54 protein-coding genes, 1 other RNA gene and 1 riboswitch (2 of these 56 cut by a window edge) are annotated in these 54,708 nt (G+C 68.9%); of the genes, 29 read left to right on the top strand and 26 right to left on the bottom strand.

The window, feature by feature from the left end; all coding sequences use genetic code 11:
• Positions 1-275, top strand: partial view of a Crp/Fnr family transcriptional regulator gene (locus tag AB7P10_RS05435; RefSeq protein WP_428292816.1) — the end only. The gene continues 448 nt to the left of window position 1, outside the view; only the last 275 of its 723 coding nucleotides appear in the window; the start codon falls outside the window, past its left edge; its stop codon occupies positions 273-275.
• A gap of 15 nt (positions 276-290) precedes the next feature.
• Here AB7P10_RS05435 and AB7P10_RS05430 read toward each other — a convergent pair whose 3' ends face one another.
• On the bottom strand, positions 291-731 hold the full coding sequence (locus tag AB7P10_RS05430) for a nucleoside deaminase (protein ID WP_428292815.1): 441 nt from the start codon (positions 729-731) through the stop codon (positions 291-293).
• Between the two features lie 170 nt (positions 732-901).
• On the opposite strand from AB7P10_RS05430, the gene AB7P10_RS05425 reads away from it, so the two are divergent.
• From AB7P10_RS05425 to AB7P10_RS05390, 8 genes are all read left to right on the top strand, one after another.
• Positions 902-1,948: a LacI family DNA-binding transcriptional regulator gene (locus AB7P10_RS05425; protein ID WP_428292814.1), complete on the top strand. Its 1,047-nt coding sequence runs from the start codon at positions 902-904 to the stop codon at positions 1,946-1,948.
• Positions 1,948-3,435 (top strand): xylulokinase, encoded by a 1,488-nt coding sequence (xylB, locus tag AB7P10_RS05420; protein WP_428292831.1) that lies wholly within the window; start codon positions 1,948-1,950, stop codon positions 3,433-3,435. The genes AB7P10_RS05425 and xylB overlap by 1 nt, the downstream gene beginning before the upstream one ends.
• A 34-nt stretch (positions 3,436-3,469) precedes the next feature.
• Positions 3,470-4,834 (top strand): xylose isomerase, encoded by a 1,365-nt coding sequence (gene xylA, locus AB7P10_RS05415; RefSeq protein WP_428292830.1) that lies wholly within the window; start codon positions 3,470-3,472, stop codon positions 4,832-4,834.
• Between the two features lie 23 nt (positions 4,835-4,857).
• Positions 4,858-5,928 carry a sugar phosphate isomerase/epimerase family protein gene (locus tag AB7P10_RS05410; protein WP_428292813.1) on the top strand — a complete coding sequence of 357 codons (1,071 nt, stop codon included), beginning with the start codon at positions 4,858-4,860 and terminating at the stop codon, positions 5,926-5,928.
• Positions 5,925-7,103 (top strand): Gfo/Idh/MocA family protein, encoded by a 1,179-nt coding sequence (locus AB7P10_RS05405; protein ID WP_428292812.1) that lies wholly within the window; start codon positions 5,925-5,927, stop codon positions 7,101-7,103. Before AB7P10_RS05410 ends, AB7P10_RS05405 begins: the two co-directional genes overlap by 4 nt.
• Positions 7,100-8,584 carry a sugar ABC transporter ATP-binding protein gene (locus tag AB7P10_RS05400; protein WP_428292811.1) on the top strand — a complete coding sequence of 495 codons (1,485 nt, stop codon included), beginning with the start codon at positions 7,100-7,102 and terminating at the stop codon, positions 8,582-8,584. The genes AB7P10_RS05405 and AB7P10_RS05400 overlap by 4 nt, the downstream gene beginning before the upstream one ends.
• Positions 8,565-9,602, top strand: a complete 1,038-nt coding sequence (locus AB7P10_RS05395) for an ABC transporter permease (protein ID WP_428292810.1) — start codon at positions 8,565-8,567, stop codon at positions 9,600-9,602. Before AB7P10_RS05400 ends, AB7P10_RS05395 begins: the two co-directional genes overlap by 20 nt.
• 69 nt (positions 9,603-9,671) lie before the next feature.
• On the top strand, positions 9,672-10,625 hold the full coding sequence (locus AB7P10_RS05390) for an ABC transporter substrate-binding protein (RefSeq protein WP_428292809.1): 954 nt from the start codon (positions 9,672-9,674) through the stop codon (positions 10,623-10,625).
• A 26-nt stretch (positions 10,626-10,651) separates the two neighbouring features.
• On the opposite strand, the gene AB7P10_RS05385 is transcribed toward AB7P10_RS05390, so the two are convergent.
• Entirely contained in the window at positions 10,652-11,743 is a 1,092-nt protein-coding gene (locus AB7P10_RS05385; protein ID WP_428292808.1) for a mechanosensitive ion channel family protein, read from the bottom strand.
• Positions 11,744-11,837: 94 nt separating this feature from the next.
• Here AB7P10_RS05385 and AB7P10_RS05380 point away from each other — a divergent pair, with 94 nt between their 5' ends.
• From AB7P10_RS05380 to AB7P10_RS05365, 4 genes are all read left to right on the top strand, one after another.
• A complete protein-coding gene (locus AB7P10_RS05380) occupies positions 11,838-13,136 on the top strand; it encodes an NAD(P)/FAD-dependent oxidoreductase (protein ID WP_428292807.1) in 1,299 nt (432 codons plus the stop codon).
• 91 nt (positions 13,137-13,227) lie between these two features.
• Positions 13,228-13,764, top strand: coding sequence for a chemotaxis protein CheW (locus AB7P10_RS05375; protein WP_428292806.1), 537 nt, complete (start codon positions 13,228-13,230; stop codon positions 13,762-13,764).
• Positions 13,765-13,835: 71 nt separating this feature from the next.
• Positions 13,836-15,644: a methyl-accepting chemotaxis protein gene (locus tag AB7P10_RS05370; protein ID WP_428292805.1), complete on the top strand. Its 1,809-nt coding sequence runs from the start codon at positions 13,836-13,838 to the stop codon at positions 15,642-15,644.
• A gap of 68 nt (positions 15,645-15,712) precedes the next feature.
• Positions 15,713-16,183, top strand: coding sequence for an EVE domain-containing protein (locus AB7P10_RS05365; protein ID WP_428292804.1), 471 nt, complete (start codon positions 15,713-15,715; stop codon positions 16,181-16,183).
• On the opposite strand, the gene AB7P10_RS05360 is transcribed toward AB7P10_RS05365, so the two are convergent.
• Genes AB7P10_RS05360 through imuA form a run of 4 tightly spaced genes read right to left on the bottom strand, consistent with a single transcriptional unit; the run spans position 16,165 to position 21,948 of the window.
• Positions 16,165-16,767 (bottom strand): uracil-DNA glycosylase family protein, encoded by a 603-nt coding sequence (locus AB7P10_RS05360; protein ID WP_428292803.1) that lies wholly within the window; start codon positions 16,765-16,767, stop codon positions 16,165-16,167. The two genes, AB7P10_RS05365 and AB7P10_RS05360, sit on opposite strands and share 19 nt — an antisense overlap.
• A gap of 20 nt (positions 16,768-16,787) precedes the next feature.
• Positions 16,788-19,901, bottom strand: a complete 3,114-nt coding sequence (locus tag AB7P10_RS05355) for an error-prone DNA polymerase (protein ID WP_428292802.1) — start codon at positions 19,899-19,901, stop codon at positions 16,788-16,790.
• A 9-nt stretch (positions 19,902-19,910) separates the two neighbouring features.
• Positions 19,911-21,218: a Y-family DNA polymerase gene (locus AB7P10_RS05350; protein WP_428292801.1), complete on the bottom strand. Its 1,308-nt coding sequence runs from the start codon at positions 21,216-21,218 to the stop codon at positions 19,911-19,913.
• Complete coding sequence (imuA, locus tag AB7P10_RS05345; RefSeq protein WP_428292800.1) at positions 21,163-21,948, bottom strand: translesion DNA synthesis-associated protein ImuA; 786 nt, start codon at positions 21,946-21,948, stop codon at positions 21,163-21,165. The genes AB7P10_RS05350 and imuA overlap by 56 nt, the downstream gene beginning before the upstream one ends.
• Positions 21,949-22,127: 179 nt before the next feature.
• Between imuA and AB7P10_RS05340 the strand changes: the two genes are divergently transcribed.
• Positions 22,128-22,631 (top strand): nucleotidyltransferase family protein, encoded by a 504-nt coding sequence (locus AB7P10_RS05340; RefSeq protein WP_428292799.1) that lies wholly within the window; start codon positions 22,128-22,130, stop codon positions 22,629-22,631.
• On the top strand, positions 22,624-23,142 hold the full coding sequence (locus AB7P10_RS05335) for a hypothetical protein (protein ID WP_428292798.1): 519 nt from the start codon (positions 22,624-22,626) through the stop codon (positions 23,140-23,142). Before AB7P10_RS05340 ends, AB7P10_RS05335 begins: the two co-directional genes overlap by 8 nt.
• 6 nt (positions 23,143-23,148) lie before the next feature.
• On the opposite strand, the gene AB7P10_RS05330 is transcribed toward AB7P10_RS05335, so the two are convergent.
• Together AB7P10_RS05330 and AB7P10_RS05325 are read right to left on the bottom strand one after the other, a co-directional pair.
• Entirely contained in the window at positions 23,149-24,339 is a 1,191-nt protein-coding gene (locus AB7P10_RS05330; RefSeq protein WP_428292829.1) for a PLP-dependent aminotransferase family protein, read from the bottom strand.
• 118 nt (positions 24,340-24,457) lie between these two features.
• Positions 24,458-24,784 (bottom strand): DUF2917 domain-containing protein, encoded by a 327-nt coding sequence (locus AB7P10_RS05325; RefSeq protein WP_428292797.1) that lies wholly within the window; start codon positions 24,782-24,784, stop codon positions 24,458-24,460.
• An 83-nt stretch (positions 24,785-24,867) separates the two neighbouring features.
• Here AB7P10_RS05325 and AB7P10_RS05320 point away from each other — a divergent pair, with 83 nt between their 5' ends.
• Complete coding sequence (locus AB7P10_RS05320; RefSeq protein WP_428292796.1) at positions 24,868-25,809, top strand: LysR substrate-binding domain-containing protein; 942 nt, start codon at positions 24,868-24,870, stop codon at positions 25,807-25,809.
• A 22-nt stretch (positions 25,810-25,831) separates the two neighbouring features.
• Positions 25,832-26,467 (top strand): endonuclease III, encoded by a 636-nt coding sequence (nth, locus tag AB7P10_RS05315; protein ID WP_428292795.1) that lies wholly within the window; start codon positions 25,832-25,834, stop codon positions 26,465-26,467.
• A 14-nt stretch (positions 26,468-26,481) separates the two neighbouring features.
• On the opposite strand, the gene AB7P10_RS05310 is transcribed toward nth, so the two are convergent.
• The 15 genes from AB7P10_RS05310 to AB7P10_RS05240 are packed head-to-tail and all read right to left on the bottom strand — an operon-like array spanning position 26,482 to position 41,292.
• A complete protein-coding gene (locus AB7P10_RS05310) occupies positions 26,482-27,036 on the bottom strand; it encodes a histidine phosphatase family protein (RefSeq protein WP_428292794.1) in 555 nt (184 codons plus the stop codon).
• On the bottom strand, positions 27,033-27,848 hold the full coding sequence (locus tag AB7P10_RS05305; RefSeq protein WP_428292793.1) for an adenosylcobinamide-GDP ribazoletransferase: 816 nt from the start codon (positions 27,846-27,848) through the stop codon (positions 27,033-27,035). Before AB7P10_RS05305 ends, AB7P10_RS05310 begins: the two co-directional genes overlap by 4 nt.
• A complete protein-coding gene (gene cobT, locus AB7P10_RS05300) occupies positions 27,845-28,897 on the bottom strand; it encodes a nicotinate-nucleotide--dimethylbenzimidazole phosphoribosyltransferase (RefSeq protein WP_428292792.1) in 1,053 nt (350 codons plus the stop codon). Before cobT ends, AB7P10_RS05305 begins: the two co-directional genes overlap by 4 nt.
• Before the next feature lie 2 nt (positions 28,898-28,899).
• Positions 28,900-30,471 carry a cobyric acid synthase gene (locus tag AB7P10_RS05295; RefSeq protein WP_428292791.1) on the bottom strand — a complete coding sequence of 524 codons (1,572 nt, stop codon included), beginning with the start codon at positions 30,469-30,471 and terminating at the stop codon, positions 28,900-28,902.
• Positions 30,468-31,478 carry an aminotransferase class I/II-fold pyridoxal phosphate-dependent enzyme gene (locus tag AB7P10_RS05290; RefSeq protein ID WP_428292790.1) on the bottom strand — a complete coding sequence of 337 codons (1,011 nt, stop codon included), beginning with the start codon at positions 31,476-31,478 and terminating at the stop codon, positions 30,468-30,470. Before AB7P10_RS05290 ends, AB7P10_RS05295 begins: the two co-directional genes overlap by 4 nt.
• Entirely contained in the window at positions 31,439-32,416 is a 978-nt protein-coding gene (gene cbiB / locus AB7P10_RS05285; RefSeq protein ID WP_428292789.1) for an adenosylcobinamide-phosphate synthase CbiB, read from the bottom strand. The genes AB7P10_RS05290 and cbiB overlap by 40 nt, the downstream gene beginning before the upstream one ends.
• An 8-nt stretch (positions 32,417-32,424) precedes the next feature.
• Positions 32,425-33,435: a biotin synthase BioB gene (gene bioB / locus AB7P10_RS05280; RefSeq protein WP_428292788.1), complete on the bottom strand. Its 1,011-nt coding sequence runs from the start codon at positions 33,433-33,435 to the stop codon at positions 32,425-32,427.
• A 25-nt stretch (positions 33,436-33,460) separates the two neighbouring features.
• Positions 33,461-34,090: a cob(I)yrinic acid a,c-diamide adenosyltransferase gene (cobO, locus tag AB7P10_RS05275; protein WP_428292787.1), complete on the bottom strand. Its 630-nt coding sequence runs from the start codon at positions 34,088-34,090 to the stop codon at positions 33,461-33,463.
• 22 nt (positions 34,091-34,112) lie between these two features.
• Complete coding sequence (locus AB7P10_RS05270; RefSeq protein ID WP_428292828.1) at positions 34,113-34,862, bottom strand: ABC transporter ATP-binding protein; 750 nt, start codon at positions 34,860-34,862, stop codon at positions 34,113-34,115.
• A gap of 8 nt (positions 34,863-34,870) precedes the next feature.
• On the bottom strand, positions 34,871-35,875 hold the full coding sequence (locus AB7P10_RS05265; RefSeq protein ID WP_428292786.1) for a FecCD family ABC transporter permease: 1,005 nt from the start codon (positions 35,873-35,875) through the stop codon (positions 34,871-34,873).
• Positions 35,872-36,750, bottom strand: a complete 879-nt coding sequence (locus AB7P10_RS05260; protein WP_428292785.1) for an ABC transporter substrate-binding protein — start codon at positions 36,748-36,750, stop codon at positions 35,872-35,874. The genes AB7P10_RS05265 and AB7P10_RS05260 overlap by 4 nt, the downstream gene beginning before the upstream one ends.
• Positions 36,743-37,315 (bottom strand): bifunctional adenosylcobinamide kinase/adenosylcobinamide-phosphate guanylyltransferase, encoded by a 573-nt coding sequence (locus AB7P10_RS05255; protein ID WP_428292784.1) that lies wholly within the window; start codon positions 37,313-37,315, stop codon positions 36,743-36,745. Before AB7P10_RS05255 ends, AB7P10_RS05260 begins: the two co-directional genes overlap by 8 nt.
• A complete protein-coding gene (locus AB7P10_RS05250; RefSeq protein ID WP_428292783.1) occupies positions 37,308-38,126 on the bottom strand; it encodes a cobalamin-binding protein in 819 nt (272 codons plus the stop codon). Before AB7P10_RS05250 ends, AB7P10_RS05255 begins: the two co-directional genes overlap by 8 nt.
• Positions 38,123-39,445 carry a cobyrinate a,c-diamide synthase gene (locus tag AB7P10_RS05245; protein WP_428292782.1) on the bottom strand — a complete coding sequence of 441 codons (1,323 nt, stop codon included), beginning with the start codon at positions 39,443-39,445 and terminating at the stop codon, positions 38,123-38,125. The genes AB7P10_RS05250 and AB7P10_RS05245 overlap by 4 nt, the downstream gene beginning before the upstream one ends.
• Positions 39,442-41,292 carry a TonB-dependent receptor domain-containing protein gene (locus AB7P10_RS05240; protein WP_428292781.1) on the bottom strand — a complete coding sequence of 617 codons (1,851 nt, stop codon included), beginning with the start codon at positions 41,290-41,292 and terminating at the stop codon, positions 39,442-39,444. The genes AB7P10_RS05245 and AB7P10_RS05240 overlap by 4 nt, the downstream gene beginning before the upstream one ends.
• A gap of 78 nt (positions 41,293-41,370) precedes the next feature.
• Positions 41,371-41,628, bottom strand: a riboswitch (cobalamin riboswitch).
• 49 nt (positions 41,629-41,677) lie between these two features.
• On the opposite strand from AB7P10_RS05240, the gene AB7P10_RS05235 reads away from it, so the two are divergent.
• The 4 genes from AB7P10_RS05235 to AB7P10_RS05220 all read left to right on the top strand — a co-directional run bounded on the left by AB7P10_RS05235 (position 41,678) and on the right by AB7P10_RS05220 (position 43,368).
• Positions 41,678-41,917: a DUF904 domain-containing protein gene (locus tag AB7P10_RS05235; protein ID WP_297654779.1), complete on the top strand. Its 240-nt coding sequence runs from the start codon at positions 41,678-41,680 to the stop codon at positions 41,915-41,917.
• Positions 41,914-42,297 (top strand): cell division protein ZapA, encoded by a 384-nt coding sequence (locus AB7P10_RS05230; RefSeq protein WP_297654776.1) that lies wholly within the window; start codon positions 41,914-41,916, stop codon positions 42,295-42,297. The genes AB7P10_RS05235 and AB7P10_RS05230 overlap by 4 nt, the downstream gene beginning before the upstream one ends.
• Positions 42,298-42,370: 73 nt before the next feature.
• A non-coding RNA gene (gene ssrS / locus AB7P10_RS05225) (6S RNA) lies at positions 42,371-42,550 on the top strand.
• A gap of 2 nt (positions 42,551-42,552) precedes the next feature.
• A complete protein-coding gene (locus AB7P10_RS05220) occupies positions 42,553-43,368 on the top strand; it encodes a sulfite exporter TauE/SafE family protein (protein WP_428292780.1) in 816 nt (271 codons plus the stop codon).
• 16 nt (positions 43,369-43,384) lie between these two features.
• Here the strand turns inward: AB7P10_RS05220 and AB7P10_RS05215 are convergent, their stop codons facing one another.
• Positions 43,385-44,287 (bottom strand): LysR family transcriptional regulator, encoded by a 903-nt coding sequence (locus AB7P10_RS05215; RefSeq protein WP_428292779.1) that lies wholly within the window; start codon positions 44,285-44,287, stop codon positions 43,385-43,387.
• Between the two features lie 91 nt (positions 44,288-44,378).
• Between AB7P10_RS05215 and AB7P10_RS05210 the strand changes: the two genes are divergently transcribed.
• From AB7P10_RS05210 to AB7P10_RS05200, 3 genes are read left to right on the top strand one after another with little or no spacing between them, the layout of a single operon-like run.
• Positions 44,379-46,055 carry an acyl-CoA dehydrogenase family protein gene (locus AB7P10_RS05210; RefSeq protein WP_428292778.1) on the top strand — a complete coding sequence of 559 codons (1,677 nt, stop codon included), beginning with the start codon at positions 44,379-44,381 and terminating at the stop codon, positions 46,053-46,055.
• A 52-nt stretch (positions 46,056-46,107) separates the two neighbouring features.
• Positions 46,108-47,085 carry a Bug family tripartite tricarboxylate transporter substrate binding protein gene (locus tag AB7P10_RS05205; protein WP_428292777.1) on the top strand — a complete coding sequence of 326 codons (978 nt, stop codon included), beginning with the start codon at positions 46,108-46,110 and terminating at the stop codon, positions 47,083-47,085.
• Between the two features lie 40 nt (positions 47,086-47,125).
• The gene (locus tag AB7P10_RS05200) at positions 47,126-48,301 is read left to right on the top strand and encodes a CaiB/BaiF CoA transferase family protein (protein WP_428292776.1); all 1,176 of its coding nucleotides are present in this window, start codon (positions 47,126-47,128) and stop codon (positions 48,299-48,301) included.
• Here AB7P10_RS05200 and rraA read toward each other — a convergent pair.
• Entirely contained in the window at positions 48,256-48,756 is a 501-nt protein-coding gene (gene rraA, locus AB7P10_RS05195) for a ribonuclease E activity regulator RraA (RefSeq protein ID WP_428292775.1), read from the bottom strand. The genes AB7P10_RS05200 and rraA overlap by 46 nt on opposite strands.
• A 257-nt stretch (positions 48,757-49,013) precedes the next feature.
• On the opposite strand from rraA, the gene AB7P10_RS05190 reads away from it, so the two are divergent.
• From AB7P10_RS05190 to AB7P10_RS05170, 5 genes are all read left to right on the top strand, one after another.
• Entirely contained in the window at positions 49,014-49,460 is a 447-nt protein-coding gene (locus AB7P10_RS05190; RefSeq protein WP_428292774.1) for an SWIB/MDM2 domain-containing protein, read from the top strand.
• A 146-nt stretch (positions 49,461-49,606) separates the two neighbouring features.
• Positions 49,607-51,094 carry a hypothetical protein gene (locus AB7P10_RS05185; protein WP_428292773.1) on the top strand — a complete coding sequence of 496 codons (1,488 nt, stop codon included), beginning with the start codon at positions 49,607-49,609 and terminating at the stop codon, positions 51,092-51,094.
• A gap of 17 nt (positions 51,095-51,111) precedes the next feature.
• Positions 51,112-51,438, top strand: coding sequence for a tetratricopeptide repeat protein (locus AB7P10_RS05180; protein ID WP_428292772.1), 327 nt, complete (start codon positions 51,112-51,114; stop codon positions 51,436-51,438).
• A 139-nt stretch (positions 51,439-51,577) separates the two neighbouring features.
• Positions 51,578-52,573, top strand: a complete 996-nt coding sequence (locus tag AB7P10_RS05175; RefSeq protein ID WP_428292771.1) for a phosphatase PAP2 family protein — start codon at positions 51,578-51,580, stop codon at positions 52,571-52,573.
• The gene (locus tag AB7P10_RS05170) at positions 52,570-54,504 is read left to right on the top strand and encodes a hypothetical protein (RefSeq protein WP_428292770.1); all 1,935 of its coding nucleotides are present in this window, start codon (positions 52,570-52,572) and stop codon (positions 54,502-54,504) included. The genes AB7P10_RS05175 and AB7P10_RS05170 overlap by 4 nt, the downstream gene beginning before the upstream one ends.
• A gap of 6 nt (positions 54,505-54,510) precedes the next feature.
• Here AB7P10_RS05170 and AB7P10_RS05165 read toward each other — a convergent pair whose 3' ends face one another.
• On the bottom strand, positions 54,511-54,708 hold the end of the coding sequence (locus AB7P10_RS05165; protein ID WP_428292769.1) for a Crp/Fnr family transcriptional regulator. The gene runs 453 nt beyond the window's last position; the window shows 198 of its 651 coding nt (coding positions 454-651); its start codon lies beyond the right edge, outside the window — the gene reads right to left on this strand; it ends in the stop codon at positions 54,511-54,513.

The raw sequence follows: 54,708 nt of genomic DNA, 5'->3' as shown, positions 1-54,708 counted from the left end.
GCGCGCATGGCCAGCTGGCCGACTGGTCGCGCGTGATGCGCATCAAGGGCCTGCAGCAGAAGCTGCTTGCCACACTGCAGCTGTATGCGCGCGAGCAGGCAAGCCAGGCGATCCGCCTGCCCAGCCACGTCGCGCTGGCGGCCCTGCTTTCGACCACGCGCGAGACCATTGCACGCTCACTGCGCCAGCTGGAAGCGGCGGGACACATCCTGCGCCACGACCGCTGGCACTGCGAAGTGGTCAGACCGGCCGGGCACGGCGCGGGCGTGAACTGAGGGTGCACCGAACCCTCAGGGCTCGCCAATGTCCTCGTTCCACAGGCCCGGCTCGGCTTCGATGAAGTCGCGCATCAGGTGCACGCAGGTCGCGTCCTGCAGCACCTCCACCGCCACGCCGCGGCCGCGCAGCCAGTCCTCCTCGCCCATGAAGGTCTGGTTCTCGCCCACGATCACCTTCGGAATGCCATAGAGCGCGATCGCGCCGCTGCACATCGGGCAGGGTGAGAGCGTGGTGTAGATCACCGACTCGCGGTAGACCTGCGCCGGCTGGCGACCGGCGTTCTCCAGCGCGTCCATCTCGCCGTGCAGGATGGCGCTGCCCTGCTGCACGCGCCGGTTGTGGCCGCGTCCGATGATGCGCCCGCGGTGCACCAGCACCGAGCCGATGGGAATGCCGCCTTCCGCGCGCCCGAGGCGGGCTTCGTCGATGGCGGCCTGCATGAACGGGTCCATGGGGGTCCTTTGCAACGGGCCACCGACGGGTGGCGCAGCGCTGCATTGTGAAGCAGGCCCCGTGCCATGCACCCGGGAACCGACCAGAAAGAGTTGCGGGCCTCATGGCTTTCCACTTACCGGTAAAAACCCCTATCAAATTTCTGAGGTGCGTACCTCAAAATATCGGCATGGAGCCCAAGACACCCGTCAAGTCACGCGCGACGCTGGAAGACGTCGCGCTCGACGCGCAGGTCAGCCTGGCGACGGCGGACCGGGTGGTGAACAAGCGCCCGGGCGTGCGCCCGGCCACGGTGGCCCGGGTCGACGCCGCCGTGCGCCGGCTGGGCTACCGCCCCGATCCGTCTGCCGCGCGGCTGGCACGCGCGCGCGCGCGCCAGGTGGTGTTCCTCCTGCCGGCGGGCAACAACCGCTTCGTGGAACTGCTGCGCGATCAGATCGAGGCCAACACCGAATGGATGCGCGACCAGCGCATCGAATCCGGGGTGCTACCGGTCAACGTCTTCAACCCGGGTGAGCTGGCCAAGGCCGTGCTCGCGCAAGAGGGCCGGTGCGACGCGGTGGTGGTGATGGCGCTGGACCACCCGGTGGTGCGCTCGGCCATCGACCAGCTCACCCAGGCCGGCACCGTTGTGATCACGCTGGTCTCGGACGTTCCCTCTTCCACGCGCCAGCACTACGTCGGCATCGACAACACGGCCGCGGGCCGCACCGCCGCCACGCTCGTCGGCCGTTTCGTCGGTCGGGGTCCGGCCACTGTTGCCGTCGTGCTGGGCAGCCTCTCGCTGCGCGACCACGCCGAGCGCTACTTCGGGTTCAACCAGGTCATGGCGCAGGAGCACCCGCACCTGAACGTGCTGCCACCGGTCGAGGGCCAGGACGACGCGGCGCGCAACGAGGTGCTGGCCACCCAGCTGCTGGCGGCGCACCCCGAGCTCGCCGCGATCTACAGCGTGGGCGCGGGCAACGCGGGCATCTGCCAGGCGCTGCGCGCAGCCGGGCGCGATCAGCACACCGTCTTCGTCGGTCACGAGCTCACCGCCGTCTCGCGCGCCGAGCTGCTCAACGGCACGATGGACGCGGTCATCAACCAGGACGCCGGCCACGAGATCCGCTCGGCCCTGCGCCTGGCGCTGGCGCAGTGGTCCCGGGAGCCGGTGATCGCGGACCAGGAACGCATCCGCATCGACATCTACCTCAAGGACAACCTGCCGTGATCACGCTTGGCCTCGACCTGGGGACCTCCGGCGTGAAGGCCCTGCTGCTGGACGGGGACGCCACCGTCGCCACGGCCACGGCGCCGCTGGCCGTGCAGCGGCCCGCGCCGGGCTGGTCGGAGCAGCACCCGCACGACTGGTGGCAGGCCACCGAGCGCTGCCTGGACGAACTGGCCGCCGCGCACCCGCGTGCCATGGCCGCCGTGCGCGGCATCGGCCTGTCGGGCCAGATGCATGGCGCCACCCTGCTGGATGCCAGCCACGACGTGCTGCGACCCTGCATCCTGTGGAACGACGGGCGCAGCGGCGCGCAGTGCGAGCCACTGGAAGCACCGGGACTGCGGCTGCGCCAGATCGCAGGCAACCCCGCCATGGCCGGGTTCACCGCGCCCAAGCTGCTGTGGGTGCGCGAGCACGAGCCCGAGGTGTTCGCGCGCATCGCCACCGTGCTGCTGCCCAAGGCCTGGCTGCGCTGGAAGCTCACGGGCGAGTTCATCGAGGAGATGTCCGACGCGTCCGGCACCCTGTGGCTGGACGTGGCACAGCGCCGCTGGTCGCTCCCGCTGCTGGCGGCCTGCGGCCTGTCTGAAGCCCAGATGCCGCGCCTGGTCGAAGGCAGCGACGCCGCCGGCACGCTGCGCGCCGAGTGGGTCCGCCGCTGGGGCTTCGCGCAGGCGCCGGTGGTGGCGGGCGGCGCGGGCGACAACGCGGCCGGCGCAGTGGGCGTGGGTGCGGTCGAGCCCGGTGACGCCTTCGTCTCGCTCGGCACCTCAGGCGTGCTGTGGGCCACCACCGCCGGCTTCGCACCCGCCGCCGACCTGGGCGTACACGCCTTCTGCCACGCCCTGCCCGGCCTGTGGCACCAGATGGGCGTGCAGCTCTCGGCCGCCGCCTCGCTGAGCTGGTGGGCGCGTGTGACCGGGGCCGACGAAGCCACGCTGCTGGACGAACTGAACGGCGCCAGTCACGGCGGCCCTGCCCCTTGCTGGTTCGCGCCCTACCTCTCGGGCGACCGCACACCCCACAACGACAGCGCCGTGCGCGGAGGTTTCCTGCACCTCTCGGCCGACACCGGGCGGCCCGACATGACCCAGGCCGTGCTCGAAGGCGTGGCCTACGCCGTGCGCGACGCGCGCGATGCGCTCGCCAGCGCCGGCACGCGGCTGCGCGAAGCCGACCTGCTCGGAGGCGGCGCGCGTTCGGCGCGCTGGAGCCAGATCCTGGCCGACGTGCTGGGCCTGCCGCTGCACCAGGTCGAGGGCGGCGAACACGGCTGCGCGCTCGGCGCCGCGCGGCTCGCGCGCGCCGCCGCCGGCGGTGGCAGCGCCTTTGCCAAGCCCCGGCGTGTGCGCAGCTTTGAACCCGACCCCTGTCGCAAGGCGCTGTACGACGAGGCCTATCCCCGCTGGCAGATGCTCTACCGCCTGGCGCGCCAGGTGACGGCGCCTCCCGCCTTGCCCTCTCCCACGCCCGCCCTGGCCGCGTGACCCACCCACCTTCACACCACAGAACCGCCCCATGATGCAGACCCTTGATGCCGCGCCGGCGGCCACCGCGCCACACGCCGCCTATTTTTCGTTGGGCCAGCCCGTCGCCTTCCGTGGCGAAGCCTTCCGGCCCACGGCCGACGAACCCCTGGCCTACCGCTACTACGACAAGAACCGCCTGGTGCTGGGCAAGCGCATGGAAGACCAACTGCGCTTCGCCACCTGCTACTGGCACAGCTTTGGCTGGGGCGGCACCGACCCCTTCGGCGAACCGAGCTTCCAGCGGCCCTGGCACGGCGCGGGCGACCCCATGGCCCAGGCGCTGCGCAAGGCCGACGTGGCCTTCGACCTGTTCCGCCTGGTCGACTCGCCCTTCTTTACCTTCCACGACCGCGATGTCGCCCCCGAAGGCGCCACGCTGCGCGAATCGAACGAGCACCTGCGCCGCATCGAGGCCGTGTTCGAACGCAAGATGGACGAGACCGGCGTGCGGCTGCTCTGGGGCACGGCCAACCTCTTCAGCAACCGCCGCTACATGGCCGGCGCCGCCACCAACCCGGACCCCGACGTGTTCGCCTACGCCGCCGCGCAGGTGAAGAACGTGCTGGAGATGACACACCGCCTCAAGGGTCAGAACTACGTGCTCTGGGGCGGTCGCGAAGGCTACGAGACCCTGCTCAACACCGACCTCAAGCGCGAGCTGGCGCAGCTCGGCCGCTTCCTGAACCTGGTGGTGGAGCACAAGCACAAGATTGGCTTCACCGGCCAGATCCTGATCGAACCCAAACCGTCCGAGCCGACCAAGCACCAGTACGACTACGACGTGGGCACGGTCTACGGCTTCCTGAAGGCGCACGGGCTGGAGAACGAGGTCAAGGTCAACCTCGAACAGAACCACGCGCTGCTGGCCGGCCACACGTTCGAACACGAGATCGCGCTGGCCGGCGCGCTGGGCATCCTGGGCTCGCTCGACATGAACCGCGGCGACGAGATGCTGGGCTGGGACACCGACCAGTTCCCCAACAACCTGCCCCAGGTGGCGATGACGATGTACGAAGTGCTCAAGGCCGGTGGCATCGGCCAGGGCGGTCTGAACTTCGACGCCAAGCTGCGCCGCCAGTCCATCGACCCCGACGACCTGGTCTGGGCCCACGCCACCGCCATGGACCTGTGCGCGCGCGGCCTGCTGGTGGCCGAGAAGATGCTGCAGGACGGCGCCCTGCAGCGCCACGTCCAGGCGCGCTACCAGGGCTGGGACACCGCGCGCGGACGCGCCATCCTCAACGGCGAACGCTCGCTGGAAGCGCTGGCGCGCGAGGTCGAGGCCGACGCCCTCGAGCCCCAGCCCCGCTCGGCCCAGCAGGAACGGCTGGAGCACCTGGTCAACAGCTACTTCTGAACACCGACAAAGGAGACAACCACATGGCCACCAACATCAAGGGCCCCGGCATTTACCTCGCGCAGTTCGCCAGCGACACCGCGCCGTTCGACTCCTGGGCGTCGATCACGAAATGGGCCGGCGGCCTGGGCTTCAAGGGGGTGCAGATCCCGTCGTGGGACAAGCGCATCTTCGACATGGACAAGGCCGCCGCATCGCAGACCTACTGCGACGAGATCGCCGGCGTGGCGCGCGAAAACGGCGTGGAAATCACCGAACTGGGCACCCACCTGCAAGGCCAGCTGGTGGCCGTGCACCCGGCCTACGACGAGGCCTTCGACGGCTTCGCGCCCGAGACCGTGCGCAAGAACCCCAAGGCGCGCCAGGCCTGGGCGGTGGAACAGATGAAGCTCTCGGCCAAGGCCTCGCAGCGACTGGGCCTGAAAAGCAATGTGAGCTTTCCCGGCGCGCTGGCCTGGCCGTTTCTCTACCCCTGGCCGCAGCGCCCGGCCGGCCTGATCGAAACCGCCTTCGACGAACTCGCCAGGCGCTGGAAGCCGATCTTCGACGCCTTCGAGGACGCCGACTGCAACGTCTGCTTCGAACTGCACCCGGGCGAAGACCTGTTCGACGGCACCACCTTCGAGATGTTCCTGGAGCGCGTGAACAACCACCCGCGCTGCTGCATCAACTACGACCCCTCGCACTTCCTGCTGCAGCAGCTCGACTACCTTGAGTTCATCGACATCTACCACGAGCGCATCAAGGCGCTGCACATCAAGGACGCCGAGTTCCGCCCCACCGGGCGCCAGGGTGTCTATTCCGGCTACCAGCCCTGGGTGCAGCGCGCGGGCCGTTTCCGTTCGCTGGGCGACGGGCAGGTGGACTTCGGCGCGATCTTCTCGAAAATGGCGCAGTACAACTACGACAGCTGGGCGGTGCTGGAATGGGAGTGCTGCCTCAAGCACCCGGAAGCCGGCGCGGCCGAAGGCGCGGAGTTCATCCGCCGCCACATCATCCGCGTGACCGAAAAGGCCTTCGACGACTTCGCCGGCGGCGACACCGACCCCGCGCAACTGCGCCGCATGCTCGGCCTGCAGGAGGCCGGCCAATGACGATCGAAGCCGGCTCCACAGCGGAAGGCGCGGGCCACCGCATCCGCCTGGGCATGGTGGGTGGCGGCGAAGGCGCGTTCATCGGCGCGGTGCACCGCATCGCCGCCCGGCTGGACGACCACTACGAACTGGTCGCCGGCGCGCTCTCGTCCACGCCCGAAAAAGCCCTGCGTTCGGCGCAGGCGCTGGGCCTGGCGCGTGCCTACCCGGACTACCGGACCATGGCGCGCGAGGAAGCCGCGCGCGGCGCCGACGGCATCGAAGCGGTGGCCATCGTCACGCCCAACGACCAGCACGCGCCGGCCGCCCAGGCCTTCCTCGAAGCCGGCATCCACGTGATCTGCGACAAGCCCGTGACGACCACGCTGGCCGAGGCGCAGCGCCTGCGCGAACTGGCTCGCTCGAAAGGCCGCCTGCTGGCCGTGACCTACAACTACAGCGGCTACCCCATGGTGCGGCACGCGCGCCGCCTGGTGCGCGATGGCGCGCTGGGCACCCTGCGCGTGGTGCAGGTGGAGTACGCGCAGGACTGGCTGACCGAGCCGCTGGAGTCCAGCGGCCAGAAACAGGCCGCCTGGCGCACCGACCCCGCGCGCGCCGGCGCGGGCGGCTGCATCGGCGACATCGGCACGCACGCCTACCAGCTGGCCGCCTTCGTGAGCGGCTTGCAGACGCAGTCGCTCTGCGCCGAACTCAGTGCCTTCGTGCCCGGCCGCGCGCTGGACGACAACGTGCAGGTCATGCTGCGCTTCGCCGGTGGCGCGCGCGGCATGCTCTGGGCCAGCCAGGTCGCGCCCGGCAACGAGAACGGCCTGCGCCTGCGCCTCTATGGCGACAAGGGCGGCCTCGAATGGCGCCAGGAGCACCCCAACCAGCTGCACTGGTCACCGTTCGGCCAGCCCACCCAGATCGTCTCGCGCGGCACCGGCGCGGCCAACGCCGATGCCGCCCGCGTGACGCGCCTGCCCTCGGGCCACCCCGAGGGCTACCTGGAAGGCTTTGCCACCGTCTACGCCGAGATCGCGCAGGCCCTGCGCGCCGCGCGGGACGGCTCGGCCGTCCCGACCGACGTGGTGTTCCCCACCATCGAAGACGGCGTGCACGGCATGGCCTTCATCGAAGCCGCCGTGCAGTCGTCCTCGCAGGGCGGGCAATGGGTGGAGGTTCCTGCGTGAGCCTGAGCGTGCGCTTCAACGACGTGGTCAAGGACTTCGGGCCGGTGCGCGTGCTGCACGGCGTGAGCTTCGAGCTCGCGCCCGGGCACATGGTGGGCCTGCTGGGCGAGAACGGCGCGGGGAAATCCACGCTGATGAAGATACTCGCGGGCTACGAACCGCTCACTGGCGGCAGCCTGGAGGTCGACGGCGTGGTGCGGCACTTCGCCAGTTCGCGCGACGCGGAAGACGCCGGCATCGTGCTGATCCACCAGGAGTTCAACCTCGCCGACGACCTGACCGTGGCGCAGAACATCTTCCTCGGGCGTGAGATGCGCCGGGGCTGGTGGCTGGACGAGGCCGGCATGCGCAGCGCCGCGCGCGAGGTGCTGCAGCAGGTGGGGCTGGACATCGACCCCGACACCCGTGCGCGCGACCTCATCGTGGCCGAGAAGCAGCTGGTGGAAATCGCCAAGGCCCTGTCGCGCCACGCGCGCCTGCTGGTGATGGACGAGCCCACGGCCACGCTCACGCCGTCCGAAACGCAGCGCCTGTTCGCACTCATCGCCCAGTTGCGTGAACAGGGGGTGAGCGTGGTCTACATCTCGCACAAGCTCGACGAGGTCAAGCGCGTGACCGATGAAATCGTCGTGATGCGCGACGGCCGCTTCGTGGCACGGGGTCCCACGGCCGAACACACGCGGCAGCAGATGGCCAACCTGATGGTGGGCCGCGAACTCTCCGACATGTTCCCCCCGCGCGTGGCGCCACCGCCCGCCGAGCCGCTGCTCTCGGTGAAGAACGTCACCGTGCCGGGCTGGGCAAAAAACGTCAGCTTCGACGTGCGCCCCGGCGAGATCCTGGGTTTTGCCGGCCTGGTGGGCGCTGGCCGCACCGAGCTGTTCGAAGGCCTGCTGGGCCTGCGCCCGCGCAGCGGTGGCCAGATGCACCTGGGCGGTCAGCCGGTGCACTTCCGCAACCCGCGCGAAGCCGCCCACGAAGGCTTGACCTACCTGAGCGAAGACCGCAAGGGTTGTGGCCTGCACGTGCGCCTGTCGCTGCAGGAGAACCTCACGCTGATGGACCTGGACCGCCACGCCAGGCCGTTGCTCGACCCACGGTCCGAGCGCCAGGCACTGGAGAAGGCCGTGGGCGATTTCGGCATCCGCACCGGCTCGCTGGACGCGCCCGCGGGCTCGCTCTCCGGCGGCAACCAGCAGAAGCTGGCCATGGCCAAGGTGCTGCAACCCGATCCGCGCGTGGTCGTGCTGGACGAACCCACGCGCGGCGTCGACGTGGGCGCCAAGCGCGACATCTATTTCCTGGTCCAGCGTCTGGCGGCCGAAGGCCGCGGCGTGGTCGTGATCTCCTCCGAACTGATGGAGCTCATCGGCCTGTGCCACCGCGTCGTGGTGATGCGCGCGGGCGCCGTGCAGGCCACGCTGGACGCTGAAGACCTGACCGAAGAGGCGTTGATCGCCCATGCCACCGGAACCCACTGACATGAACCAGACCACCGTTCAGGCCGAACTTGCCGAAGCCCCTCCCAGGCAGGACCGGAAACCGCTGAGCCACCGCCTGCGCGACGCCGGCCCCATCGTCGGTCTGGTGCTGCTGTGCATCGCCGGCACCCTGCTCAACCCCGACTTCGCGACCTGGGACAACGCGATGAACGTGCTCACGCGCACCGCCTTCATCGGCATCATCGCGGTGGGCATGTGCTTCGTCATCATCTCCGGCGGCATCGACCTCTCGGTGGGCTCCATGGCCGCGCTGATCGCCGGCTGCGTGATCATGGTGATGAACTGGGTCGCACCCCACGTGAGCAGCCCGGTGGCGGCGGTGCTGGTGGGCATGGTGGTCGCGCTCGCGCTGGGCGCGGCCTTCGGCCTGGCGCACGGCGTGCTTATCACCAAGGGCCGCATCGAACCTTTCATCGTCACGCTGGGCACGCTGGGCATCTTCCGCGCCTACCTCACCTATTTCTCCAATGGCGGCGCGCTCACGCTGGACAACGAGCTGGGCGACACCTACGGCCCGGTCTACTACAGCTCGTGGCTGGGCATCCCGATCCCGATCTGGGTGTTCCTGGCGGTCGCGCTGGCCGGTGCACTGCTGCTCAACCGCACGCGCTACGGCCGCTACGTGCAGGCCATCGGCTCCAACGAGCAGGTGGCGCGCTACGCCGCGGTGGCGGTGGACCGCATCAAGATCCTCACCTACGTGCTGCTGGGCATCTGCGTGGGCATCGCCACCCTGCTCTACGTGCCTCGCCTGGGCTCGGCCTCGCCCTCCACCGGCCTGCTCTGGGAGCTCGAAGCCATCGCCGCGGTGATCGTCGGCGGCACCGCGCTCAAAGGCGGCCAGGGTCGCATCCTGGGCACGGTGGTGGGGGCGATTCTGCTCTCCGTCATCGGCAACATCCTCAACCTCACCAGCATCATCAGCGTGTACCTGAACGCGGCGGTGCAGGGTTTCGTGATCATCGTCGTGGCCTTCCTGCAAAGAGGGCGACGATGAATTCCCCGGCTGCGCAGCCCACCGGCCGGCGAGCCATTTCAGCCTCGACAACCTAGCAAGGAGACATTCATGAACAGACGCCTTTTTTCGGCCATCTCGCTGGCCATTGCCACACTCGTGACGGCACCGGCCTTCGCCCAGAACAAGCTGGTGATGGGTGTGTCCGTCCCGGCGGCCACGCACGGCTGGACGGGCGGCGTGGTGTACTGGGCCAACCGCACCAAGACCGAGCTGGAAAAGCAGTACCCTGGCACCTCGGTCATCGTGAAGACGGCCGGCTCCGCCGCCGAGCAGGCCAACCAGGTGCAGGACCTGCAGACGGTGAACAAGATCGACACCCTGGTGATCCTGCCGTTCGAATCCGCGCCGCTGACGCGTCCCGTCGCACAGGTCAAGAGCAAGGGCGTATTCGTGACCGTGGTGGACCGCGGCCTGACCGACCCGAGCGCGCAGAACGCCTATGTGGCGGGCGACAACCCGGGCTTCGGCAAGGTCGCCGCCGAGTACATGGCCAAGGCCATGGGCGGCAAGGGCAACGTGGTGATCCTGCGCGGCATCCCCACGGTGATCGACAACCAGCGCGTTGACGCGTTCAACGAGGTGATGAAGAAGCACCCGAACATCAAGGTGCTGGACGCCAAGCACGGCAACTGGAACCGCGATGACGCCTTCAAGGTGATGCAGGACTACCTCACGCGCTTCAAGCAGATCGACGCGGTCTGGGCCTCGGACGACGACATGGCGGTGGGCGTTCAGAAGGCCATCGAGCAGGCCAAGCGCAGCGACGTCAAGCTGGTGCTGGGCGGCGCGGGCTCCAAGGACTACATCAAGAAGGTGATGGATGGCGACCCGATCGTCACGGCCGACGTGACCTACTCGCCCAGCATGATCGCCGACGCGATGAAGCTCACGGCCGAGGCCCGCGTGAAGGGCGCCAAGATGCCGGAGACGACGATCATTCCCTCGGTGCTGATCACCAAGGACAACGCCGCCAAGTACTACTTCCCGGACTCACCGTTCTGAACCGGACGCACACCGCGCCACGTCCGTCACGGACGCGGCGCGGTGGCGCGCGGATCGAGGTCGAGTTCGGCCCGCTGGCGCGGCAGGTATTGCGGGTACTCGCGCTGGATGAAGTCGATCAGGGACTCGCGCACGTGGCAGCGCAGGTCCCAGGCAGCGCCGGCCGACGCCGCGGTCACCAGGCAGCGCAGCTGCATGGCGCGCTCGCCGGCCTCGGTCACCTGCAGCAGGGCAAACCGCCTGTCCCACAACGCTGAGCCCTCGCAGACGCGCTGCAGCACCTCGCGCAGGGGCGCCAGCGGCATGCGGTAGTCCACCCACAGGAACACCGTTCCAGTCAGTTCGGACGTATTGCGCGTCCAGTTCTGGAACGGCTTTTCGATCCAGTACTGCAGTGGCACGACCAGGCGCCGCTCGTCCCAGATGCGCACCACCACGTAGGTGCCGGTGATCTCCTCGATCACGCCCCACTCGTTCTCGACGATCACCACGTCGTCGATGCGGATCGGCTGGCTCAGCCCGATCTGCAGGCCGGCGATCAGGTTGCCCAGCACCGGCCGCGCGGCAAAGCCGGCCACGATGCCGACCACCCCCGCCGAGGCCAGCAGGCTCGCGCCCACCTGGCGCACCGCGGGAAAGGTCATGAGCATGAGGGATGCACCCACCAGCACCACCATGCCCTGCACCGTGCGCGAGAGCACCAGGGTCTGCGTGCGGATGCGCCGCGCCTCCAGGTTGTCTGCCACCGCCAGCGGGTTGGCCTCGGCCACGCCGCTGGCCACCCCCTGCACCACGCGCGCGAGCAGCCAGGTCATCACGCCAATGAGCAGCAGCGCGGTCAGCCGCTCGATGCCCGGCAGCCAGCCGGCTCCGGGCGGCATCTGCTGCCACAGCAGGTGCAGGGCGAACAGGTACAGCAACAGGTGCGCCGGCGCCTGCACCGCACGGCCCACGCTGGCCACCACGGGTGCGTTGCGCGCGGCGCGCATCACCACGCGCTGCCCCAGCCGGAACACCAGTTCGGCCAGCAGTGCGAGCAACACGGCGACCACCAGGGTCGGCAGCCATTCGGCCAGCAGTGGAGGGAATCCGGTGGGGAGCCAGTCTGCAGCGGTCATGCCCCATCGTAGCCAGAACCATGCCACGGGCGAAGCGCGGCCCTGGTGTGTCGTCTACAGTGAGGGCCATGGTTCTCCCAGAAGCAGGACGCACATGCAACACCGGATCGTGATCGTGGGAGGCGGCGCAGGCGGCCTCGAACTGGCCTGCAAGCTGGGCCGCAAGCTCGGCGCCGAGCAGGTGACGCTGGTCGACCAGCAGCTCTTCCACATCTGGAAGCCCTCGCTGCACGAAGTGGCCGCCGGCACGCTGGACATCCACCAGGAGGGCCTGTCCTACGAAATGCTGGCGCACGACAACCGCTTCAACTTCTGCCTGGGCGCGATGACCGCCCTGGACAGCGCGGGCAGGACGGTCACCGTCGCGCCGGTGCAGGACGAACACGGCGAGGAACTGGTGCCCGAGCGCCGCCTGCCCTTCGACTCGCTGGTGATGGCCGTGGGCAGCACCGCCAACCACTTCAACGTGCCCGGCGCGGCCGAACACACGCTTTCGCTCAACCGCCCGGCCGACGCCGAGCTGTTCCGCCGCCGCATGCTCAAGCTGCTCACCGCGGCCGAGCTGCGCAAGAGCGCCGGCAACGAGGGCCAGGTGCGCATCGTCATCATCGGCGGGGGCGCCACCGGCGTGGAGCTGGCGGCGGAGCTGCGCGAGGCCAGCGTGGTGCACTCGCGCTACGGCTTCCGCCGGCTGGACCCGAACCGGGACGTGCGGATCACCCTGCTCGAAGGCGCGGCGCGCATCCTCGCGCCCCTGCCCGAGAAAGTGTCCGACGCCGCGGCGCAACTGCTGGGGGAACGCCACGTCGCCATCGAAACCAACTGCCGCGTCGCGCGCATCACGCCACAACAGGTGGAAGACGCCAACGGCCGGGTGTTCGACGCCGACCTGGTGGTCTGGGCCGCCGGCATCAAGGCACCCGACATGCTGGCCACGCTGGGCCTGCCCACCAACCGCTCGGGCCAGTTGGAGGTGCAGGGCAACCTGCAGGTCGCCAGCCAGGCCGACATCTTTGCCCTGGGCGATTGCGCGGCCTGCCCCATGGCCGGCGGCGGCTGGGTGCCGCCCCGCGCACAGGCCGCACACCAGCAGGCCAGCTACCTGGTGGCCGCGCTGATGCGCCGCGCCATGGGCCAGCCCGCGCGAAACACACCCTACGTCTACAAGGACCATGGCTCGCTGGTCTCGGTGGGCACGCAGACCTCGGTCGGCAGCCTCATGGGCAACCTGTTCCGCTCCACCTGGTACGTGCAGGGCATGCTGGCGCGCACCATGTACGTCAGCCTGCACCTGATGCACCACCAGGCGGTGCTGGGCAGCCTGCGCACCGCCGTGCTGGCCGTGGCGCGCTTCCTGGTCAAGCGGGCCACGCCGCTGGTGAAGCTGCATTGAGCCTTCAGTCCGACCAGCGGCGGGGGGCGGCGGGCTCAAGAAGCGCGGGCAGGTGCCGATACGCAGGTATCAACCCCCACCCCCTGGACCCATGGACGCCCTCAATACCTCCACGCCTGTCGCTTCTTCCTCCAGCGCGGCCACGCGCCGGCATGCACCGGCCATCGCCAGTGCCGGTGAATTCCTGAGCTTCCGTCTCGGCGGCGAGGAATACGGCATCGACATCCTGCGCGTGCAGGAGATCCGCTCCTACGAAGAGCCCACCCGCATCGCCAACGCGCCCGATTTCATCAAAGGCGTGGTCAACCTGCGCGGTGTGATCGTGCCGGTGGTGGACATGCGCATCAAGCTCGGCTGCGCCAAGGTGGAATACAACGACTTCACCGTGGTGATCGTGCTCAGCGTGCACGGCCGCGTGGTGGGCCTGGTGGTCGATTCCGTGTGCGACGTGATCGAACTGGGCGCCGACCTGATCAAGGAAGCGCCCCAGATCAGCACCACGCTGGACGCCGGCTTCATCACCGGGATTGCCAGCGTCGGCGAGCGCATGCTCATCCTCGCCGACATCGAAGCCCTCATCGGCAGCGCCGAAATGGGCCTGGTGGCGCCGAGCGCGTCGCTGCAGTAAATCCCCTGTCTTCCGCATCGCGGTGCGCTGGCTTGGCCGCGCCACCGCGCTGCCCGTTTTCCAGAAGAACCATGAACCTCTTTCGCAACCTCTCCGTAGGCGCCAAGCTGTGGGCTGGCGTCGTCGCCATCATCGTCGCCCTGTTTGTTGTTGTGGGCACGGCCGGCTCGCGCTCGACGCAACTCAACAAGGCTTCCGAGCAGGCGCTGGGCAAACTGGCCGAGAAGACCGCCATCGCCACCGAGTGGGCCGCTCTCACCGAGCTCGCGGTCACCCGCGTGCAGGCCGCCGTGGTCAGCAGCGACCCCGCCGTGGGGGAGATGTACAAGGACGTGATTCCCGCCGGCATTGCCGCCATTTCCGAGCTGCAGAAGAAGCTCCAGGCGACCGAACTGAACGACGCGGAGCACGCGCAGCTGAACAAGATCGCCGAACTGCGCAAGACCGTGCTGGCTTCTCACGCCGTGGCGAACGACCTGAAGAAGGCTGGCGACGCTGCTGGCGCGGCCGACGAGATCCGTGCCCGCTTCAACCCCGCCGTGGTGCCCTACGTGGCCGCGCTGCGCGAGTTTGCCCGCATGCAGTCCGACATCCGCGCCCGCACCCAGCAGGATTTCGACCAGCAGCGCGCCACCAGCCTGACCATCGCCACCGCCCAGGTCGTGGCCCTGATCGCGGGCATTGCCATCGGCGCCTTCTTCCTGATCCGCAACATCCGCAACCCGCTGCGCGAAACCATGGCCTTCGCCGAGCAGATCGCCGGCGGCGACCTCACCGCGCACATCCGCAACGACCGCAAGGACGAATTCGGCGCGATGATCACGGCCCTGACCGGCATGCGCGACCGCCTGGTGAATGTGGTGGCCGACGTCAAGCGCGGCACCGAGAACATCACCGTGGCGGCGAAGGAAATCGCCACCGGCAACAACGACCTGTCGGCCCGCACCGAACAGACCGCCTCCAACCTGCAGCAGACCGCCGCGAGCATGGAGCAGATGTCGGGCGCGATCCGCCAGTCCGCCGATTCGGCCCGCGTGGCCAACCAGCTGGCCGATGTGGCCGGCCAGAGCGCACAAAAGGGCGGTGAGGTGGTCAGCCAGGTGGTGTCCACCATGGAGGACATCAACCAGTCCTCGCGCAAGATCAGCGACATCATCGGTGTGATCGACGGCATCGCCTTCCAGACCAACATCCTCGCGCTGAACGCTGCCGTGGAAGCGGCACGCGCCGGCGAACAGGGCCGCGGCTTCGCCGTCGTGGCCGGCGAGGTGCGCAACCTGGCGCAGCGCAGCGCCCAGGCCGCGAAAGAAATCAAGGTGCTGATCGGCGCCAGCGTGGACAAGGTGGCTGCGGGCACCGACCTCGTCAACCAGGCCGGCAAGACCATGGGCGAGATCGTGGAGAACGTGGTGCGCGTGCGCGACATGATCGGCGAGATCGCCAGCGCCTCGGGCGAGCAGGCCGACGGCGTGAACCAGATCAACTCGGCCGTCTCCAACCTGGACCAGCTGACGCAGCAGAACGCCGCCCTGGTCGAGGAAGGCGCCGCCGCCGCCTCCAGCATGAACGACCAGGCCGAGCGCCTGGCCGAGGTGGTGCGCGTGTTCCGCGTGGACACCAGCGCCGCCGCCCGCAGCAACATCACCGAGCTCCGCTCGTCCGACCTGCACAAGCCGGCAGCGGTCAAACCCGCCGTCTCGACAGGCGCCGCGCGCAAGGAACCCTCGCTGACCCGCCCCGCCCCCGCCGCAGCGGCCAAACCCGCGGCACCCATGGCCAGACCTGCCCCGGTCAAGCCGGCCGCATCCCCCGCCGCCGCGGCGCCCAGGCCCGTGGCCAAGGAAGTCGCCAGCGCCACGGACGATTGGGAATCCTTCTGAGAAAGTCGCCACCCGGGCGGTGATCCCCACCACCTCCCGGGGGAACTGCGTCGTCGCACAATGGCGCGATGACAACCCGATACTGGCTGATGAAATCCGAGCCCGATGAGTGCTCGATCGACGACGCGCTGGCCGCACCGAAAGCCACCGTGCCCTGGACCGGCGTGCGCAACTACCAGGCGCGCAACTTCATGCGCGACAGCATGCAGGTTGGCGACGGCGTGCTGTTCTACCACTCGAGTTGCCCCGAGCCGGGCATCGCCGGCATCGCACGGGTGGCTTCGGGCACGCGGCCCGACCCCACGCAGTTCGATGCGAAGTCGCCCTACTTCGACGCCGCCTCAAAACCCGATGCGCCGCGCTGGCTGCTGCTGGACGTGCAGGCGCTGAAGAAAACACGCCTGATCGGCCTGCCCGAGCTGCGCGCCACGCCCGAACTGGCCGACATGATCCTGCTGAAACGCGGCAACCGGTTGTCGATCACGCCGGTGAGTGAGGCGCACTGGGACTTCATCACCACTCAGTTGCTGCGAGCCTGAGGCGCGCCGGCAAGGGCCTGGGCCACGCGTTCGCGCAAGACCGGAATCAGGTCGCGTTCAAACCACGGCTGGCGCGCCAGCCAGAGATTGTTGCGTGGGCTGGGGTGAGGCAGCGGCATCACGTCCGTCTGCTGATCGCGCCACCGAAGAACGGCCTCAGCGATGGAGCCGGTTTCCCCGGGCAGGTAGTGCGCCAGCGCATGCCGGCCCACGACCAGCGTCAATCGAAGCCGGCGCAGCCTTGGCATCAGGACCGGTTGCCAGGTGCTCGCGCATTCGGGGCGCGGTGGCAGGTCGCCCGAGGAGCCCGTGCCCGGGTAGCAGAATCCCATCGGCAGGATCGCGATCTGCCTGGCGTCATAGAACACCTCGCGCGACACCCCCAGCCAGTCGCGCAGGCGCTCGCCGCTGGCGTCGTCGAACGGCACGCCCGAGGCGTGCACCTTGCGACCCGGCGCCTGTCCTGCAATGAGAATGCGCGCAGCGGGATGAAACTGCAGCACGGGGCGCGGACCCTGCGGCAGGTGAGCGGCGCACAGCGAGCAGGCCCGAACGTCTTTGAGGATGGCAGCCACCGAAGCCATGACGTCATTTTCTCCGTGTCTCAATGAAAATCCCGGCTCACCGTCGACAGGCCTTTGAGCAGCGGCGTGAGGTCTTCCAGGTGGCCGGCAATCAGGTTCGTGGCTTCGCCGTCGCGCTGCCACACGCCGCGCACCGCCAGCAGGCGTGAGTCGGCGAGCACCGCGCGCTGGCGTTCGCGGATGCGTTCCCACACGATGACCTGCACCACGCCGGTTTCGTCTTCCAGGCTCACGAACACCACGCCCGATGCGGTGCCGGGTTGCTGGCGCAGGGTGACGATGCCGCAGTGGCGCACCAGGCGGCCGTTGGGTGCGTCCTTCAGCTCTTCGGCGGTCATGAGCCGGCGCTTCCTCAGCTCATCGCGCAGCAGGGCCAGCGGGTGGCGGCGCAGTGTGAGGCCGGTGCTGGCGTAGTCCCACACGATGGCCTCGCCCTCGGGTGCGGCCGGCAGGGCCAGCGGGGCCTCGTCCACCGGTGCGTCCTTGAGCAGCGCGGGCGCCGTGCGCAGCGCGGCGGCGTCCCACACCTGCTGGCGGCGGTGGCCGCTCAGGCCCTGCAGCGCGTCGGCGGCGGCGAGCGCCTTCATCTGGGGCTGGTCCAGGCGGGCGCGGCGGGCCAGGTCTTGCGTGTTTTGAAACGGCCGCTGCGCGCGCGCGGCCACGATGCGCCCGGCGCTGTCCTTGCGAATGCCGCTGACCAGGTGCAGGCCCAGCCGCACGGCACCATCGGGTTCGAGCGTGCTGTCGTGTTCGCTGTGCAGCACATCGACCGGCCGCACTACCACACCGTGGCGTTTTGCGTCCTGCACCAGCTGGCTGGGTGTGTAGAAACCCATGGGTTGGCTGTTGAGCAGCGCGGCGAGGAATTCGGCTGGGTGGTGGCATTTGATCCAGGCGCTCACGTAGACCAGCAGGGCGAAGCTGGCGGCATGGCTTTCGGGGAAACCGTAGCTGGAGAAGCCTTTGATCTGTTCGAACACGCTTTCCGCGAAAGCCTGTTCATAGCCTTTGGCGGTCATGCCGGTGATGAGCCGGTCTCTGTATTTCTGCACATGGCCATGCCGCTTCCAGGCGGCCATGGCGCGGCGCAGTTGATCGGACTCATCGGGCGTGAAACCGGCGGCCAGCACAGCAATCTGCATGCATTGCTCCTGGAAGATGGGCACACCCATGGTGCGGCCCAGGGCTTTCTTCAAGGCCTTTCCATCGTCGGGGCCGGGGTAAGTCACGGGCATTTTCCCCTGCCGGCGATTCAGGTAAGGATGTACCGCTCCCCCCTGGATCGGTCCGGGCCGCACCAGAGCGACTTCGATCACCAGGTCGTAATACGAACGCGGCTTCAGGCGCGGCAGCATGCTCATCTGCGCGCGGCTCTCGATCTGGAACACACCCACGGTATCGGCGGCGCAGATCATGTCGTAGGTGGGACCATCGTCCTGCGTTGCGTCTTCCATCGTGAAAGTGCGGCCTTCTTTCTGGCTGATCAACGCCATGGCCTTGCGCAAGGCGGTGAGCATGCCCAGCGCGAGCACGTCCACCTTGAGCAGCCCCAAGGCGTCCAGATCGTCTTTGTCCCATTCGATCACGGTGCGGTCCTGCATGGTGGCGTTCTCGATCGGCACCAGGCGTGATAGCGGCAGTTGCGTGAGCACGAAACCACCGGTGTGCTGCGAGAGGTGGCGCGGAAAGCCCATCAGCGTCGAGGTGTGCTCCAGCAACTGGCGCACCTGGAGTCGTTCCGGGTCGAGCCCGGCTTCCCGCAGGCGCTCGGGCGCGATGCCACGGCCGTCCCACCAGCGCGACTGCCGGGCCAGGGCGTCCAGCACCCCTTCCTCGAAGCCCAGTGCCTTGCCCACGTCGCGCAAGGCGCTGCGCGGGCGGTAGCTGATGACGGCGGCGGTGAGCGCGGCGCGTTCGCGGCCGTATTTGTTGTACAGGTACTGGATGACCTCTTCGCGCCGTTCGTGCTCGAAGTCGACGTCGATGTCCGGTGGTTCGTCGCGCTCGCGTGAGATGAAGCGCTCGAACAGCAGGCCGGTGAGATCGGGATTCACTGCGGTGATGCCCAGGCAGTAGCACACCACGCTGTTGGCCGCCGAACCGCGGCCCTGGCACAAGATGTTTTGCGAGCGCGCGAAGGCGACGATGTCGTACACCGTCAGAAAGTAGTGCTCGTACCGCTTGAAGGCGATGAGTTCGAGCTCGTGTTCAATCTGCTTGGCGTTCTTGTCGCTGATGCCGTTCGGCCATTTCTGCCGGGCCCCCTCTTCGGTCAATCGGCGCAGGTGGCTTTTCGGCGTCTCTCCCTCAGGAATGACTTCGCTGGGGTACTGGTAGCGCAGCTCGTCGAGCGAGAACTGGCAGCGCGCGGCCACCGCCAGCGTCTCGGCCAGCAGCTCGGGGGGGTAGAGGCTGGCCAGCGTCGAACGCAGCCGCAACCGCTGCTCGGCATTGGGCGCCAGCGCAAAACCGCATTCGGTGAGTGGCCGGCCGATGCGCGTGGCGGTGAGCACGTCGTGCAGGGGTTTGCGCGAGCGCACGTGCATCTGCACGTCGCCCACGGCCACCAGCGGCACGGCCGTGAGCTCGCTGCTCTGGCGCAGGCGGTGCAGACGCATCTCATCGTCGAAGCGGCAGAGCTGCTCCACGCCCAGCCAGCAACGGCCCATGAAATGCTGCAGCAGCCAGCGCGCGAGGGTGTCTACCTGTTCCTGGTCACAGGTGGCGTCGGGCACCGCGATCACCACGCAATCGGCCAGGGCCTCGGCATCGATGTCGCCCAGCATCAGGCGGTAGCTGCCCTTCTTCGCCGAAGCCCGGCGCAGGCGCGTGATGAACTCACACAGATTGCCGTAACCGTTGAGGTTGCAGGCCAGCACGACCAGGGTGAAGGGCGCGTCGCAGTGCACCTGGAACTGGCTGCCGATCAGCAGCTTGAGTGCATGCTTCTTCGCGGCCACGTGGGCGCGCACCACCCCGGCGAGCGAACACTCGTCCGCCACCGCCAGCGCGTGATAGCCCAGCGCCGCCGCACGCTCGACCAGTTCCTCGGGGTGGCTGACGCCGCGCAGGAAGCTGAAGTTGGACAGGCTCCGCAGCTCGGCGTAGTCGGGCAGGACGGCCACCGTGCTCATGCGGCTCTTTCAGGCAAAGTGCCCATGCAGGAACCAGGCAGGTGATCCGTCCAGCCGGGTCTGAAAAATCCACAGCACGCCGGCCTGCGCGGACAGGGCCACCCAGTAGTCCCGCACCACGTTGTGCGTGCGGTCCTCACCGTCCACGCGGTCCCACCAGCCACCTTCCACACGCTGCGGCCCCAGCAGCAGCATCAGGCGGCCGTGGTAGACCGGGTGGTCACCCTGCACCCGCAGGCGCAGCGGCACTGGCAGCAGGAAGCCGGGCTGGGGCAGGTCGGTGCCGGCAGCACCCTTGCGCGGCAGCGGCAGCGCGGCCGGCTGCCAGTGGCACATCCATTCGGGGCGGTGGTCTTCGCACAGCACCGGGCGCAGCACGCGCTGCGGCCCCAGCCGCGCAGACAGCCGCTCCAGCACCAGGCCGAGCTGCTCGCCCTGGCGCCGGGTGTCGGGCAGGAACGAGGCGCTCACGTCATGCAGTGGCTGCACCTCGGTCGCCACCAGCACCAGGTCGCCCACGGGCGCGAGCAGTTGCACCCGTGCCAGGTGCTCGGCCAGCAGGCGGCTGAGGTGTTCGATGTCGCGTGTGGGCCCGGCCGTGCGGATGGTGATCTCACCGCCCTCGCCCGCCGCGCGCGCGCGCATCGCGTCGTGCGCCCAGCGCAGCGTGAAGGCGGTGACGCCCGCGCGCCGCGCCGCCAGCCAGCCGCCGAGCACGAGCAACAGGCGCCGCGCACCGAACACCAGGGCCGGCGCCTGCTCCACGCGCGCCATGAGCTCGAGCCGTTCCTCGAAAACCTCCGGCAACGCCACCCAGTCGTGCACCTCGGGCGCGGCCCCGTACACCTGATCGAGCGCCTGCAGCAGCCGCGCATCGAAACGCCGGGCGATGCCGCCGCGCGGCAGCGCGCGCACGTCGCCCAGTGTGCGGCAGCCGATGTGTTCGAGCGTGAGCCGGTGCGGGTGCACGGCGCTCAGTGTGTCCATCGGCAGGGTGTCGAGCAGTTCGTCGAGCGGGCGCCTGAAACCGTTCCCGATGCCGGCGCGCGCCAGCGCCAGCGCGGCCAGGCCGTTGGGTGCCCAGGCGAGTCGCGCCACGCCGAGTTCACGGCCTTCGCCCTGCACGCGCTCGCGCAGGGCACGCCGGCCACCAAACAGGCGCACGCTGGCCCCCACCTCCATCAGCACGGCCTCGTCGGCCAGGGCCACGCGCGGCGTGAACTGCAGGGCCCAGGTGGCCAGCGCGCGCTGCGGCGCGGGCTCAGTGAACGGTGCTGTGCCGGCGCTCGGGCTGGGCAACAGGGCGGACCACAACATGGTCGATCTCTTCGCGGAAAAACCACCGGCTGGGCTGGCCCAGCCGGGGCGGGAGAACGGCGGCCAGCGCACCGGGCACCGAGGCCAGGTGCAGGGTGTCGTCCAGCGGCGGGCCCTTGCGCTTGGCGATGCGCACCCGCAGCGCCCAGTCCAGGCCCACGGCGGCCTGCACGCGCAGCGGCGCGGCCGACGACTCGCGCAGGGCGCGGCTGGGCCGGCACACGAACACCGGCGCCTCAAAGCCGGCCGCGAGCACCTGCAAGCGGCGAATCTGGGCCGCCCGAGCCTGCGGCAGCCAGGCCACGAGTGCGCCACATGCCTGGGCCTTGATGAGCTGCTCGGCCGACCACAGGCGTTCGGCCGGTGTGTCGGCCTGCACCCAGACCAGTGATCGCGCGTCGATGCCTTCGAAACGCAGGCCCGGCAGGTGCGGCGGCAGCGGCGGGCCGACCACCACCACCGGCTGGCCGGCGGCACAGACACGGCGCAGCGCCGGCGCCAGCAGGCGCCATTCCAGCGTGCCGCTGTGCGGCGTGAGGATTTCGGTCAAGCCATGGCCGGGCCAGCCGCCGCCGGGCAACTGCGCGTCCAGCGCGGCAAAGCCGCTGGGCCACACGGCCGAGACCGGTGCGCCGAGCTGGTCAGCCCGCCACAGCGCGGCGGCCACGGCGGACGGCAGGCCACCCGCAGGCGGGCGTGACGGGGGCAAAGGCGTGGGGGTGTTGTACATGACAGGAAACCAGGAAACGATCAAGATACTGTATCTATGTACAGTATATGAAAGTCACCTTCCTGTCAGGATGAAAAATATTGTGGGGGTCTATCTTTTTATACAATGCGGCCATGGTGCCGACCCGAACAGATCCCCACGCCCCCCCCGCTCCCGGAGGTGCGCGTGTTCCAGCGCGCATGCTCTCGCCAGCCGAGTACGCCAAGGCCCACGGTATCAGCGCCGAACGCGTACGGCAGTTGTGCCGCGCAGGCCGAATCCAGGGCGCAACACAACAGACCCTGGGGCCGATGACGATGTGGCTCATTCCATCGGACGTGGCCGATCCCAGGCTGCCCAGGGGCCGGCCTGCCAAACCCAGGCTCTCGCTCTACCAACCGGATGCGGATGCGCAACGCCAAGCCAGGATGCGTCTGCGTCTGGGCAGGCAAGAGGCGCGCGCGATCATCGCGGCCATGAAGAGAAAGGGCGTGAAGGTCCAGTTGTTCGGCTCGATGAAAACGGGACAGGCCACGCCACATTCCGACATCGATCTGCTGATCACCGACCCCGGGCCACTGGGGGTGATGCGCGCGATCTCCGAAACGCTGGCCGAGCGTCTCACCCTGCCACTGGACGTGGTGGCCGAAGAAACCATCGGGCGCGATGCCTTCGCCCGCATTCAGGAAAGCCTGCATGCTTAAACGGGATTTCGACGCCGAAATGGCCAAGCTCGAAAAGGAACTCGGCGAGTTCGAGCAGTGGGAAGCGAACAACCCGGACGCTGGAGACTGGGCGTACGTGAAACTGGCGGGCGCCACGGTCAACAGCGTCTACACCGGCATGGAGACCATTCTGGAGGCGGTGCTCAAGCGAACGGACCCACCCATGGAACAGGATGCGGCCTATCACGCCAGGTTGATCAAGACCGCAGCAACGGCCACGCCGACACGCGACCCCCTGATCAGCGAGGAACTGCGCGAACTTCTGGATGACCTGCGGGGCTTTCGCCATGTGGGCAGACGGCGCTACGGCAGCGAGATCGACCCGGACCGTGCCAGACCCGTGCTGGGCAACGCAAGGAAAGCCGCACCGCTGTTTCGCAGGGAAATGACCCTGGCCATCTCGGCGCTGGAAGAGGCCCTGGCCATTGCCGAGGCGCAACGGCTGGAGGCCAGGAAGGCCGAGCGCCACGCCAAGAAGCGCTCCGGCTGACGCTCCTCACACCGCCTGCCCCAGCCGCCCCACCCCTTCCTCGATCTTCTCCAGCCCCACGGTGGCGAAGGACAGGCGCAGGGTCGCCATGTCGGGGTGGCTGGCGAAGAACGGCGCACCCGGCACGAAGGCCACGCCTTTTTCGATCGCGCGTTTCGCCAGTTCACCGCCGTCGTTCACCTTGCCGCCCGCGCCGGTAAGGCGCGCCCACACGAACAGGCCGCCCTGTGGTTGCACGAAGTCGATGGCGTCGCCGAGCTCGCGGCGCAAGGCATTGCCCATGGTGGCGGCGCGTTCGGCATAGACCTTGCGCACCCGCGCCAGCGTGGCGGGCATGCGGCCGGCCTTGAGGTACTGCGCGGCGGTGGCCTGCGCGAAGGTGCTGGTGTGCGCGTCGCTGAACTGCTTGCACATGGTGGCCTTGGCCAGCAAGTCGGCCGGGCCCACCATCCAGCCCACGCGCAGGCCGGGGCTGAGCACCTTGCTCAGCGAGCCGCAGTGCACCAGGCGCTCGCGGCTGCCGGGCACGGTGGCGCTGAGCGCGAGCAGGCTGGGCGGCGGCGCGGCGCCGAAGTACAGGTCGCCATACGGGTCATCTTCCACCACCAGCGTGTCGTGCTTCACCGCCATCTGCAGCACGGCCTTGCGCCGCTCCAGGCTGAGCATGGCGCCGCTGGGGTTGCCAAAGGTGGGGATGAGGTAGACGAACTTGGGCTTGTGCTCGGCAATCAGCTGTTCCAGCACATCGGTCTTCACGCCGTCGCCGTCCACCGGCGCGCTGATGAGCTCGGCACCGTAGAGGCGGAAGCACTGGATGGTGGCGAGAAAGGTCGGGCCTTCGACGATGACCTTGTCGCCGGGCGATATCAGCGTCTTGCCCAGCAGGTCCAGCGCCTGCTGGCTGCCGGTGGTGACGATGAGCTCGTTCGCGGCCACGTCCTTCGCGCCCTTGCTGGTCATGAAAGCCGCGAGCTGCTCGCGCAGCGGCTGGTAGCCCTCGGTGGCGCCGTACTGCAGCGCGCCGCCGGCTTCCTCGGTCAGCGCCGCGTTCACCGCTTCGCGGATGCCTTCCACGTCGAACATGGCGCTGTCCGGAAAGCCGCCGGCAAAACTGATGATGCCGGGCTTGCCCAGCAGCTTGAAGAGTTCGCGGATGGCGGAGGTTTCGACGTTGTTGAGGCGCTCGGCGAAAGGGATGGCAAAGGTCATGGCAGCGGTTTCCGTGAAATCGTGATGAACAACGACCGCCATTCTCGCGCACCGGCCGGGCAGGCCGGGCAGCCCGGGCGCCTCGCTCAGGCGCCGCAGTGCCCGGTCACGCGGCGACCGGCGTCGCACCACCTCGCGCGCCACTGCCGCGCAAACGCTGCGGCCACCAGCGCCAGCGTGGCGCTGGCGTGCGCCGCGTGCACACCACCGGCTCCAGCCGCAGCACCGAAGATTCCAGCGCGTAGGCGATCGCGCGTTGCTGCGGCCGCGTGGTGAAGTGCTCGCCAGGGTTCAGCACCACGTCGCGCTGTTCGTGGTCCAGCGTGATCCAGACGCTGCCTTCGCGGCAGACCAGGCGCAGCGCGCCCTGGGGGATGGACTGCATGGCCTTGTGGGGCATGTTGATGTCGACAGTCAAGGTATCGGTTTTCATGGAACTTTCCTTTCGCATCAGATATGCGCATGAATGTACGCAACCTCCCTATACTGCACAAACGTTGTTTTCGAATGCTTCGCATGCCATTCAAGAATGTGAAAACCGTGGCCCAGCCGATCCCGCGCTCGCAGATGCTGCGGCTGGACCTGCTGCCCTGCTTCGACGCGGCGGCACGCACGCTGAGCTTCACCCTGGCCGCGCAGGAACTCAAACTCACGCAGTCGGCCGTGAGCCGGCAGATCCAGCTGCTCGAAGACAGCCTGGGCACGGCCCTGTTCGAGCGCGGACACCGATCGCTCACCCTGACCGAAGCCGGCGAGGTCATGCAGCGCGCCACACGCGATGCGCTGGAGCGCCTGCGCGACGCCTCGGCGCGCGTGCGCCCCGGCCCGCGCCTGCGCCAGGTCGCGATGACCTGCACGCAAGGCTTTGCCTCGCTCTGGCTCATCCCCCGGCTCGCACGCTTTGCGGCCAACCACCCGCAAGTGGATGTGCGCATCTCCGCCACCATGGACATCATGGATCTGGAGCGCCATCGGCTTGATGTCGCGGTGCGCTTCGTGCCGTCCAGCGTCGGGCGCGGAAAAGCGCTGTTCGAGGAAACCGTGCAACCGCTATGCGCCCCCGCACTGCTGCGCGACAAGGCGGCCCCGTTGCGCCAGCCCGCCGACCTCGCCCATCACACGCTGCTGACCGTGGAGAAGCCCGCGGGCTTCTCGCTCACCTCGGACTGGGACCCCTGGTTCCAGGTGATGGGGCTGCAGGACATGCGCATGAAGAACACCGTGCATTTCAGCCAGTACGCCGACGCGGTGGCCGCCGCCGTGGCGGGGCAAGGCGTGGTGATCGGCCGGTTGCCGCTGCTGCAGTCGCTGGTGAACGAGAAGAAGCTGGTCGCGCCATTCCGCAGCGGAGCGGCGACACGCCGGGGCTATTACGTCGAGGTGGCAGACCACGCGCATGGCAACCCCGACGCGCTGGACTTCGCGAACTGGCTGCGTGCGGAGGCCGAAAGCGCGTGAGCGCATGGGACAATCCGCGCCCATGACGCCCGCCCAGATCGAAGCCTTCTTCGCCACCCTCAAGGCCGCCAACCCCAGCCCTCAGACCGAGCTGGAATACACCAGCGTGTTCGAGCTGCTCACCGCCGTGCTTCTTTCGGCGCAGGCGACCGACGTGGGCGTGAACAAGGCCACGCGCAAGCTGTTCCCGGTGGCGAACACGCCGCAGGCCATCCTCGACCTGGGCCTCGAAGGGCTGGAGGGCTACATCAAGGCCATCGGCCTGTACCGCAGCAAGGCGAAACACCTGATGCAGACCTGCCGCATGCTGGTGGAACGGCACGGCGGCGAGGTGCCCGGCACGCGCGAAGCGCTCGAAGCCCTGCCCGGCGTGGGCCGCAAGACCGCCAACGTGGTGCTCAACGTGGCCTTCGGCGAACCCACCATGGCGGTGGACACCCACATCTTCCGCGTGAGCAATCGCACCGGCCTGGCACCGGGCAAGAACCCTCTGGCGGTGGAGCTGCAGCTGATGAAGCGCGTGCCACCCCCCTACGCGGTGGACTCGCACCACTGGCTGATCCTGCACGGGCGCTATGTGTGCCAGGCGCGCAAGCCGCTGTGCCCGAAGTGCACGGTGTCGGCGTATTGCGACTTCAGGGACAAGACCGTCGCCTGAGTGCACGCAGGCGCTCAGATCGCCACCGTCACCCACCCGCCCGGCCCGGGCGCGTCCTTCGGCCACTCCGCCGCCTCGCGGATGTGCACACCGCCACTGGCCACGATGTGCTGCACCGCGCGGATCACACCGGCGTGCGTCACCCACACCACGTCGGTGCTCTTCGCGGGACGCAGGTCGCCCAGCGCGGCGGCCACGCGGTAGAGCAGCATCTGCGTGCTCTCGACGCCACCGAATCGGTGGTGCGCGAAATCGGCCATCCACTCGTCGAAAGCGCTGCGCGGCACCGCGTCCCAGCGCTGCATTTCCCAGGCGCCGAAATCCATTTCGTTCAGGCGTGTGTCCACGCGCGCAGCGCCCAGCTCGGGGCGTTCGGCCTGCAAGGCGCCCGCCATCTGCTGCGCGCGCAGCAGGCCCGAGACCCACACCGGCGTGCCTGGTGGCGGCAGCGGGGCGAAGGCCTTCGCGGCCTCGCGCGTGAGGGTGGCGTCTGCCGGCACGTCGCTGGCGCCGTAGCACAGGCCTGCGGGCAACATCACGGGCGCATGGCGCAGCAGCCAGAGTTTCATGGCACACCCATCGGCAGAAACAAGGCCAGGCCCAGGTAGAACAGCAGCTCGCTCACCTGCTGCGTGGCGCCCAGTCCGTCGCCGGTGAAGCCCTGCAGCCGGCGCCGCAGCAGGCGCCACATCCAGGCCAGGCCGATCAGCGTGCCCAGCACGGCCTGCGCCCACGGCGCATCGGGCAGCAACCAGACCACCAGCGCCATGGCCAGTGCCCACCACAGCAGGCCCGCGGCCAGGCCGGCGTTGCCGATGCTCTCGGCCAGTGGCTTGCTTTTGGACTGCGGCGTGTCCCCCACGTGCGGCAGCGTGCGGATGATGAGCAGCGGCGTGGTGCGCGAGCTGACATGCGCTGCGAACAGCGCCATCACCGCGAGCCACGCGCTCGTTTGCGCCAGCAGCGCGAGCAGCGCCACCTTGGCCAGGATCGCGAGCACCAGCGCGATCGCGCCAAAGCTGCCGATGCGCGAGTCCTTCATGATCTCCAGCGCGCGTCCGCGCTCGGCGCTGCCACCCAGCCCGTCGGCCAGGTCGGCCAGGCCGTCTTCGTGAAAGGCGCCGGTGAGCAGCACGCCGAACACCGTGCTGGCGATGGCCGCCACCCAGGCCGCGGCGGGCACCGGCGGCATGAGCTGCAACAAGCCCCAGAACACCACCGCCGTGAGCCCGCCCACGACCCAGCCGACGCCCGGAAAATGCGCCGCGCTCGCGCGCAGCATGGCCGGGCTGAAGCCCACCCAGGCGGCCAGACGGCCCGTCACCGGAATGCGGGTGAAGAACTGCAGGGCCAGCAGGAAGTGTCGAAAAAACCGGGTCATGTGCGCGCGGGTGCGACCTCGTCGCTGCGCGACACACCGGCCGCTTCAAAGCTCGCCATTTCGCGCAGCAACGCGCACGCACTGACCAGCAGCGGCCAGGCCAGCGCCGCGCCGGAGCCTTCGCCCAGGCGCAGACCGAGGTCCAGCAGCGGCTCGGCCTTGAGGTGCGCAAGCATCAGCGCGTGGCCGCGCTCACCGGAGCGGTGGGCGAACACACAACGCTGCAGCACGTGGGGCTGCAGGCGACAGGCCACCAGCACGGCCGAGGTGGCGATGAAGCCGTCGACCACGATGACGCGCCGCTCGGCCGCAGCCTGCAGCACCGCGCCCACCAGCGTGGCGATCTCGAAACCACCGAAGGCCGCGAGCGCGTCCAGCGGCGCCATCGCACGGGCGTGGCGCGCCAGCACCTCGCGCAGGATGTCGATCTTGCGCCGCACCGCATCGGCGTCGAGCCCGGTGCCGGCACCGGTGACCTCGGCCACGTCCAGCCCGGCCAGGCGCGCGAGCAACATCGACGCGGCCGAGGTGTTGCCGATACCCATCTCGCCCAGCAGCAGCGCGTTGCCCGGCAAGCCGCGCACCACGTCGCGACCGTTGGCCATGGCCTGCGCGCACTGCGCCGCGCTCATGGCCGGGCCTTCGAGCGCGTCGGCCGTGCCGTGCGCGACCTTGCGGATGAGCAGGCCTTCGCGCTCGGCGAAGTCGTGGTTCACGCCGCAGTCCACCACCGTGAGCCCGATGCCGTGCTGGCGCGCGAGCACACTCACCGCCGCGCCACCGGCCAGGAAGTTTTCCACCATCTGCCAGGTCACGTCGCTCGGGTAGGCCGAGACACCGCGCGCGGCCAGCCCGTGGTCGGCGGCGCACACCAGCATCTGCGGCGCCTGCAGCTCGGGCTGTGCGACACCGAGGATGAGGCCGATGCGTTGCGCCAGCCCTTCGAGCCGGCCGAGCGAGCCCAGCGGCTTGGTCTTGTTGTCCAGCGCGCGCTGCAGGTGCAGGGCAAGGTCGGGCTGGGTGATATCGGGGATCTCGGGGATGTTCATGTTCAGGGGGCGATGAGTTGATCGAGCACGCCCGGCTCGAAGTGGGTTTCAATGAAATCGGCGAGGCCGTCGAACACCGTCTCCAGCGTGGGGGCGGTGGCGCCGAAGAGTGCGCGCAGCGCGCGCGGGTCTTCGAACAGGCCGTGCAGGTAGACGCCAAGCACGTTGCCCTGCGCGTTCTGCCAGCCCAGGCCGTCGGGCAGCGCCGGGTGCGCCACGTCGCCGCCCGCGGCCATGGCCGGGTGCTGCGCGGTCTGGCCGTGGTGAATTTCGTAGCCGGCGACGGCCACGCCCGAGAGCGCCGCCCAGGCACCGTGCAGCGCACCGAACGTGGTGTGCGTGTGGCGCACGGTTTTCTGCCGGTCGAACTGCGTCACCAGCGGCAGCAGGCCCAGGCCGGGTGCGTTCCCATCGATGCCATGCGTGTCGATCAGCGCCTCGCCCAGCATCTGCAGCCCGCCGCACACGCCCAGCACCGCCCCGCCCTGCGCGGCGTGCGCCGCGATCGCGCGGTCCAGCCCCTGCATGCGCGACCACGCCAGGTCCGCCGCCGTGGCCTTGCTGCCGGGCAGCACGATCCAGTCCGCTCCCATGCAGTCGGCGGGCGCTCGCGCCCACACCAGGCGCACGCCGGGCACGTTTTTCAGGGGCTGGAATTCGTCCAGGTTGCTGATGCGCGGCCAGGCGATGACGGCCACCGTCTTGCTCACCGCACCCGACGCGCGCGTGCGGTCGTCGAACACACCGTCTTCCTCGGGCAGGCCGTGTTGCCACCACATCGGCAAGGTGGCCACCGTGGGCACGCCGGTGAGATCCTGCAGCATCTGCGGCGCGGGCGCGAGCAAGTTGGCATCGCCCCGGAACCGGTTGAGCACGAAACCGTGGATCAGCGCGCGTTCCTCGGGCGGCAGCAGCGCCCAGGTGCCGTAGAGGTGGGCAAAGGCGCCGCCGCGGTCGATGTCGGTCACCAGCAGGCAGCGCGCGTTGGCGTGCAGGGCCACGCGCATGTTGACGATGTCGCTGGCGTGCAGGTTGATCTCGGCCGGCGAGCCCGCACCCTCGATCACCACCACGTCGTTCTCGGCGCGCAGGGCGTCGAGCGCGGCAGCGATCTGCGGCCACACCTGCAGGCTGCGGCCGCGCCAGGGCATGGCCGAGAGCGCTTCGCTCACCTGCCCCATCAGCACCACCTGGCTGCGGGTGTCGGCCTCGGGCTTGAGCAGCAGCGGGTTCATGCGCACCTCGGGTTCGGCGCGCGCCGCCAGTGCCTGAAAGTACTGCGCAGAACCGATCTCCGCTCCCACGCTCCACCGCTGGAGCGGGTCGCTGCCCCCCAAGGGGGCTGTTTCGCCCTGGGATGGCCCGGCGGCGAAACGATCTTCGGCCGCCAGACCCTTCACCACCCGGGCGTTGTTGCTCATGTTCTGCGCCTTGAACGGCGCCACCTTCAGGCCTTGCCGCGCGTAGTGCCGGCACAGCGCGGTGGTCAGCCAGCTCTTGCCGGCCCCGCTGGTGGTGCCCAGCACCATCACGCAGCGCGCACTCGCCTGGGAACGGCCCGGGGCGGCGCTCATGCCACGGCCTCCCCGCAGGTCCGCAACGCGTCGAGCAAGGCCGCCTGTGCCTCGGGCGGCTGCGCGCTCAGCCGGTAGTGCCCCGGCAGGCCGAAGCCCGTGGTGTCGCGCAGCTTGATGCCGGCCGCACGCAGCGCCGCCACGTCCAGCGCGCGGGGCGGCGCGGCGCAAAAGAACGGCGCGTCGCTGGGCAGCACGCGCCAGCCGGCGTCCGTGAGGCCGGCACACAGTCCGGCCTTCCAGGCACGCAGGGTGTCCAGGCTCTGCGCCAGCCACGCCTGCGCGGTGGGCGACACCCAGGCATCGAGCATTGCCACGGCGTGTGCGCCCAACGGCCACGAGGGTGCCAGCCGATCCAGTTCGCGTGCCTCGGCCTCGGCGCCCTCGGGGGCGACGGCATAGGCGCCGCGCAGCCCCGTCAGGCCCAGAGCCTTGTTGGGCGTCCACAGTTGCCACACGCGGTTCAGCGCCTGGGGCTCCAGGCTGCAGCGCCCGCCCAGACGCAAGGGCTCGTAGGCGCGGTCGAACACGACCTGCGCGCCCGAGGCGACGACCTGGCGCGCGAAGGCTTCGGCCTCGCCCAGCGGGCTGGACGGCTCGCACAGCCAGGCGAGGTGGGCGCGCGCCGCATCGTGCACGCGCTCGAACCGCCAGGCCTGCGCGGCGTGGGCGTAGTCGCCATAAGCCAGCGCGGGCAACCAGATGCGCTGGCCGCCTTCGCGCGCCACCCAGGCAGTGAAACGGCCAATGAATTCGCTGGCGCTGCCGGCCAGCACGATGCGCGCGGCGTCCACCGCGTGAAAGGCCGCGAGCGATTCGCGCAGGGCCGTGTACGCAGGGTCGGGGTAGTGGCGCGCGTCGACCTGCTGCACGGCCTTGAGGGCGCTCGGGCAAGGGCCGACGGCGTTGGCGTTGGTGGAGAAATCCCAGGCGGGCACACCCTGGGCGTCGGGGCCGCCGTGCGCGATCACCGCCATGGCACCGTCCCCCAGGCCAGCAACATCCACAGCAGCGCGCCGACGGTCAGCGCCTGCACGACCCGCCCGGCGAGCTGCAAGGCCAGTGCGGTGTCGGCCGCCTGCGGGTTTCGACCTGTACCGTGCAGTTCGTAGACACCCGGTTTGGCCAGCCGCACGTCCAGCGCCAGCGCCATGGCCGCCATGGGCCAGCCGCTGTTGGGCGACGGCGTGCGCCGCGCCTGCGCGGGCAGGCTGCCCAGGCCGCGCACCGCGCCCAGCACACCCAGCAGGGCGCCGGTGATGCGGGCGGGCAACCACGAAAGCGCATCGTCCGCGCGTGCCGCCCACTTGCCGGCCCAGGTCCAGTCGCGCCCGCCCCGCTCGCCCCGATAACCCCACATGGCATCGGCCGTGTTGGCGAAGCGATACAGCGCGGCCCCGGGCAGGCCGGCGACGGCGAACCAGAACAGCGGCGCCACCACGGAATCACTGAGGTTCTCGGCCAGCGATTCGATGGCGCTCTCGCGCACCTGCGCGGCATCGAGCGTGTCCACGTCACGGCTGACCAGCATGGCCAGGCGCGCGCGGCCGGCGGGCAGCGAATCGCCCAGTGCGCCTTCGACGGCGCGCACTTCGTCGCGCAGCATGCGCCAGGCCAGCAGGGGCTTGAGCAGCGCACCCATGGCCAGGGCCTGGAGCCACCACGGCCAGCCCGCCATGGCCCACACCAGCCCCAGCGCGACCAGCACCACCAGCGCCGCGCCCAGGCACCACGCCAGCGCGCCTGACACGAAGGCGCTTGCACGGCTCGCATGGGGGGACGGCATGGTGGGCGCCACGCGCCTTCCCATGAACGACAGGCCGTGCCCCATCCACACCACCGGGTGCCAGCGCGCGGGCGGTTCGCCCAGCGCGCGGTCCAGCGCCAGCGCGACCAGCACCGCAAGCGGTGCCACCAGGCCGTGGGACGCCACCAGTTCGGGCATGCCCATGTTCAGGCGCGGCGCGGGCGCAGGCCCAGCTTCGCGAGCATGTTCATGTCCGCCGCCACGTCGGGGTTGCCGGTGGTGAGCAGCTTCTCGCCGTAGAAGATGGAATTGGCGCCGGCCAGGAAGCACAGGGCCTGCACCGCTTCGCTCATCTGCTGGCGCCCGGCCGACAGGCGCACGCGGGCGCGCGGCATGGTGATGCGCGCCACCGCAATGGTGCGCACGAATTCGAGCGGGTCCAGGTCGGGCTGATCGGCCAGCGGCGTGCCCTGCACCTTCACGAGGTGGTTGATCGGCACCGACTCGGGGTAGTCGGGCGCGAGGTTGGCGAGCTGGGCCACCAGGCCGGCGCGCTGGCGGCGCGATTCGCCCATGCCCACAATGCCGCCGCAGCACACCTTCACGCCCGCGCCGCGCACGCGCTCCAGCGTGTCCAGCCGGTCCTGGTAGTCGCGCGTGGTGATCACTTCGCCGTAGAAGTCGGGCGCGCTGTCGAGGTTGTGGTTGTAGTAGTCGAGGCCTGCGTCGCGCAGGGCTTCGGCGTGGCCCTCCGCGAGCATGCCCAGCGTGGCGCAGGCCTCCAGGCCCTCGGCCTTCACCGTGCGCACGAGTTCGGCCACGGCGTCGACGTCGCGGTCCTTGGGCGCGCGCCAGGCCGCCCCCATGCAGAAGCGCGTGGCGCCGGCCTGCTTCGCGCGCTGCGCGGCCTCGCGCACCGCGTCCACGCCCATGAGCTTGCCGGCCGTGAGCCCCGTGTCGAAGTGCACCGATTGCGGGCAGTAGCCGCAGTCCTCGGGGCAACCACCGGTCTTCACCGACAGCAGCGTGGCCAGTTCGACTTCGGTCGGATCGTGGTGCTCGCGGTGCACGGTCTGGGCCCGGTGCATCAGGTCGGCGAACGGCAGGTCGAACAGCGCGGCAACGTCGTCGACGGACCAACGTTCGGCGGTGGCTGCGGTGGCGACGGGGCGCGGCACGAGGCGCACGGGGTGTTGATTCAGGGTCGTGGTGGTCATGGTTCTTGTGTCTCCGCAGGCAGGTTCAGTCTTCGATGCCGCGCTGGGCGGGAATGCCCGCCTTGAACGCGTGTTTCACCAGGGTCATCTCGGTCACCGTGTCCGCCAGCTCGATGATCTCGGGTGGGCAGCGCCGCCCGGTGATCACCACATGCACATCGCGCGGGCGTTCGCGCAGCGTCTGCAGCACCTCGTCGAGCGGCAACCAGCCGTAGATGAGCGGGTAGGTCAGCTCGTCGAGCGTGACCATGAAGTATTCACCACCCAGGATGGCGGCGCGCGCCTTCTGCCAGCCATCGCGCGCGAGCTGCGCGGAGTGCTCCAGGTCCTGGCTCTTCCAGCTGAAGCCGTCGCCCAGTCCTTCAATCAATGGCCCCCACGCTCCGCCGCCTTGGGAGTGGCCTGGCGGCGGGCCGGTTTCGGCGAGCATTTCGAACACCCGATGTTCCCCGAAACGCGCCGAGGGCACCTTCATGAACTGATAGATCTTCACCCGCTTGCCGTGCACGTGCGTGCGGCCGAAGGCGCGCAGCGCCAGGCCGAAGGCGGCCGTGCTCTTGCCCTTGCCGTCTCCGGTGTGCACGATGAGCAGCCCCCGGCGCTCGCCTTCGGGTTTCTCGTAGCGTTTTTCGGTGGGCGGGGATTCGATCTGCATGGCGGGCTCCTGTCATCAAGCTTCATTGGGGCAGCGCCACCCACTGGTCGCCCAGCGGGTGGATCGCGACGCGGTGGCCAAAGACCTCTTCGAGCGCCCGGTGGGTGCGCGGATCGCCACAGCCGCCGTGGTGGCGCACGCGCCCGCCCGCCACCACCACCAGTTCGTCGGCGTGCAAGGCCATGCCGATTTCGTGCAGCACGCTCACGACTGTCTTGCCTTGCGCGACCAGCTCGCGCACCAGCAGCAGCCAGTCGGCCTGGTGTGGCGGGTCCAGGTTGGCCAGGGGTTCATCCATCAGCAGCACATCGGCATCCACCGCGAGCAGGCGCGCCAGCAGCACGCGCTGGCGCTCGCCGCCGGAGAGTGCGCCCAGCGCGCGTTCGCGCCAGTCCCAGGCCTGGGTGGCGCGCAGCGCCAGTTCGACCGCCACACGGTCCGCGGGTGACGGTGCGGCCAGCCAGGGCTGGTGCGGCAGGCGCCCGAGCATGGCCACGTCCCATACGCTGAGGTCGTCCGCGCCCTGCTCACCCTGCCCGAGCCAGGCCAGACAACGGGCGCGCTCACGACCACGCCACTGCGCGAGCGGTCGGTCGAGCAACTGCACCTGCCCGCTGTGCGGCAACAAGCCGGCCAGGGCCTTGAGCAGGGTCGACTTGCCCGCGCCATTGGGACCGACGACGCTGGTCCAGCGCCGTGCCGGCAGGCTCACGTCGATGCCGTGCAGCACCTCGACACCACCCAGCGCCACGCCCAGGCCCCGGGCCTGCATCGCGGCGCTCACAGGCCACTCCCGGGCCGGCGCCGACGGTGCATCAGCCACAGCAGGTAGCTGCCGCCGAGCACGGCGGTGAGCACACCCACGGGCAGTTCCTGCGGCGCGATCATCCAGCGCGCGAGCACGTCGGCGGCCATCAGCAACAGGCCGCCCATGAGGGCGCTCAGCACGATCAGGCGGCCGTGGGTGGTCTTGACGATGGACCGCACCAGATGCGGTGCCGCCAGACCGACGAAGGCAATCAGGCCGGTCTGGGCCACGGCCGCGCCGGTGGCCAGCGCCAGCACCGCCACCAGCACGGCGCGCACCGCCGCCAGTGGCAGGCCCAGGCTGAGCGCCGTGGCCTCGCCCAGCGCCAGGCCGTCGAGCACGCGGCCGAACGAACCCGCCACCAGCACGGCCAGCAGCAACATGGCCGCCATCACGCCGCAGGCGGCCCAGCCCACGAAGCCGGTGCTGCCCAGCATGAAGCCCTGCATGGCCTGCAAGGTGTCGGGCGAGGCGATGGTGACGAGATCCCGCCCGGCGCCCAGCACCACACCCACGATCACGCCGGCCAGCAGCAGGCGCAGCGTGTGCTGCACCCCTTTGGCCAGGGCCAGCGTGAGCACCACGCCCAGCACAGCGCCGGCAAAGGCCGCGCCCGTCAGGCCCACGCGCACCAGCCATTGCGTGGCGAACGGCGAGGAGCCGAACAGCGCCAGCGCGAGCGCCACGCCCAGGGCCGCGCCCGACGCGCTGCCCAGCAGGTAGGGGTCGGCCAGCGGGTTGCGAAACAGGCCCTGCGCCACCGCGCCGGCCAGACCGAGCAGACCGCCAGCCAGCCAGGCACCGAGCGTGCGCGGCAACCGGATGTCCCACAGGATCTGCCAGGCCACAGGGTCCTCGCCCGCGCGCAGCACACTGTCAAAGCCGGTGCTGCCCACGCCCGCGCCCAGCAGCAGCACGGCGGCGGCCGCGATCAGCACGGCCGCGCCGAGCCACAGGCTGTGTCGCGCACCGCTCACCGCAGCCCCTTTTCGGTGATGCAACGCGCCATGATCCGCGCCGCCTCCGCCATGCGCGGGCCGGGCCGCACCAGCACGTCGGACTCTTCGGGCGTGAAGACGCAGACGCGCTGTTCACGCAGTGCACGAATGCCGCTCCAGCCCGGACGCTGTGCCATGCCGTGCACGTTGCGCGTTCCGATCATGATGAGGTCGGGGTTGGCGCGCACCACGTACTCGGGGTTGATGCGCGGGAACGGGCCGAGCTCGGGGGTGACGATGTTGCGCACACCCAGGCGCGCCATGAGCTCACCAATGAAGGACTGCGTGCCCGCCGCGTACCCGCCCGAACTCACCTCGTAGTACACGCGCAACGAGCGTACGCCGGGCGGCAGCGACTGCGCCGCGGCCGACACGCCCGCGTCGATGGCGCGCCAGATGCGCTGCGCGTCGGGCACGGCCAGCAACTCGCCCAGCTTGCCCATGACGCGCTGCGCATCGGCCGAGCTTTTCGGCTCCATCGCCAGCACCTTCAGCCCCAGCGACTCGAGGCGCTGCACGCCGCGCGACGAGGTCGCCATGAGCACCACATCGGGCCTGAGGGCGACGATGGCCTCGATGTTGGGGTCGATGCCGCCACCGGTCTGGGGCAGCTTGCGCACGGTGGCGGGGTGGTTGGAATAGCGGTCCACGCCCACCAGGCGGTGGCACTGGCCCAGCTCGCACACGGTTTCCGTGAGCGAGGGCAGCAAGGAGACGATGCGCTGCGGCGACTGCGCCAGCGTCACCGTCACGCCGCGGTCGTCGGTGACCTGCACGTCGGCGGCGTGCGCCGCAACCGCACCCAGGAGCCACCCGAACACGCACAGCCACTGTGCGCACCACGATCTAGTCATGACGGTCCTTCAAGCTCAGGGGCAGGCCGGCGGCCATCAGGGTGACGCGCTCGCACGCCGTTGCAACACGCTGGTTCAGGCCACCCAGCGCGTCCACGAAGGCCCTCACTTCGCGCCCCATGGGAATCACGCCGAGGCCGATCTCGTTGCCCACGATCACCACGGGCCCTTGCGAGGCGCCGATGGCCGCACACAGCGCTGCGGTCGGCCCGGCGGCATCGGCCGAGGGGTTGCCATCGGCGGGCATCAGCAGGTTCGTCAGCCACAGGGTGAGGCAGTCCACCACCACCAGCGTGTGCGGCGTGCTGTGCGCATGCAGCGCCCGCGCCAGTGCAACCGGCTCCTCCACCGTCACCATGCCGGGTACACGCTCGGCGCGCTCGCGCTGGTGGCGCGCGATGCGCTCGCGCATCTCCTCGTCGCGCGCCTGTGCGGTGGCGATCAGCACGGCACGGTGCGCGGGGGAGGCATCCGTCCACCGCCGCGCGAGCCCTTCGGCCCGGCGCGACTTGCCGCTTTTCTGGCCGCCCAGGATGAACTCGCTGCGAGCGACGGTCTCAGCCATGGGCCTGCATCCAATCGGTGACGATGCGGTGCATCTGGTCCACGCCATCGGTGAGCGCGGCCGGGCCGGGTTGCAGGATGTCGACCGACTTGATCTCGAACAACTGGCCGTTCTTCACCGCGGCGACCTCCTGCCAGCCTTCGCGCGCGGCCACCTTCTCGGGCCGGAACTTCTTGCCACACCAGGAACCGATCACGATGTCCGGGTTGCGGCGCACGATCTCGGCGCCGTCCGCCACGATCCGGTCCTTGCCCAGCGGCATGGCGGCCAGTTCGGGGAACACGTCGTCGCCCCCCGCGATCGCCAGCAGCTCGGACACCCAGCGGATGCCGCTGATGTGCGGGTCGTCCCACTCTTCAAAGAACACACGCGGACGGCGCTTGCCACTCGCCTGCAGCGACCGCACCGACGCACGGATGCCATCGAGCCGCAGGCGCGTGGCGTCGACCCAGGCCAGCCCTTCCTGCGCACAGCCCACCATGGCCGCGACCTGGAACAGCATGGACAGAATCTCGTCCACGCTGCGCTGGTTGAACACGGTCACCTGCACCCCCGCACGGATCAGCTCGGCGGCGATGTCGGCCTGCAGGTCGGAGAAACCGAACACGCAATCGGGCTGAAGCGCGAGGATCCTGTCGATCTTCGCGCTCAGGAAGGCGCTGACCTTGGGCTTCTCTTCCCGTGCGCGACGCGGCCGCACCGTGTAGCCAGAGATGCCGACGATGCGGTGCGCCTGGCCGAGCAGGTACAGCCACTCGGTGGTCTCTTCGGTGAGGCAGACGATGCGCTGCGGGCCGAGGTCGGCGGTCATGCAGGGCCTCCCGGGAGGAAAAGCGACGCGGTGGCTGCCGGGCTGGAGGGGAACCAGGCGTGGAAGTAACTCGCCTGCAGCGAACCCGCGCGGTACAGGGCTTCGCCCGCACCACGCCGTTCGCCGCGCACCGATTCGGTGTGCCCCGCCGGCACCAGCGGGGACTCGCAACGCGAGTAGTGGAAGGTGTGGCCACGCAGCACACCGGCGGCCAGCGAGAGCTGTTGCGGGCCCAGCGCCGCCAGGCGCTTCTGCATCACGACGCGACCGGGCAACAGGCCCCAGGTGGCCCGGGCCTCGCCATCGCTGGACACAAGGGACTCGAAGAGCGGCATCATGCCGCCGCATTCTGCCCACAAGGGGCGTTCAGCATGCACATGGGCACGCAGGCTGTCGCGCGTGCGGGTGGCTGCTGCCAGCGCGACACCATTCAGCTCGGGATAGCCACCGGGCAACCAGACCGCATCGCAGCGCGGCAGCGGCTCATCGGCCAGTGGCGAAAAGAAGACCAGCTCCGCGCCGAGCGCGACCAGCACGTCCAGGTTGGCCGGGTAGATGAAACAGAAGGCCGCGTCGCGCGCGACCGCGATGGTCCGCCCATTGAGCAGGGGCGCCTGGGCGGGCTCCACGGCGGGTGCCTTCAGCGGCACCGACCAGCGCGCCAGCGCCGCGCCATCCATCGCGCCCAGCGGCGTGACCGCCAGCGCATCGGCCGCGGCATCGAGTCGGGCCAGGGCATCGGGCAGCTCGGCGGCCACTGTCAGGCCCAGGTGACGTTCGGGCAGCGCGAACGTCTCGTCGCGCATCACGGCACCGAGCCAGTCGCCCTTGAGGCTGTCGCGCAGCATCTGCGCATGGCGCTCGCTGGCCACACGGTTGGCCAGCACGCCGGCCCACGGCAGGCCGGGCCGGAAATGCTGCAAGCCGAAGGCCAGCGCGCCAAAGGTGCCGGCCATGGCCGAGGCGTCGATCACCGCCAGCACCGGCAGGCCGAACTGCTGCGCCAGGTCGGCGGCGCTCGGGGCGCCATCGAACAGGCCCATCACGCCTTCCACCACGATCAGGTCGGCCTCGGCTGCAGCGGCGTGCAGGCGGGCGCGGATATCGCGCTCGCCGGTCATCCACAGGTCGAGGTTGTGCACCGGGTGTCCTGTGGCCAGTGCCAGCCAGTGCGGGTCCAGAAAATCGGGGCCGCACTTGAACGCCCGCACGCGCCGTCCCGCGCGCGCATGCAGGCGGGCCAACGCGGCGGCCACGGTGGTCTTGCCTTGGCCTGAAGCCGGGGCCGCCACCAGTACGGCCGGGCAGGCGTGCGTCATCGTTGCGGTGCCCAGTTGAGCGTGACGTAGGCCGCGCGGCCCGGCTGGTTGTAGCCATAGGCCGTTTCGTAGACCTTGTCGCCCACGTTGTTGACACGCAGCGCGAGCGACCAGTCCTTGTGCAGCGCATAGCGCGCATGCACATCGACCAGGCCGAAGCCCGGCAGGCGCACCGTGTTGGCCGCGTTGTCGAAACGCTCGGACACCAGTTGCACCGAGCTGCCCCAGGTCCAGGCACCCACCTTGTGGTCCAGGCTGGCGGTGAGCATCTCGTCGGCGCGGCGGTTGAGTTTCTGGCGCGTGAGTTCGTTGCGCGCGTCGAGCAACTCAAGCTGCGTGCTCCACGACCAGGCACCCGCAGAAGCCGTGTAGCCCAGCGACCAGCCCTCCATGCGCGCTCGCGGCACATTGGCCACCACGGGTTGCAGCGTGATGAAGCCGCGCACCCGGTTGTCGAAACGCGTCAGCTTGACCTCGTGCAATCCGGCGCTCCAGGTCAGGCCGAACTCCCGGTTCTTGCCACGCTCGGGCTGCGTGGTCGGGTTGCCGTTGAAGAACGCCGACTGGTAATACAGCGTGTTGAACGAAGGCATCTTGAACGACGTGCCGTAGGCCACGTGCGGACGCCAGTTCGGCGTGATCTGGTAGCCGTAGCTGGCATAACCGGTGGTGGCGCCTCCGAACTGGGAGTTCTGATCGCGCCTCAGGTTGGCCTGCCACAGATGGTGGCCACTGCCGCCGGTGAGTCCGGCAAACACCGCGTCGGTGGTGCGCTCGCGCACCGAATAGGCTTGTGTGCCGGACACCGCCTCCTTGATCGACTCCAGCCCCACCAGCGCAGTGCCCAGCGCCGTCTTCCAGTCGTGCTGCAGCGAGACCTGCGTCTGCACGGTGTCAAAGACGTCGGGCGCACCCGGCGCGTCGAAGGTATCCGAGCGATCTTCACTGCGCGAAAGCTGAATGCGTGTGCGCGAATCGGGCGACCATTTGCGCTCCAGCCCCCAGCCCGCCGCCACCGTGGTGGTTTCGTTGCGCACGTCGAAGGTGCCCGCACCTTGGTCGTAACGGCTCACGCCATCGGCCTGGGTGTAGTTGAGCGTGGTGGCCCAGCCCGGGGAAAAAGCCCAACGCAGGGAGCCCGCCACGCTGTCCTGCTCGAAGCCGTCGCGATCGGGGTTGTGGTTGCTGAAGGCGACACGGGAATTGGTGGAAGAAAAACCGTCCTCGCGCACACGCCCGACGCTCAGGCTGTAGCTCAGTTGGCCGACGCCACCGCTCAGACCGGCGTTGGCCTCGCGATAACCCTCTTCACCCACCGTGACGCCGGCGTGCGGATGAAACCCCTGGGTGCCGCGCTTGGTGAACACCTGCACCACGCCACCCACCGCGTCGCTGCCATACAGCGCCGAGGCAGGGCCCTTGAGCACTTCAATGCGATCGATCACGCTGAGCGGAATGTTGTCCCAGTTGGGAGATCCGGCCGTCGACGAGCCGTAGCGCACACCGTCGATGAGCAGCAGCACGTGGCGCGACTCCGTACCCCGCACGAACAATCCGGACTGCTTGCCACGCCCGCCATTGGCCGTCATCTGCAGGCCGGCCTGACGGGTCAGCAACTCCGACAGCGTGCGCCCGCTGGACTGCGACAGGGTCTCGGCATCGATCACGACAACGTCGCTGAGCACCGCGTCGGTGCGGGTCTCGATCCGCGTCGCCGTGACGACCGTCTCCGGCAATGTGGCGGCTGTTGAAGAAGAAGACTGGGCGTGGGCGGCGGACGTGCCGAAACCAGCCAGCAACGCCAGCGGAAGCGCGGCCAGCGGCGCGCGCAGATTGCGATTTTTCATGATGAAGGAACAAGCGACAAAGCCCTCACCATCTTCCCCGACGGTGCATGGGCGTCACGGTGGCGCGGCCGTTGCCGGACGCACCACCACCTTGTTGGCCGGTATCCGGGCTGACAGAACGACCTCCATCGCCTTCCCAGATGGCACGGCGTGTCATCCAGTGGCTGCGTGATGGAAGCTGAGTGACCGTTCGCGCATGCGCTCATGGCCTCTCGTCTGCTTACCGTTGCGGGGGCAGCGCAGGTTAGGTCCGATCGGGGTGAGCGGTCCCTCCTGCTTCCCGTTGAACTGCGGCATGCGAACCACACCGCGAGCACCAACAGCCGGCATTCTAAGCCGCACCGGTCTGGGGCAACCCTACAATGTGAAAACTGCGAATCCGAACATGGCCGACCCCAAGCACCTTGACCAGATCACCGAGCGCGTGGAGCGGCTGTTGCTGCGACACGAGGAACTGCAACGCACGAACAGCTTGCTGGTGGAACAGGTGCATGCCCTGCAAGCCGAACGCGATACTCTCAAGTCCCGCCTGATGGCCGCGCGTGCGCGGATCGATTCGCTGCTGGAGCGGCTGCCACCTGGCATGGCCGACGCCGTCAATGAAACCCGCAAGGAGCGATCATGAGCAAGCCCGGCAGCAAGCAGATCGAAGTGCAGATCATGGGCCAGAGCTACCTGCTCTCGTGCCCGCCCGGCGGCGAAGCTTCCCTGCTCGACGCGGTCGAACGCGTGGACACGGCCATGTGCCGCATTCGCGATGCCGGCAAGGTCAAGGCGCGCGACCGCATCGCGGTGCTCGCTTCACTCAACCTCGCGTTCGAGCTCTCGCAGAAGGAGGCCGAGAGTTTTCAGGCATCGTCATTCGCGCAGGCCGAGAACAGCGCCTTCGCCGAAGCCGGCGGCGGCTTCGACAACGATCCGCTGGACCCACAGACACAGGCCCGCGTGGAAGAACTCATGCGCCGCCTGGACCAGACGCTGGACAAGGACGGCCGGCTGCTCTGATCCACCGCCCGTCACTGCGCGGATTTTTCTCGACCGGTGGTCCGCGCCGCTCGCGGTCAGCACCTACAATTCAAACCGTCTGCGGTGCGCGCCGGGCTTTATATTTCCTTGAACCAATGCTCATAGAGCCCGGGCTTGGTACATTGCGTGGCTGGTGCGAGCGTCTCGCGTCAGACGAACCCGAAGCCACGCTGCCCTCGCCCACCTGAACCCCGGTTCAGGATGCCGGTCCGGCGGCACTTGCAGACACCTTTCATGTCACTTGATCCCCTGTTGATTGCAGAACTGGCCGCGCTCGGCCTCGGTACTGGTTTCCTGGCAGGCTTGCTGGGCATTGGCGGTGGCATGCTGATGGTGCCCTTCATCACCTTCATCCTCGCGGGGCGCGGGGTCGAGGCGGATCTCGCGGTCAAGATGGCCATAGCCACGTCCATGGCCACCATCATCTTCACATCGGTCTCCAGCGTGCGCGCGCACCACAAGCGCGGCGCCGTGCGCTGGGACATCGTCAAGGGGCTGGCGCCGGGCATCGTGCTGGGTTCGGCCGTGGCCAGTCTGGGCATCTTCGCCCTGCTCAAGGGCTCCTGGCTCGCGCTGTTCTTCGCGGCCTTCGTCGGCTTCTCGGCCACCCAAATGCTGCTCAACAAGAAGCCGGCCGCCACACGCACCCTGCCCGGCACGCCAGGCCTGGTCGGAGCGGGTGGCGTCATCGGCATGCTGTCGGGCCTGGTGGGCGCGGGCGGCGGCTTCGTCAGCGTGCCCTTCATGACCTGGTGCAACGTCACCATCCACAACGCGGTCGCCACCAGCGCCGCGCTGGGTTTCCCCATTGCACTGGCCAACGCCGTGGGCTACGTCATCGCCGGCCAGGGCCTGCAGAACCTGCCCTCGGGCTCGGTGGGCTATATCTACCTGCCTGCGCTGGCCATCATTGCCGGCGTCAGCGTGTTGATGGCGCCCCTAGGCGTGCGGGCCGCGCACGCGCTGCCCGTGCATTCGCTCAAGCGCGTGTTCGCCGGCCTGCTGTACATGCTGGCGGCCTACATGCTTTACAAAGGCCTGACCGCCTGACGGCCGACGCCCTGGCTCAGGACAGCACCCGGCGCCGAGCCTGCTCACGCACCTGCGCCAGCATCGCCGCCAGCTCGGCGCAAGCGTCGTCCGTGCGCCAGACACAGAACGTCTGAGACCTCACCTCGGAAGCCAGCAGGGGCCTGCACACCACGCCTGGCGGAACGGCTCTGCCGATGCTCTGCGGGACCAGCGCCACCCCCAGGTCATGCGCCACCATGGAGACCACGGTGTGCCACTGCCGTGCCTCGTGCGTGACCACGGGGTGGAAGCCCGCGTCGGTGCACATCGCCAGGATGCGTTCGTAGTAGTCGGGCGACGCCTCCCGCGTGAACATGACGAATGCCTCCTTTTCCAGCGAGCGCAGGTCGATGCGGCGTTTGCGCGCCAGCACATGGTCCGCGTGCATGCAGCACAGGAACGGCTCGCGTGTGTACAGCAGGTGCGACAGCCCCCCGGGCAACTGGATGGTGTGGACGAAGCCGATGTCCAGCCTTTCGTGGGACAGCTCCACCAGTTGTTCCTGTGAGTTGAGTTCCCGCAGCGCCAGCCGAACGCCCGGCTGCTCCTCGCGGAACCGCGCCAGGAGCTCGGGCAGTCCGCGGTAGAGCGTGCCTCCCACGAAGCCCACACGCAAGCGGCCCATCATGCCGCGGCCGGCGTCGCGGGTCTGGTGCATCGCCTCCTGGGTGCGATCCAGGATGCCACGGGCCAGCGGCAGAAAGGTCTGGCCCGCCGGCGTCAGGCGCACCAGCTTGCTGTTGCGCTCGAAAAGCCGGGTGCCCAGCAGCTCTTCAAGCAGGCGGATGTTCTGACTCAGCGGTGGCTGCGAGATGTGCAGCCGCCGCGCGGCCCGGCCGAAATGAAGCTCCTCGGCCACAGTGAGGAAATAGCGCAAGTGGCGGAATTCAATGTTCATGACATTCGTATCGTTGCTTGATTCGATATGTATTGGACTCCTATCGATGAAAAACCAAGAATGACCTTACCGTCAACCCTCCGCACCCCGCATGCCGATGACCGCCCTCAATGCCGCGCACCCTGTCCCGGACCGCCACGGTGGCAACCTCTTCACCGCCGATGCCAGCCTGCGGGCCCTGCTTCCGGTGTACCTGCCCGGGAAACTGCTGGCGCACCTCCAGCCGATCCTGCACGAACTCGGCGCTCAAGCCGGTGGCGCGCTCGACACCCTCGCGGGCGAGGCAGACCGGCACCCTCCGACGCTGAGCCTGCGCTCCCGCGACGGCCGCGATGAGCAGCGCGTCATCAAGCACCCGTCCTACATTGAAATGGAGCGTCTGGCGTTCGGGCGCTACGCGCTGGCGGCCATCTCGCACCGGCAGGACCTGCTGGGCTGGCAGGGGCAACTGCCAGCCATCGCCAAATACGTGCTGACCTACCTGTTCGTGCAGGCCGAGTTCGGCCTGTGCTGCCCGGTGTCCATGACCGACTCGCTCACCCGAACGCTCAAGAAGTACGGCGACCCGGATCTGGTGCAGCGCTACCTGCCCGCGCTCACCAGCCAGGATCTGGACACCCTGGCCCAGGGCGCGATGTTCATGACCGAACAGGGCGCGGGCTCGGACATCGCCACCACCGCCACGCTGGCGCGTCCGGACCCGCTGCACCCTGGGCAGTGGCTGCTCAGTGGCGACAAGTGGTTCTGCTCCAACCCGGACGCCGCGCTGGCCATGGTGCTCGCGCGCGTGGAGGGTGACCCACCGGGTATGAAAGGCGTCTCGCTGTTCCTGCTGCCGCGTGATCGCGACGACGGCACGCACAACGCTTACCGCATCATCCGACTCAAGGACAAGCTGGGGACACGCTCCATGGCCAGTGGCGAGATCCGGCTTGAAGGCGCGAGCGCCTGGCTGATCGGGGAGCGGGGCCGCGGCTTCGCCCAGATGGCGGACATGGTGAACAACTCGCGCCTGTCGAACGGGGTGCGCGCCGCCGGCCTGATGCGCCGCGCCTGCACCGAGGCGACGTACATAGCGCGGCACCGTCAGGCGTTCGGGCGCAGGCTCGCGGACCTGCCCCTGATGCGGCGCCAGCTGCAGAAGATCGCGCTGCCCGCGGAGCAGGCGTTGAGCATGGTGTTCCAGACCGCACAGGCCCTGCAGCGCGCCGACGCGGGTGATGATGCGCAGGCGAAGGCCCTGGCGCGCATTCTCACGCCACTGGTGAAGTTCCGGGCCTGCCGCGACGCCCGCCGCGTCACCGCCGACGCCATGGAAGTGCGGGGCGGCTGCGGCTACATCGAGGAGTGGGCCGACCCCCGTCTGGTGCGCGACGCCCATCTGGGTTCGATCTGGGAAGGCACCAGCAACATCGTCGCGCTGGACGTGATCCGCGCTGTGCGCCGCGAAGGCTCGCTGCAGGCACTGACCAGCCACCTGGAAGACCTGTTGGCCAACACCGGACTGGACCCCGCGCACAGCGAGCTGTTCCAGACCACGCTGCGCCGGGCCACTCTGCTGACGCAAGCTGCGGCCGCCGAGGGCGGAGAGTCCCTGGCGCGCCAGGCGGCCTCGGCGCTGTACCACCTCACCAGCGCCGTCGCCATGGCCTGGGAAGCCGGACGCATGGACACGACAGAGCGCTTGCAACTCGCGCTGCGCGTGCTGTGCCATCGCCTGTTGCCGCGCGACCCGCTCAGCGTCACTGAGGAGGGGCCGGTCACCTGAATTCCGCCTTGCCATCGCTCGCAGCCTTCACAACCACACCTGGAGACACACCATGAATCTCAATCGCCGCAACGCACTTGCCCTCGGGCTGATCGCCAGCCTGTCCACCGCCGTCTGGTCGCAGGCCAGCTTCCCGGAAAAACCCGTCACCCTGGTTGTGCCCTTTGCCCCCGGTGGCCCGACGGACCTGATGGCGCGCACCCTGGCCAATGCCCTGCGCCCCGCGCTCGGCCAGCCCGTGATCGTGGAAAACAAGCCCGGCGCGGGTGGCAACATCGGCGCCGAGCTGGTCGCGCGCTCGCCGGCCGATGGCTACACGCTGCTGTTCGGCACGTCCGGTCCGCTCGCGATCAACAGCAGCCTGTACAAGGGCTTGAAGTACGACCCGATCCAGAGCTTCGCCCCCGTCATCCAGATCGGCCACTTGCCCAACGTCCTGGTCATTCACCCCAGCATTCCCGCGCAGACGGCGCAGCAACTGATCGCGCATGCCAAGGCCAACCCGGGTCGCCTGAGCTTCGCGTCGTCCGGCAACGGGGCCTCATCGCACCTTGCGGGCGTGATGTTCAACAGCCGCGCGGGCACCCAGATCCAGCACGTCCCCTATCGCGGCACCGGCCCTGCGCTCAACGACCTCATCGGCGGACAGGTGGCCATGTCCTTCACCGACGTGCTCACCGCCCTGCCCCACATCCAGGGTGGTCGCCTGCGCGTGCTCGGTGTCACCACGGCCTCGCGCTCGGGCGCCCTGCCCGAGGTGCCGACACTGGCCGAACAAGGCCTCAAGGACTTCGACGTCAGCGTGTTCTTCGGCATCGTCGCACCATCGGGCACGCCGCAGGCCGTGATCTCGCGTCTCAACAGCGCGTTTGCGCAGGTGTTGCAGGAACCCGATGTGCGCAAGACCCTCACCGCCCAGGGCCTGGAAGCGCCACCGGCGACCACGCCCGCGCAACTCGCCAGCTACATGCGCAGCGAACACGCCAAATGGGATCAGGTCATCAAGGCCTCCGGCGCCCAGGTGGACTGAACCCCACTCACCCGCAACGCACGACCGCCTTCGATCACCCATGAACACCCCGTCTTCCACCGGCGCGCTCGACGGCATCCGCGTCATCGACCTCTCGCGCATCCTCGGCGGCCCCTACTGCGGCCAGATTCTTGGAGACCATGGCGCGGACGTGCTCAAGGTCGAACCGCCGCAGGGCGACGACACGCGCACCTGGGGCCCACCGTTTCGCGAAGGCGTGGCGTCCTACTACATGGGGCTCAACCGCAACAAGCGCGGCCTGCAGCTGGACCTCGCCAGCGCGCAGGGGCGGCAGTTGCTGCTGGGCCTGCTCGAAGGCGCGGACGTGCTGGTCGAAAACTTCAAGACCGGCACGATGGAGAAGTGGGGCCTGGGTTACGACGCGCTGAGCACGCGCTTCCCCCGCCTGGTGCACTGCCGCGTCAGCGGCTTCGGCGCCGACGGCCCCCTGGGGGGCATCGCCGGCTACGACGCGGCCGTGCAGGCGCTCACCGGCGTCATGAGCGTCAACGGTGAATCCGGCGGCGAACCGCTGCGCGTGGGCCTGCCGGTGATCGATCTCGTCACCGGTCTCAACGCCGCGCTGGGCGTGATGCTGGCGCTGCATGAGCGCCAGCGCAGCGGTCGGGGCCAGTTTGTCGAGGCCAGCCTGTATGACAGCGGACTGTCGCTGTTGCACCCGCACGCAGCCAACTGGTTCATGGACGGGCGCCGCCCCACGCTCACCGGCAACGCGCACCCCAACATCTATCCCTATGACGCCTTCCCCACCCGGACCGCGCCCATCTTCCTCGCGGTTGGGAACGACCGGCAGTTCCGCCTGTTCTGCGAGCACCTGAGCGCGCCGGCGCTTGCATCGGACGGGCGCTACAGCCAGGCCGGCGCGCGTTCCAGCCACCGGAGCGAATTGCGCTCGGCCATAGAGTCGTTGCTGCGCGATCAGGATGGCGCCGCGCTGGCAGAGGACCTGATGCGCCTGGGCGTGCCCTGCGCACCCATTCATACGGTGGACCAGGCCTTGCAGCACCCGCACACCGCGCACCGGGAGATGGTCGTGCGCATCGGCGACGCCTACACCGGCATTGCCTCGCCCATCAAGCTGGGTCGCACACCCGCCAGCTACCGCCTGCCGCCGCCGGTGCGCTGCACGGCATCTGCGGAATCACCGGATCAGGCCGGCGCGGCCATCACCACCATGCCGTCCTCATCCGCATAGAGCCAGTCGCCGGGGCGCACCCACACACCCTGGATCTGCACCGCGACGTCCCGCTGACCTTCGCCGCGCTTTTCGGTCGGCAAGGGCATGGGCGCCAGGGCGCGAATGCCGACCTGGCATGCCACGAGTTCGACGACGTCGCGCACGCAGCCATCGATCACCACGCCGGCCCAGCCGTTGCGCGCGGCCGCCGCCCCCAGGTTGCCACCCAGCAATGCGCGGCGCAGCGAGGCAGCGCCATCGACCACGAGCACGCGGCCTTCGCCCGGGCTGTCCACCGCGGCCTTCACCAGCGAGTTGTCCTCGAAGCACTTCACGGTCACCACCGCACCGGAAAAACGGCGCAGCGCACCGAAATCGCGGAACACCGGTGGCAGCACGCGGAAAGCGCCGGTGCTGTCATTCTTGTGCGCGTCGCACAGATCGCAGGTGGCAAAGGCAGGCATGTCGGGCATGTTCAGACTCGCAAAAAACATCAGAGGAAATCAGCGCAGGATTTGAGCAGAAACGCTCCGCAAGGCAGGCGCAGGGCCACGCCCGAGAGGACAAGTGTTGTTTTCCCCGCCAAAAACCCGCATTCCCCCAGCGCAAAGCTTGAAAAAACAGCGCTGCCCACCTTGGATTGCGGGTGCAACTCCATTAGCATCCGAGACACCCGTGAGAAAGCGCGTTTTCCACGGGGGATTCGTCAACTTCTAGAAGGAAATTCACCATGGCAACTGCGAAGAAAGCACCCGCTAAAAAAGCGGCTCCGGCCAAGAAGGCCGCTGTGAAGAAGGCCGCACCGGCCAAGAAGGTCGCCGCGAAGAAGGCGGCTCCCGCCAAGAAGGTCGCTGCGAAGAAGGCGGCGCCCGCGAAGAAGGCCGCACCGGCCAAGAAGGTCGCCGCGAAAAAGGCTCCCGCCAAGAAGCGCACCCCCAACGCCGCGTTCATGAAAGCGCTCACCCCCAGCGCCGCCCTGGCCGCGATCGTGGGCAGCAATCCCCTGCCGCGCACCGAAGTCACCAAGAAGATCTGGGACTACATCAAGAAGAACAAGCTGCAGGACTCGGTCAACCGCCGCATGATCAACGCCGACGCCAAGCTGAAGGAAATCTTCAAGAAGGCCCAGGCGTCCATGTTCGAGATGACCAAGCTGGTCAACGCGCACCTCAAGTAATCCCGGCATCGCGCCCTCGGGGGTGCACCCGGGATGCAAACGCAAGGCCGACGCAAGTCGGCCTTGCTGTTTTTGCACCGTCCCCTGGTCCTGATTCGCGCAAGACATGTGAGAATCTGCAACAACCGTTTGATACTCCCCCAGGCATGACCGTCAGCCCCCAACCGACCGACACCGCAGAACCTGCGCAGCAGGCCATCCAGTCGGACATGCCACCGCTGCCCCAGCAGCGGCACAAAGTGGTGCTGGTGATTGACCTGGTCGAGTCGGTGCGGCTCATGGCCGCCAACGAAGCGGCCGTGGTGAACCAGTGGCGCGGATTCATGCACCACGCCACCTCGCAAGTCCTGCCCACGTGTCGCGGCCGTCTTGTGAAGAGCCTGGGTGACGGCCTGCTCGCCGAATTCGACCAGCCCACCGAGGCCGTGCAGGCCGCGCTGGCCCTGCACAAGTACTTCGCCCCGCTGAACCAGACCCTGCCCCCGGCGCAACAACTGCACCTGCGCGCCGGGCTCAACGCCACCAACCTGTACGTGGACGAGAACGACGTCTACGGCCACGGCGTGAACCTGGCCGCGCGCGTGGCCGACCTCGCCTCGCCCGGCGAGACGCTGGTGACCAGCAGCGTGTTCGACGGCATCGTGGTGGGCGTGGACGCTGAGGTGGAAGACCGTGGCGAGAGCTACCTCAAGCACTGGCCCGAGCCGGTGCGCACCTGGCAGCTTTATCCGGTCTCCAGCACCTCCGCCGCCGCGCGCCCGCGCGTGCCCGAAGGTCCCGCCACCGATTTCCGCCCGGCGATCGCGGTTGTGCCGTTCGAAACCCGCAGCCACGCGGCCGAACAGTTCGTCATCGGCGAGCTGATCGCCGACGGCGTGATCGCCCAGCTCTCGCGTAGCCAGAACCTGCGTGTGATCTCGCGCATGTCCACCACCGCATTCCGTGGCCGAAAAAGCAGTGCCGAACAGATCGGCCAGCATCTGGACGCGACTTTCGTGCTGGGCGGCAGCTACGTGACCTACGGCGACAAGGTCGTGATCATGGCCGAGCTCTCCGACCGCAAGCGCGGCGAGGTGATCTGGGCCGAGCGGCTCACGGGCGACACGCGCGACCTGCTGGAAGCCCAGAGCAGTCTGCTCGACGCGCTGTGCGAAGCCTGCGCCAAGGCCCTGCTCAACGATGTGGTCCAGCGCACCCTGGTGCTGCCCGTGCCCCAGCTCGACAGCAACGCGCTGATGCTCGGCGGCATCACGCTCATGCATCGCTCCACGCCGCGCGACCTTCAGCGCAGCCACCAGTTGCTTGAAGCCGTGGTGACACGCCACAAACGCGTGGCCACGCCCTGGGCCTGGCTGGCCAAGTGGCACATCATGCAGGTGGTGCAGGGCCTCTCGGGCGAGCCCGCGCGCGACTTCCAGCGCGCCATCGACACCGCCGACCGCGCGCTCGACCTGGAGCCGGCCAGCTCGCTGGCCATGGCCATCAAGGGTCATGCGCTGTGCCACCTGGGGGAAGATGTGGAAGCGTCGCACCGCCTGCTGCAGGAAGCCACACAGAGCAACCCGAACGACCCGATGGCCTGGCTGTACAACAGTGTGTGGTCGACGAGTGGGGAACACCCGAAGATTCGATGACAGAGGCGGAGAATGCCTTGCATCTGTCGCCACTCGACCCGCAGAAGTACTACTTCGAAATGATGCTGGCCAACAGCTATCTGGCCATGGGACGACTGGACGAGGCCGTGGCGTTGTGCCGCTCCTCCCTGGCCAAGAACCGCTATCACCTGCCGACCCTGCGGGCCATGCTGATTGCCCAGTACGAGCTCGGACAGGAGAAAGCGGCGCGCGAGACATATGAACTGATCCTGGCTCTGCAACCCGATCTCACATTGACGAAATACACGGCTGCTGGCAGCCACAGTCGACTGCGACAGCGCGGTGCAAAGGTTTTCGCGGAGCTGGGGCTGCGCCAGCATTGAACTCAACCCGTCAACAGGAGGAAACAAAATGAGCGGTGGAGCAAGTGGAGGCGCAAGCGGTGGAGCGAGTGGAGGTGCAAGCGGCGGCGCAAGCGGTGGAGCAAGTGGAGGCGCAAGCGGTGGAGCGAGTGGCGGTGCCATGGTATCGGCCGATGCCCTCATCCTCAGCCGTGCCGCCATCGTGGGTCCGTTCACCGGTGCGTCACTGCATGTAAACGAACCCGGCTTCGACAAGCCGGCCAACCTGGCCCTATGGGCCGACGGACCGCGCCTGGAGGCCTGCTTCACGCAGCTCGTCGAAGGCCTGCTGTTCAGGACACGCAACGGCCCGAAGGAAGCGGCGCTGGAGTTCGCCAACCTGCAATCGAACAACATCCAGCGCAAGCCCCTGGTGACGCTGCGCGCACCCACCAAGGCGCAGTTCAAGAAGCAGCTCGACCTGGTGGCCGCGTACGCCGACCTGCGCGCCGACCGCGCTGCCGAGACCGTTGCTCAGTTGGGGCCGCCAATCGAGTTCTGGTCGTCCATGGTCGGCCTCACCGCGCACCGCCACAAGAAGACGCTGCAGCTGATCGACCTCGTGTTCTCGCTGTGCGTCCATGTGGAGATGCGCTTCAAGCACATCTTCGCCAGCATTCGCCCGGTGGCGTTCTCGCCCCAGATCCAGCCCATGATTCCCACGCCCGGGCACGGCAGCTGGCCCAGTGGCCACGCCACCGAGGCCTTTGCCGTCGCGGTGCTGCTCGAGGCCTTGCTCAATGCCGCGCCCGGCGCCGGAACGCCCCCCAACGGCACCGAAAGCCGCGAACAGCTGCAACGCCTGGCCGCGCGCATTGCCACCAACCGTGTGGTCGCTGGCGTGCACTACCCCGTCGACAGTGCCTGCGGGCGCCTGCTCGGCACCGCACTGGCCGAATTCCTGGTGGCGCGCGCCACCGGCAGCCGCGTGCACGAGCGCGGCTTTGACGGCCGCCTGTTCGAAAACGCCGATGGCACGCCCAAGGACTTCAGCCTGCACGACCCCATGGACCACACCAGCGGCAACGCCTACACGCGCTCGGCCGGCACCGTGGGCGTGGGCAATGCACCGCTGCTCAACTGGCTCTGGGAGGAAGCGCTCAAGGAGTGGACATGAGCGCCGCAGCGTGGTCGCCGCTGCCCGAGGGGGTGTTCACGGGCATTGACTGGAACGCACCCGGCTCCATCGATGGCGAGGACCCGTACCTGGTCTGGGCCGAGGCCGACGATTTTGCGGGCTACCACTTCAAACGGGGCCGAAAGCTGCCGAAGTGGCTGCCGATCGTGATCGAACTCGGTGCGGGTGCCGACGTGCCGGCACTGGTGGCAGCCTCCTCCACCGCCTGGCTGCAGGTTCCCCGCGTGTACCTCAACGTGCCCGGCCTGCGTTTTTGCAGCGCGCGCGTGAAGAAAAAATTCTTCGACAAGCTGCGCAACGACGCGCACCTGCGTGGCCTGATCCAGCGCTTCGAGCTCGGACTGCCGGTGGGCCACCACACGCACGCGCTGGTCGACCCCTGCACGCCCGGTGCCCAGCCCACGCCTGCCCCGGGCCTGCTCGGGGGCAAGGTGCTGGGCCTCATTGACGGAGGCCTGGCGTTCGCCAACGACCAGTTCCTGAACGCGCACGGCCGTGCACGCGTGAAGCACTTCTGGCGCCAGGACGAGACCGTCAACGGCAACTGGCCCGGCAACCAGCCGCGCCACCGCGAGCCGCTCGACCCCGCGCGCGCCGGCCCCACGCCGCACGACATGGGCTACGGCCACGAACTGTCAGGCGCGGACATCGACGCAGCCATGGCGGCCCATACGCACCACGGCCAACTGGACGAGGACGCGCTCTACCAGTACCTGCAGCTCTGGGACCTGAGCCGCCCGGTGAACCACGGCACGCATGTGATGAGCCTGGCCTGCGGCAAGGGCACCCCGCTCGCCCCGAAAGACGACCCGGCCAGCCACTGCGACCTGGTGGCCGTTCAACTCGACTGGTCCAACGTGCTCGACACCTCGGGCGGCGCGATGAACGTCAGCGTGCTCGACGGCCTGATGTACATCCTCGCGCGCTGCGCAGCCAGTGCCGATGTCGTGGTGAACATCAGCTGGGGCACGCTGGCCGGACCGCACGACGGCACCTCGGTGCTGGAGGCGGCCATGGACCAGTTGGTCACGCTGCTGGGTGGGCGACTGCAGATCACCGTGCCCGCTGGCAACGCCTACCAGAGCCGCACCCACGCCAACGACACGCTGGCACCTGGCGAATCGGTGGCACTGCACTGGCGCGTGCAGCCCGACGACCGCACCGAAAGCTACCTGGAGCTCTGGCTGCCCGATGGCGCGCAAGACGTGCAGATCAGCGTCACGCCACCGAACCACGCGCAACCGCTGCCCGCCATGCGCATGGGCCAGGCGGGTTTGTGGAACGATGCGCAGGGCTCCCCCCAGTGCGGGCTGATCTACCCCACGACCAGCGCGCTCGGCAGCGATGGCACCTGTGCCCTGCTCGCCATCGCGCCCACCTTCAGCCGCCAGGCCTCGGTGACCACCGCACCCTTCGGCTCGTGGACGGTCACGCTCACCAACACCGGTGCCACACCCACCCTGTTCGACGCCTACATCGAACGCGACGACGTGGCGATCGGCCAGAACACGGGGGCGCGACAGTCCTACCTGGAGGACCGGCGCTACGACACCAGCGGCAACCTCGGGTCCTTCGTGGACCATGCGGACAACCCGACACCCATCCGCCGCAGCGGCACCTTCAACAGCCTCTCGACCGGGCAATACACCGTGAGCGTGGGAGGCACGCGCCACCAGACGTCGGCCGGCGGGCACTTTGCGCTGTACTCGCCGCGCAAGCCGGACCCGGATGCCGGACGGCCTCAGCGCCCCGGTGTGAAGAAAGTACCGGAGACGCTGAAACCCTGCGACGACAACCCGGCGCTGTGGGGTGTGCTCGGAGCGGGCAGCCGCAGCGGCAGCGTGGTGCGGCTGGCCGGCACCAGCTCGGCCGCACCGCTGCAGGCGCGCCAGTTGATCAACCAGGCCTGAAGCCGCTCACCAGCGCGCGGGCAACGGCCGGCAGAGCACGATCCACCGTTCGCGCACGGCGATGTAGCCACCGATCTCCAGGTCTTTCAGCAGGCGGCTGACCATTTCGCGCGAACAGGCCAGGTGCTGCGCCAGTTGCTGGTGGGTCACGCGCTCCTTGAGCGGGCGCTCGCCCTGCGCGTCGGGCGCCGTGGCCATTTCGTT

This window comes from Hydrogenophaga sp., assembly GCF_050182545.1.
Taxonomy (GTDB): Bacteria; Pseudomonadota; Gammaproteobacteria; order Burkholderiales; family Burkholderiaceae_C; genus Hydrogenophaga.
The sequence above is the reverse complement of the archived record's forward strand: the minus strand, read 5'-3'. Positions and strand labels throughout refer to the sequence as shown.

What these genes read in the sequence shown, in the direction of transcription:
- imuA (WP_428292800.1), bottom strand. Translation starts at nt 21,948, where the DNA reads ATGTACAACACCCCCACGCCTTTGCCCCCGTCACGCCCGCCTGCGGGT.
- AB7P10_RS05340 (WP_428292799.1), top strand. Translation starts at nt 22,128, where the DNA reads ATGCTCTCGCCAGCCGAGTACGCCAAGGCCCACGGTATCAGCGCCGAA.
- AB7P10_RS05325 (WP_428292797.1), bottom strand. Translation starts at nt 24,784, where the DNA reads ATGAAAACCGATACCTTGACTGTCGACATCAACATGCCCCACAAGGCC.
- AB7P10_RS05305 (WP_428292793.1), bottom strand. Translation starts at nt 27,848, where the DNA reads ATGACCCGGTTTTTTCGACACTTCCTGCTGGCCCTGCAGTTCTTCACC.
- AB7P10_RS05410 (WP_428292813.1), top strand. Translation starts at nt 4,858, where the DNA reads ATGGCCACCAACATCAAGGGCCCCGGCATTTACCTCGCGCAGTTCGCC.
- AB7P10_RS05210 (WP_428292778.1), top strand. Translation starts at nt 44,379, where the DNA reads ATGCCGATGACCGCCCTCAATGCCGCGCACCCTGTCCCGGACCGCCAC.
- AB7P10_RS05220 (WP_428292780.1), top strand. Translation starts at nt 42,553, where the DNA reads ATGTCACTTGATCCCCTGTTGATTGCAGAACTGGCCGCGCTCGGCCTC.
- AB7P10_RS05405 (WP_428292812.1), top strand. Translation starts at nt 5,925, where the DNA reads ATGACGATCGAAGCCGGCTCCACAGCGGAAGGCGCGGGCCACCGCATC.
- AB7P10_RS05395 (WP_428292810.1), top strand. Translation starts at nt 8,565, where the DNA reads ATGCCACCGGAACCCACTGACATGAACCAGACCACCGTTCAGGCCGAA.
- AB7P10_RS05310 (WP_428292794.1), bottom strand. Translation starts at nt 27,036, where the DNA reads ATGAAACTCTGGCTGCTGCGCCATGCGCCCGTGATGTTGCCCGCAGGC.
- AB7P10_RS05260 (WP_428292785.1), bottom strand. Translation starts at nt 36,750, where the DNA reads ATGACTAGATCGTGGTGCGCACAGTGGCTGTGCGTGTTCGGGTGGCTC.
- AB7P10_RS05215 (WP_428292779.1), bottom strand. Translation starts at nt 44,287, where the DNA reads ATGAACATTGAATTCCGCCACTTGCGCTATTTCCTCACTGTGGCCGAG.
- AB7P10_RS05425 (WP_428292814.1), top strand. Translation starts at nt 902, where the DNA reads ATGGAGCCCAAGACACCCGTCAAGTCACGCGCGACGCTGGAAGACGTC.
- AB7P10_RS05175 (WP_428292771.1), top strand. Translation starts at nt 51,578, where the DNA reads ATGGTATCGGCCGATGCCCTCATCCTCAGCCGTGCCGCCATCGTGGGT.
- AB7P10_RS05385 (WP_428292808.1), bottom strand. Translation starts at nt 11,743, where the DNA reads ATGACCGCTGCAGACTGGCTCCCCACCGGATTCCCTCCACTGCTGGCC.
- AB7P10_RS05295 (WP_428292791.1), bottom strand. Translation starts at nt 30,471, where the DNA reads ATGAGCGCCGCCCCGGGCCGTTCCCAGGCGAGTGCGCGCTGCGTGATG.
- AB7P10_RS05370 (WP_428292805.1), top strand. Translation starts at nt 13,836, where the DNA reads ATGAACCTCTTTCGCAACCTCTCCGTAGGCGCCAAGCTGTGGGCTGGC.
- xylA (WP_428292830.1), top strand. Translation starts at nt 3,470, where the DNA reads ATGCAGACCCTTGATGCCGCGCCGGCGGCCACCGCGCCACACGCCGCC.
- rraA (WP_428292775.1), bottom strand. Translation starts at nt 48,756, where the DNA reads ATGCCCGACATGCCTGCCTTTGCCACCTGCGATCTGTGCGACGCGCAC.
- AB7P10_RS05375 (WP_428292806.1), top strand. Translation starts at nt 13,228, where the DNA reads ATGGACGCCCTCAATACCTCCACGCCTGTCGCTTCTTCCTCCAGCGCG.
- cbiB (WP_428292789.1), bottom strand. Translation starts at nt 32,416, where the DNA reads ATGCCCGAACTGGTGGCGTCCCACGGCCTGGTGGCACCGCTTGCGGTG.
- AB7P10_RS05320 (WP_428292796.1), top strand. Translation starts at nt 24,868, where the DNA reads ATGCCATTCAAGAATGTGAAAACCGTGGCCCAGCCGATCCCGCGCTCG.
- AB7P10_RS05200 (WP_428292776.1), top strand. Translation starts at nt 47,126, where the DNA reads ATGAACACCCCGTCTTCCACCGGCGCGCTCGACGGCATCCGCGTCATC.
- AB7P10_RS05235 (WP_297654779.1), top strand. Translation starts at nt 41,678, where the DNA reads ATGGCCGACCCCAAGCACCTTGACCAGATCACCGAGCGCGTGGAGCGG.
- cobO (WP_428292787.1), bottom strand. Translation starts at nt 34,090, where the DNA reads ATGCAGATCGAATCCCCGCCCACCGAAAAACGCTACGAGAAACCCGAA.
- AB7P10_RS05245 (WP_428292782.1), bottom strand. Translation starts at nt 39,445, where the DNA reads ATGACGCACGCCTGCCCGGCCGTACTGGTGGCGGCCCCGGCTTCAGGC.
- AB7P10_RS05270 (WP_428292828.1), bottom strand. Translation starts at nt 34,862, where the DNA reads ATGCAGGCCCGGGGCCTGGGCGTGGCGCTGGGTGGTGTCGAGGTGCTG.
- AB7P10_RS05355 (WP_428292802.1), bottom strand. Translation starts at nt 19,901, where the DNA reads ATGAGCACGGTGGCCGTCCTGCCCGACTACGCCGAGCTGCGGAGCCTG.
- AB7P10_RS05185 (WP_428292773.1), top strand. Translation starts at nt 49,607, where the DNA reads ATGACCGTCAGCCCCCAACCGACCGACACCGCAGAACCTGCGCAGCAG.
- AB7P10_RS05190 (WP_428292774.1), top strand. Translation starts at nt 49,014, where the DNA reads ATGGCAACTGCGAAGAAAGCACCCGCTAAAAAAGCGGCTCCGGCCAAG.
- AB7P10_RS05365 (WP_428292804.1), top strand. Translation starts at nt 15,713, where the DNA reads ATGACAACCCGATACTGGCTGATGAAATCCGAGCCCGATGAGTGCTCG.
- nth (WP_428292795.1), top strand. Translation starts at nt 25,832, where the DNA reads ATGACGCCCGCCCAGATCGAAGCCTTCTTCGCCACCCTCAAGGCCGCC.
- AB7P10_RS05390 (WP_428292809.1), top strand. Translation starts at nt 9,672, where the DNA reads ATGAACAGACGCCTTTTTTCGGCCATCTCGCTGGCCATTGCCACACTC.
- AB7P10_RS05250 (WP_428292783.1), bottom strand. Translation starts at nt 38,126, where the DNA reads ATGACCGCCGACCTCGGCCCGCAGCGCATCGTCTGCCTCACCGAAGAG.
- AB7P10_RS05230 (WP_297654776.1), top strand. Translation starts at nt 41,914, where the DNA reads ATGAGCAAGCCCGGCAGCAAGCAGATCGAAGTGCAGATCATGGGCCAG.
- AB7P10_RS05350 (WP_428292801.1), bottom strand. Translation starts at nt 21,218, where the DNA reads ATGTTGTGGTCCGCCCTGTTGCCCAGCCCGAGCGCCGGCACAGCACCG.
- cobT (WP_428292792.1), bottom strand. Translation starts at nt 28,897, where the DNA reads ATGAACATCCCCGAGATCCCCGATATCACCCAGCCCGACCTTGCCCTG.
- AB7P10_RS05170 (WP_428292770.1), top strand. Translation starts at nt 52,570, where the DNA reads ATGAGCGCCGCAGCGTGGTCGCCGCTGCCCGAGGGGGTGTTCACGGGC.
- AB7P10_RS05360 (WP_428292803.1), bottom strand. Translation starts at nt 16,767, where the DNA reads ATGGCTTCGGTGGCTGCCATCCTCAAAGACGTTCGGGCCTGCTCGCTG.
- AB7P10_RS05380 (WP_428292807.1), top strand. Translation starts at nt 11,838, where the DNA reads ATGCAACACCGGATCGTGATCGTGGGAGGCGGCGCAGGCGGCCTCGAA.
- AB7P10_RS05240 (WP_428292781.1), bottom strand. Translation starts at nt 41,292, where the DNA reads ATGAAAAATCGCAATCTGCGCGCGCCGCTGGCCGCGCTTCCGCTGGCG.
- AB7P10_RS05430 (WP_428292815.1), bottom strand. Translation starts at nt 731, where the DNA reads ATGGACCCGTTCATGCAGGCCGCCATCGACGAAGCCCGCCTCGGGCGC.
- AB7P10_RS05335 (WP_428292798.1), top strand. Translation starts at nt 22,624, where the DNA reads ATGCTTAAACGGGATTTCGACGCCGAAATGGCCAAGCTCGAAAAGGAA.
- AB7P10_RS05205 (WP_428292777.1), top strand. Translation starts at nt 46,108, where the DNA reads ATGAATCTCAATCGCCGCAACGCACTTGCCCTCGGGCTGATCGCCAGC.
- AB7P10_RS05255 (WP_428292784.1), bottom strand. Translation starts at nt 37,315, where the DNA reads ATGGCTGAGACCGTCGCTCGCAGCGAGTTCATCCTGGGCGGCCAGAAA.
- bioB (WP_428292788.1), bottom strand. Translation starts at nt 33,435, where the DNA reads ATGACCACCACGACCCTGAATCAACACCCCGTGCGCCTCGTGCCGCGC.